Annotated in this window: 57 protein-coding genes (1 of these 57 only partly in view); 34 read left to right on the plus strand and 23 right to left on the minus strand. The window is 54.8% G+C overall.

The genetic code is table 11. The annotated features are described in order from the left end of the window. A protein-coding gene (gene ptsP, locus DWV16_RS06060; RefSeq protein ID WP_118478231.1) for a phosphoenolpyruvate--protein phosphotransferase crosses the window boundary here: on the plus strand, positions 1-538 show its 3' end. The gene continues 1202 nt to the left of window position 1, outside the view; 538 of the gene's 1740 nt are visible here — the last part of the coding sequence; the start codon falls outside the window, past its left edge; the stop codon is at positions 536-538. 86 nt (positions 539-624) lie between these two features. Here the strand turns inward: ptsP and DWV16_RS06065 are convergent, their stop codons facing one another. After that, positions 625-1275, minus strand: a complete 651-nt coding sequence (locus DWV16_RS06065; protein WP_118478233.1) for a polymer-forming cytoskeletal protein — start codon at positions 1273-1275, stop codon at positions 625-627. A 305-nt stretch (positions 1276-1580) separates the two neighbouring features. Between DWV16_RS06065 and DWV16_RS06070 the strand changes: the two genes are divergently transcribed. From DWV16_RS06070 to DWV16_RS06110, 8 genes are all read left to right on the plus strand, one after another. Beyond that, positions 1581-2456, plus strand: a complete 876-nt coding sequence (locus DWV16_RS06070) for an isopeptide-forming domain-containing fimbrial protein (RefSeq protein ID WP_118478235.1) — start codon at positions 1581-1583, stop codon at positions 2454-2456. Between the two features lie 595 nt (positions 2457-3051). Then, a complete protein-coding gene (gene speD, locus DWV16_RS06075; RefSeq protein WP_066460078.1) occupies positions 3052-3813 on the plus strand; it encodes an adenosylmethionine decarboxylase in 762 nt (253 codons plus the stop codon). Positions 3814-4067: 254 nt separating this feature from the next. Continuing rightward, positions 4068-5525, plus strand: a complete 1458-nt coding sequence (locus tag DWV16_RS06085; protein ID WP_066460077.1) for an aminotransferase class I/II-fold pyridoxal phosphate-dependent enzyme — start codon at positions 4068-4070, stop codon at positions 5523-5525. A gap of 1 nt (position 5526) precedes the next feature. Further along, complete coding sequence (gene speE, locus DWV16_RS06090; RefSeq protein ID WP_066460076.1) at positions 5527-6378, plus strand: polyamine aminopropyltransferase; 852 nt, start codon at positions 5527-5529, stop codon at positions 6376-6378. Then, complete coding sequence (gene speB, locus DWV16_RS06095) at positions 6371-7216, plus strand: agmatinase (protein ID WP_202615005.1); 846 nt, start codon at positions 6371-6373, stop codon at positions 7214-7216. The genes speE and speB overlap by 8 nt, the downstream gene beginning before the upstream one ends. A gap of 218 nt (positions 7217-7434) precedes the next feature. Next, on the plus strand, positions 7435-8637 hold the full coding sequence (locus DWV16_RS06100) for a saccharopine dehydrogenase family protein (protein WP_118478239.1): 1203 nt from the start codon (positions 7435-7437) through the stop codon (positions 8635-8637). Then, a complete protein-coding gene (nspC, locus tag DWV16_RS06105; protein ID WP_118478241.1) occupies positions 8637-9770 on the plus strand; it encodes a carboxynorspermidine decarboxylase in 1134 nt (377 codons plus the stop codon). Before DWV16_RS06100 ends, nspC begins: the two co-directional genes overlap by 1 nt. A gap of 22 nt (positions 9771-9792) precedes the next feature. Continuing rightward, positions 9793-10137: a TIGR04076 family protein gene (locus tag DWV16_RS06110; RefSeq protein WP_118478243.1), complete on the plus strand. Its 345-nt coding sequence runs from the start codon at positions 9793-9795 to the stop codon at positions 10135-10137. Between the two features lie 46 nt (positions 10138-10183). Here DWV16_RS06110 and yaaA read toward each other — a convergent pair whose 3' ends face one another. Continuing rightward, positions 10184-10927 carry a peroxide stress protein YaaA gene (gene yaaA / locus DWV16_RS06115; protein ID WP_118478245.1) on the minus strand — a complete coding sequence of 248 codons (744 nt, stop codon included), beginning with the start codon at positions 10925-10927 and terminating at the stop codon, positions 10184-10186. A gap of 282 nt (positions 10928-11209) precedes the next feature. Between yaaA and DWV16_RS06120 the strand changes: the two genes are divergently transcribed. The 7 genes from DWV16_RS06120 to mtnA all read left to right on the plus strand — a co-directional run bounded on the left by DWV16_RS06120 (position 11210) and on the right by mtnA (position 19161). After that, entirely contained in the window at positions 11210-12253 is a 1044-nt protein-coding gene (locus DWV16_RS06120) for an ABC transporter ATP-binding protein (protein WP_118478247.1), read from the plus strand. Beyond that, a complete protein-coding gene (locus tag DWV16_RS06125; protein WP_066460069.1) occupies positions 12250-12954 on the plus strand; it encodes an ABC transporter permease in 705 nt (234 codons plus the stop codon). The genes DWV16_RS06120 and DWV16_RS06125 overlap by 4 nt, the downstream gene beginning before the upstream one ends. A 16-nt stretch (positions 12955-12970) precedes the next feature. After that, a complete protein-coding gene (locus DWV16_RS06130) occupies positions 12971-14404 on the plus strand; it encodes a GldG family protein (protein WP_118478249.1) in 1434 nt (477 codons plus the stop codon). Between the two features lie 18 nt (positions 14405-14422). Then, positions 14423-15811 (plus strand): DUF4340 domain-containing protein, encoded by a 1389-nt coding sequence (locus tag DWV16_RS06135; RefSeq protein WP_118478251.1) that lies wholly within the window; start codon positions 14423-14425, stop codon positions 15809-15811. A 157-nt stretch (positions 15812-15968) separates the two neighbouring features. Continuing rightward, complete coding sequence (locus DWV16_RS06140; RefSeq protein WP_118478253.1) at positions 15969-17255, plus strand: amidohydrolase; 1287 nt, start codon at positions 15969-15971, stop codon at positions 17253-17255. Positions 17256-17273: 18 nt separating this feature from the next. Continuing rightward, on the plus strand, positions 17274-18104 hold the full coding sequence (locus tag DWV16_RS06145) for a purine-nucleoside phosphorylase (RefSeq protein ID WP_066460065.1): 831 nt from the start codon (positions 17274-17276) through the stop codon (positions 18102-18104). Further along, positions 18097-19161: an S-methyl-5-thioribose-1-phosphate isomerase gene (gene mtnA, locus DWV16_RS06150; protein ID WP_066460064.1), complete on the plus strand. Its 1065-nt coding sequence runs from the start codon at positions 18097-18099 to the stop codon at positions 19159-19161. The genes DWV16_RS06145 and mtnA overlap by 8 nt, the downstream gene beginning before the upstream one ends. Before the next feature lie 43 nt (positions 19162-19204). Here mtnA and DWV16_RS06155 read toward each other — a convergent pair whose 3' ends face one another. The 5 genes from DWV16_RS06155 to DWV16_RS18840 all read right to left on the minus strand — a co-directional run bounded on the left by DWV16_RS06155 (position 19205) and on the right by DWV16_RS18840 (position 22684). Next, a complete protein-coding gene (locus DWV16_RS06155) occupies positions 19205-19966 on the minus strand; it encodes an energy-coupling factor transporter transmembrane protein EcfT (RefSeq protein WP_066460063.1) in 762 nt (253 codons plus the stop codon). Then, complete coding sequence (locus DWV16_RS06160) at positions 19966-20766, minus strand: energy-coupling factor ABC transporter ATP-binding protein (protein ID WP_118478255.1); 801 nt, start codon at positions 20764-20766, stop codon at positions 19966-19968. The genes DWV16_RS06155 and DWV16_RS06160 overlap by 1 nt, the downstream gene beginning before the upstream one ends. Then, the gene (locus tag DWV16_RS06165) at positions 20753-21604 is read right to left on the minus strand and encodes an energy-coupling factor ABC transporter ATP-binding protein (protein ID WP_118478257.1); all 852 of its coding nucleotides are present in this window, start codon (positions 21602-21604) and stop codon (positions 20753-20755) included. The genes DWV16_RS06160 and DWV16_RS06165 overlap by 14 nt, the downstream gene beginning before the upstream one ends. A gap of 40 nt (positions 21605-21644) precedes the next feature. Continuing rightward, on the minus strand, positions 21645-22211 hold the full coding sequence (locus DWV16_RS06170; RefSeq protein WP_118478259.1) for a tryptophan transporter: 567 nt from the start codon (positions 22209-22211) through the stop codon (positions 21645-21647). A gap of 290 nt (positions 22212-22501) precedes the next feature. Beyond that, positions 22502-22684, minus strand: coding sequence for a hypothetical protein (locus DWV16_RS18840; RefSeq protein ID WP_147349437.1), 183 nt, complete (start codon positions 22682-22684; stop codon positions 22502-22504). Between the two features lie 125 nt (positions 22685-22809). On the opposite strand from DWV16_RS18840, the gene DWV16_RS06175 reads away from it, so the two are divergent. Beyond that, the gene (locus DWV16_RS06175; protein WP_066460059.1) at positions 22810-23910 is read left to right on the plus strand and encodes a DUF362 domain-containing protein; all 1101 of its coding nucleotides are present in this window, start codon (positions 22810-22812) and stop codon (positions 23908-23910) included. A gap of 91 nt (positions 23911-24001) precedes the next feature. Here the strand turns inward: DWV16_RS06175 and DWV16_RS06180 are convergent, their stop codons facing one another. Together DWV16_RS06180 and DWV16_RS06185 are read right to left on the minus strand one after the other, a co-directional pair. After that, complete coding sequence (locus DWV16_RS06180; protein ID WP_118478261.1) at positions 24002-27139, minus strand: hypothetical protein; 3138 nt, start codon at positions 27137-27139, stop codon at positions 24002-24004. A gap of 24 nt (positions 27140-27163) precedes the next feature. Beyond that, the gene (locus DWV16_RS06185) at positions 27164-29269 is read right to left on the minus strand and encodes an RND family transporter (RefSeq protein ID WP_066460057.1); all 2106 of its coding nucleotides are present in this window, start codon (positions 29267-29269) and stop codon (positions 27164-27166) included. Between the two features lie 115 nt (positions 29270-29384). Here DWV16_RS06185 and dhaS point away from each other — a divergent pair, with 115 nt between their 5' ends. Further along, positions 29385-29963 (plus strand): dihydroxyacetone kinase transcriptional activator DhaS, encoded by a 579-nt coding sequence (gene dhaS, locus DWV16_RS06190; protein ID WP_066460056.1) that lies wholly within the window; start codon positions 29385-29387, stop codon positions 29961-29963. A 3-nt stretch (positions 29964-29966) separates the two neighbouring features. Here the strand turns inward: dhaS and DWV16_RS06195 are convergent, their stop codons facing one another. Beyond that, a complete protein-coding gene (locus tag DWV16_RS06195) occupies positions 29967-30878 on the minus strand; it encodes a hypothetical protein (protein WP_118478263.1) in 912 nt (303 codons plus the stop codon). A 286-nt stretch (positions 30879-31164) separates the two neighbouring features. Here DWV16_RS06195 and DWV16_RS06200 point away from each other — a divergent pair, with 286 nt between their 5' ends. After that, positions 31165-32280, plus strand: a complete 1116-nt coding sequence (locus DWV16_RS06200) for a hypothetical protein (RefSeq protein WP_066460054.1) — start codon at positions 31165-31167, stop codon at positions 32278-32280. Between the two features lie 126 nt (positions 32281-32406). Then, complete coding sequence (locus DWV16_RS06205; RefSeq protein WP_066460053.1) at positions 32407-32793, plus strand: hypothetical protein; 387 nt, start codon at positions 32407-32409, stop codon at positions 32791-32793. Between the two features lie 34 nt (positions 32794-32827). Here DWV16_RS06205 and DWV16_RS06210 read toward each other — a convergent pair whose 3' ends face one another. The 7 genes from DWV16_RS06210 to DWV16_RS06240 form a co-directional block, all read right to left on the minus strand. Continuing rightward, positions 32828-34264, minus strand: coding sequence for an aldehyde dehydrogenase family protein (locus DWV16_RS06210; protein ID WP_118478265.1), 1437 nt, complete (start codon positions 34262-34264; stop codon positions 32828-32830). A 102-nt stretch (positions 34265-34366) separates the two neighbouring features. Continuing rightward, positions 34367-35638, minus strand: a complete 1272-nt coding sequence (locus tag DWV16_RS06215) for a TRAP transporter large permease (protein ID WP_066460052.1) — start codon at positions 35636-35638, stop codon at positions 34367-34369. A gap of 2 nt (positions 35639-35640) precedes the next feature. Continuing rightward, complete coding sequence (locus tag DWV16_RS06220) at positions 35641-36132, minus strand: TRAP transporter small permease (protein WP_066460051.1); 492 nt, start codon at positions 36130-36132, stop codon at positions 35641-35643. 68 nt (positions 36133-36200) lie between these two features. Next, positions 36201-37268 carry a DctP family TRAP transporter solute-binding subunit gene (locus DWV16_RS06225; protein ID WP_118478267.1) on the minus strand — a complete coding sequence of 356 codons (1068 nt, stop codon included), beginning with the start codon at positions 37266-37268 and terminating at the stop codon, positions 36201-36203. Positions 37269-37441: 173 nt separating this feature from the next. Further along, a complete protein-coding gene (locus tag DWV16_RS06230; protein WP_118478269.1) occupies positions 37442-38395 on the minus strand; it encodes a transketolase family protein in 954 nt (317 codons plus the stop codon). Position 38396: 1 nt separating this feature from the next. After that, entirely contained in the window at positions 38397-39206 is an 810-nt protein-coding gene (locus DWV16_RS06235) for a transketolase (RefSeq protein ID WP_066460048.1), read from the minus strand. A gap of 21 nt (positions 39207-39227) precedes the next feature. Continuing rightward, positions 39228-40085: a CoA ester lyase gene (locus DWV16_RS06240; protein WP_118478271.1), complete on the minus strand. Its 858-nt coding sequence runs from the start codon at positions 40083-40085 to the stop codon at positions 39228-39230. Positions 40086-40498: 413 nt separating this feature from the next. Here DWV16_RS06240 and DWV16_RS06245 point away from each other — a divergent pair, with 413 nt between their 5' ends. The 7 genes from DWV16_RS06245 to DWV16_RS06275 all read left to right on the plus strand — a co-directional run bounded on the left by DWV16_RS06245 (position 40499) and on the right by DWV16_RS06275 (position 46188). After that, on the plus strand, positions 40499-41551 hold the full coding sequence (locus DWV16_RS06245; RefSeq protein ID WP_066460046.1) for a LacI family DNA-binding transcriptional regulator: 1053 nt from the start codon (positions 40499-40501) through the stop codon (positions 41549-41551). A 212-nt stretch (positions 41552-41763) separates the two neighbouring features. Next, entirely contained in the window at positions 41764-42744 is a 981-nt protein-coding gene (locus DWV16_RS06250) for a biotin--[acetyl-CoA-carboxylase] ligase (protein ID WP_118478273.1), read from the plus strand. Further along, a complete protein-coding gene (locus tag DWV16_RS06255) occupies positions 42741-43289 on the plus strand; it encodes a biotin transporter BioY (protein WP_118478275.1) in 549 nt (182 codons plus the stop codon). The genes DWV16_RS06250 and DWV16_RS06255 overlap by 4 nt, the downstream gene beginning before the upstream one ends. Next, a complete protein-coding gene (locus tag DWV16_RS06260) occupies positions 43286-43672 on the plus strand; it encodes a DUF1284 domain-containing protein (RefSeq protein ID WP_066460043.1) in 387 nt (128 codons plus the stop codon). Before DWV16_RS06255 ends, DWV16_RS06260 begins: the two co-directional genes overlap by 4 nt. 76 nt (positions 43673-43748) lie before the next feature. After that, entirely contained in the window at positions 43749-44522 is a 774-nt protein-coding gene (locus tag DWV16_RS06265) for a type III pantothenate kinase (RefSeq protein ID WP_066460042.1), read from the plus strand. 104 nt (positions 44523-44626) lie between these two features. Then, entirely contained in the window at positions 44627-45229 is a 603-nt protein-coding gene (locus tag DWV16_RS06270) for an ECF transporter S component (RefSeq protein ID WP_118478277.1), read from the plus strand. Then, the gene (locus DWV16_RS06275; RefSeq protein WP_118478279.1) at positions 45226-46188 is read left to right on the plus strand and encodes a P1 family peptidase; all 963 of its coding nucleotides are present in this window, start codon (positions 45226-45228) and stop codon (positions 46186-46188) included. The genes DWV16_RS06270 and DWV16_RS06275 overlap by 4 nt, the downstream gene beginning before the upstream one ends. A gap of 58 nt (positions 46189-46246) precedes the next feature. Here the strand turns inward: DWV16_RS06275 and DWV16_RS06280 are convergent, their stop codons facing one another. Beyond that, on the minus strand, positions 46247-46621 hold the full coding sequence (locus DWV16_RS06280) for a desulfoferrodoxin family protein (protein WP_066460039.1): 375 nt from the start codon (positions 46619-46621) through the stop codon (positions 46247-46249). Between the two features lie 318 nt (positions 46622-46939). Between DWV16_RS06280 and DWV16_RS06290 the strand changes: the two genes are divergently transcribed. After that, entirely contained in the window at positions 46940-47251 is a 312-nt protein-coding gene (locus tag DWV16_RS06290) for a hypothetical protein (protein WP_118478283.1), read from the plus strand. Between the two features lie 148 nt (positions 47252-47399). Here DWV16_RS06290 and DWV16_RS19010 read toward each other — a convergent pair whose 3' ends face one another. Then, positions 47400-47549, minus strand: a complete 150-nt coding sequence (locus DWV16_RS19010) for a hypothetical protein (RefSeq protein ID WP_154018905.1) — start codon at positions 47547-47549, stop codon at positions 47400-47402. A gap of 101 nt (positions 47550-47650) precedes the next feature. On the opposite strand from DWV16_RS19010, the gene DWV16_RS06295 reads away from it, so the two are divergent. Further along, entirely contained in the window at positions 47651-47833 is a 183-nt protein-coding gene (locus DWV16_RS06295; RefSeq protein ID WP_066460036.1) for a hypothetical protein, read from the plus strand. A gap of 111 nt (positions 47834-47944) precedes the next feature. Beyond that, positions 47945-48169 (plus strand): methylenetetrahydrofolate dehydrogenase, encoded by a 225-nt coding sequence (locus DWV16_RS06300; protein WP_066460035.1) that lies wholly within the window; start codon positions 47945-47947, stop codon positions 48167-48169. A gap of 48 nt (positions 48170-48217) precedes the next feature. Here DWV16_RS06300 and DWV16_RS06305 read toward each other — a convergent pair whose 3' ends face one another. Continuing rightward, positions 48218-49360, minus strand: coding sequence for a ribose-phosphate pyrophosphokinase (locus tag DWV16_RS06305; RefSeq protein WP_066460034.1), 1143 nt, complete (start codon positions 49358-49360; stop codon positions 48218-48220). A gap of 309 nt (positions 49361-49669) precedes the next feature. Here DWV16_RS06305 and DWV16_RS06310 point away from each other — a divergent pair, with 309 nt between their 5' ends. From DWV16_RS06310 to DWV16_RS06325, 4 genes are all read left to right on the plus strand, one after another. Beyond that, on the plus strand, positions 49670-50500 hold the full coding sequence (locus DWV16_RS06310; protein ID WP_066460033.1) for a VanW family protein: 831 nt from the start codon (positions 49670-49672) through the stop codon (positions 50498-50500). Continuing rightward, complete coding sequence (locus DWV16_RS06315; protein WP_118478285.1) at positions 50497-51912, plus strand: AMP-binding protein; 1416 nt, start codon at positions 50497-50499, stop codon at positions 51910-51912. Before DWV16_RS06310 ends, DWV16_RS06315 begins: the two co-directional genes overlap by 4 nt. Next, complete coding sequence (locus tag DWV16_RS06320) at positions 51912-52148, plus strand: phosphopantetheine-binding protein (RefSeq protein WP_066460031.1); 237 nt, start codon at positions 51912-51914, stop codon at positions 52146-52148. The genes DWV16_RS06315 and DWV16_RS06320 overlap by 1 nt, the downstream gene beginning before the upstream one ends. 132 nt (positions 52149-52280) lie before the next feature. Then, positions 52281-54263 carry a sodium-translocating pyrophosphatase gene (locus tag DWV16_RS06325; protein ID WP_066460030.1) on the plus strand — a complete coding sequence of 661 codons (1983 nt, stop codon included), beginning with the start codon at positions 52281-52283 and terminating at the stop codon, positions 54261-54263. A 58-nt stretch (positions 54264-54321) separates the two neighbouring features. Here DWV16_RS06325 and DWV16_RS06330 read toward each other — a convergent pair whose 3' ends face one another. The 3 genes from DWV16_RS06330 to DWV16_RS06340 all read right to left on the minus strand — a co-directional run bounded on the left by DWV16_RS06330 (position 54322) and on the right by DWV16_RS06340 (position 56528). Then, positions 54322-54516, minus strand: coding sequence for a hypothetical protein (locus DWV16_RS06330; RefSeq protein WP_118478287.1), 195 nt, complete (start codon positions 54514-54516; stop codon positions 54322-54324). Between the two features lie 144 nt (positions 54517-54660). Continuing rightward, complete coding sequence (locus DWV16_RS06335; protein ID WP_118478289.1) at positions 54661-56007, minus strand: DUF6179 domain-containing protein; 1347 nt, start codon at positions 56005-56007, stop codon at positions 54661-54663. Further along, on the minus strand, positions 55986-56528 hold the full coding sequence (locus DWV16_RS06340; RefSeq protein ID WP_118478291.1) for a DUF6323 family protein: 543 nt from the start codon (positions 56526-56528) through the stop codon (positions 55986-55988). The genes DWV16_RS06335 and DWV16_RS06340 overlap by 22 nt, the downstream gene beginning before the upstream one ends. Positions 56529-56576: the final 48 nt, after the last annotated feature.

The raw sequence follows: 56576 nt of genomic DNA on the forward strand, positions 1-56576 counted from the left end.
CAACCGGGTGCTGAAAAGGGCCAAGGCGGAATTGCGGCGCGAAGGGGTGCCGTTTGATAGGGAGATCAAGGTCGGCATCATGGTTGAAATCCCGACGACCGCTGTCTGCGCGGATATCTTTGCGCGCGAGGTGGATTTCTTCTCGATCGGGACGAATGACCTGATCCAGTATACCCTCGCGGTGGACCGTACCAACCAGACGGTTTCCGCGCTTTATGACGAATACAATCCCGGCGTGCTGCGGCTGATCTACCATACGATTCAGAGCGGGGCGCGGGAAGGGAAACCGGTCGGTATGTGCGGCGAAATGGGCGGCAATCTGCTGCTGACGCCGCTGCTGCTCGGAATGGGGATCGACGAAGTGAGCGTGAGCCCGGTGGCGGTGCCAAAGGTGAAAAAAATGCTTTCCGCCATCGACAGCAGCACCGCGCAGCGGATGCTGCACCGGGCGATGTGCTGCGATACCGGAAGCGAAATGAAAGCGTTCCTCACCGAAGAGCTCACCAAGATGAAATTGGACCATCTGCTTTTGCTGTAAAGCGCTGCCTCCTCTGCGCTGCAGTAGATAGAAAACCCCGGCGGGCCATATGGCCCGCCGGGGTTTTCTATCTATGGTTTTTCGTTTCAGATGACGATATCCTGGTCAAATGCGCGTTCATCTTCTTTTTCACGCCTGATATTGATTTCGCCTTCCAGTTTGGCGCCATTGCTGACCGAGAGCTGGGATGCCTGCACATTTCCGATCAGCAGCGCATTTTCGCTGAACGCGACGGTGGTGTTTGCAATGAGGTTGCCTTTGACCCGCCCGCCCAGCACAACGCTGTTTGCGGTGATGTTGCCCACGACAACCGATCCGCTGTCAATGATCACGTCGGCGGTTGCGGTAATATCCCCCTGCAGAGCGGAATTGCACAGTTCAATCTGCTTGCCCTTGATATTGCCGGCAATTTTTCCGCATAGTTTGAGCACGCCGCTGCCTTCAAGGTTTCCCCGCAGACTGCCAAGCATCTCGACGTCGCCGGAAGCCTTGATATCGCCGATGATCGTTGTCCCCTGCGCGATGATGGTCGGTCCGGCAGACAAGGGGGCCGCAGAAACTGGCCTTTTGGCAGGAACCGCTGGCTCCTGTGGAACGACAGGGGGAACGGTTGGGTGCGGCTCTGCTTTTTTTTCGATCGCGGCTTTTTCTGGCTGGGCATTGCCGATGATAGGCTCCTCGTTTTTTCCTTCCAGGAGGTCTTTGACAGCCTGAGAAAAATGGTTTTTCTTGTTCATGGTGAATTTCCTCCAGTGATCGTTTTCAAATTGATTGCTGCGGTGGCCTCCGGCGCGGACACTTTACCGCGAATATTGGCGAATTCTCCAAAAAAAAGAAGAAATACACCATATTTACAATCATTATAGCATGTTTGGGCCGGTGGAAATCTCAAGATTTCATCAAATTTGGAAATGTGAGACTGGGATGTGACAGAAAATCAGCACCGGTAAGCTGCGGCCCTTTGTAACAGGCGGATTTCCTGCGCATATATTGTTATTGGGTATTTTTGCAGCTGCTCAATTCGTAATAAAGGAGTGTTCACATGCCTACATCTTTGCAAAACCAGGCCCGTATTTCGTACAGCTATGATGGCGCGGTTTCGCCTGAAGTCGCAAATTCGAATACAACCACCACAACCCTGCTGGATGAATACAGCCTGCTTGCGGACAAAAGTGTCCTCAGCAATACCTATCGCCCAGGTGAAAATATCACCTATGTCATCCGCCTGAAAAACAATGGCCGGGGGGATCTTTTCAACGTCACTGTAATCGACAACCTTGGCGGGACCGTTGCGCCCGATCCGCTGGTATATCTGCTTTCCTCGGCGCGTCTGTACGTGAACGGGGCCCTCACGCCGCTTACCCCGACCATCGGCGCGGGCCGCTTGACTTTCACCCTGCCGGTTCCGCTTGAGGCGGGGGACACCGCGCTGATTTTGTACATTGCCGCCGTACGGGATGATTTGGCGGCCGACTACGGACAGATCACCAATACTGCGACCGTCTCTGCGAACGGTGGTTCCGCCAGCGGCCAGCAGGTTACGGCTGGACCAGTCAGCGCCACGCTGCTGCGCGAGGCGTATGCGGATGTCTCAATCATCAAATCGGCTGATAAGCAGGTTGTATCGTCCGGCGAAACGCTGACCTATACCTTCACGCTGACCAATACCGGGAACCAGGCGGCCACCGGCGTTGTACTGACGGATACGCTGCCGGCCGGATTTGCCATCACATCGGTATCGGTCACCAGCGGCGGTACGACCACGGTCTATCCGTCTACCGAATACACAGTTGATCCGACCACCAACACGATTACCCTGCCGAATACGACCGGAACACAGATCACGGTGCCGGCGGCTGTCGGCGGCGTGCCGGGCGTTGTGACCGTCACCATCGTGGGAACCGTTACAGCCCCGTGATTTTTCCGATCCCTCCTGTAAAAAGCGAAGCGGTTTTACCGCTTCGCTTTTTTCAGAAATCTGCAAATACAGACAGCAGAAGCGAAATTCGCTTATTTTCCGGGATTTACAAAAATTTTGCTTGCATTTTCTCGATTTATCCGCTATAATCTATATCAATCTGTAAAATACAAGGCTGAGCAGAGCCTGCCAGATAGCAAAGATCTTTTTTTGACCATTTCCCAGCCAAATGGGAAATCAAGGCCATACGGACAGCCGGGTCAAATGCCGAATCGGCAACTTTCGTTGCCTTATTGACGGGGCGGTTTCGCCCGATTTTATAAGTTGGTTACTTAAAACCGTGTGCCGCATGCACATCACACTTGTGAAACGATCAATAAGAGTAGTAAAAGTAAATTTCTTGCTATATAGACTCTGAACTCGACCTCTACAATCTCCATATGGAAAGCTCCGCGGAATCAAAACGCAGCCGCGGGGACAGATGTAGAATGAAACGCAAGTGGATGCGCGGCGGTTTGCCGCCGGTTCCGGTTGCGTTTTTTTGTTGTGTTTTTTGGAATATGAAAGGATAAGGATCAGAAGGGGTTGACCGCGCATGGAAAATAAGCTGAAACTGTATGGTTTTAATAATCTGACAAAATCGCTGAGCTTCAATATTTATGATGTCTGCTATGCGAAAAGCGAACGCGAGCAGCGGGATTACATCGCCTATATCGATGAGCAGTACAATTCCGAAAGGCTGACAAAAATCCTCTATAATGTTACAGAAATGATCGGAGCGCATGTGCTCAATGTCTCAAAGCAGGATTATGACCCGCAGGGCGCGAGCGTGACCTTCCTTATTGCAGAGGAAAGTATGCATCCGGTGGGTGGTGAAACGGTGGTCGCGCATCTCGATAAAAGCCATGTCACAGTACATACCTATCCGGAATATCACCCGGACACCTGCCTTGCCACCTTTCGGGTGGACATCGACGTGGCAACCTGTGGGGAGATCACACCGCTTTCGACCCTCGATTACCTGATCGGTTCGTTTGACAGCGACATCATCACAATGGATTACCGCATTCGGGGCTTCACCCGCGACTTACAGGGCAAAAAGCTCTTTATCGACCATAAGATCACCTCGATCCAGGACTACATCGACGACCGTACCTTGCAAAAATACGACGCGATCGATATCAACGTCTACCAGTCGAATATTTTTCACACCAAAATGCTGATCAAAGAGGTGGATTTGCAGAACTACCTCTTCAACACCGATGTGTACGAGCTTCCGCCGCGCACCCGCCTGCAGATCACAAACAGCCTGCGCCAGGAGATGATCGAAATCTTCTCGGGCAGCAACGTCTACTGACGCGCTGCCCGGCGCTGAGCGCCGGAGCGCCGCTTTGCGGCGACGCGCGTTCAAAGGGGGCGGCACGCCCCCTTTGGATCCTCCGCAGGGAGCCATCTTCGAGGGAGCCATCTTCGATGGCCCGCCCGCAGTGCGGGCGGATCTGGGGCAAGGAGCGCTGCGCGCAAATTTTGTGACGCGCTGCCCGGCGCTGAGCGCCGGAGCGGATTTACCGCGAGCCCTTTTGACGGCCGCGGGCTGGAAAGGAGAGCGAGATGGAAAAGCTTAATCAGGATCGCGCGCCGATTTATGAGGCGCTCGAACGCTTTAAACGAATGCGTGTGGTTCCGTTCGATGTACCGGGCCACAAGCGCGGCAAGGGCAGCCGTGAACTGACCGATTTTCTTGGGGAAAAGTGTATGACGGTGGATGTGAATTCGATGAAGCCGCTCGACAACCTCTGCCATCCGGTGTCGGTTATCCGGGAGGCGGAGGAACTCGCCGCCGACGCATTCGGCGCGGCGCATGCTTTTTTTATGGTGGGCGGCACGACTTCGGCGGTGCAGAGCATGGTGCTTTCGGCCTGCAAGAAGGGCGACAAGATCATCCTGCCGCGCAACGTCCACCGCAGTGTGATAAATGCTCTTATTCTTGGCGGTGCGACGCCGGTCTATGTGAATCCCCAGATGAACCAGCGGCTCGGCATCGCGCTCGGCATGCGGCTTTCGGATGTCGAGCAGGCGATCCGCGAGAATCCGGACGCCAAGGCGGTGTTGGTCAACAACCCCACCTATTACGGCATTTGTTCAAATCTGACGGAGATTGTACGGATCGCCCATGCGCATGGGATGCTCGTGCTTGCGGACGAGGCGCACGGCACCCACTTCTATTTTGGCGAGGGCCTTCCCGTCGCCGCGATGGCGGCCGGCGCGGACATGGCGTCGGTCAGTATGCACAAGTCCGGCGGCTCGCTCACCCAGAGCTCGTTTCTGCTCTGCGGCCCGGCGGTGAACGACGGCTATGTGCGGCAGGTCATCAATCTCACCCAGACGACCAGCGGCTCTTATCTGCTGCTTTCGAGTCTCGACATCTCCCGCAAGAACCTTGCGGTAAATGGGAAGGAGATCTTCGAACGGGTGATCGGCATGGCGCAGTACGCCAGGGAGGAGATCAACCAGATCGGCGATTACTACGCCTATTCGCGGGAGCTCTGCAACGGCGACACGGTCTGCGATTTTGACGTGACCAAGCTTTCGGTCAACACCTTTGAGGTGGGGCTCGCCGGGATCGAGGTCTACGACATCCTGCGGGATGAATATGACATTCAGGTTGAGTTCGGTGACATCGGCAATATCCTCGCGTATCTTTCAGTTGGGGACCGTCAGCGCGACCTTGAACGGCTGGTGAGCGCGCTCTCCGAAATCCGCCGCCGCTACAAACGGGATAAGACGGGCATGCTGCGGCATGAGTATATCAATCCCCAGGTGGCGATCCCGCCGCAGAAGGCGTTTTACGCCGAGAAAGAACCGCTTCCGATTGGAAAAAGCGCTGGGCGTATCTGTTCGGAATTTGTCATGTGCTATCCGCCGGGCATCCCGATCCTGGCGCCTGGCGAGCGGATTACCGGGGAAATACTTGATTATATCGCGTATGCCAAGGAGAAGGGCTGTTCGCTGACCGGCCCGGAGGACATGGATATCGCGTATCTCAATGTGACAAAGGAGGTGCAGTAAATTGCAGCTATGGTTTACTGAACGGCATACCCCGAACGCGCAGTTTTCGATTAAGGTTGACCGGCAGCTCTATTGCGGGCAGAGCGAATTCCAACGGATCGATGTGTTCGATTCGAAGGAGTTCGGGCGCTTTTTGACGCTCGACGGCTATATGATGCTCACCGAAAAGGATGAGTTCATCTATCACGAGATGATTACCCATGTGCCGATGGCTGTGCATCCGAACGCAAAACGGATTCTTGTCATCGGTGCGGGAGACGGCGGGGTGGTGCGTGAGCTCACGCGCTATTCGACCGTCGAGCAGATCGACCTTGTAGAGATCGACGAGCTGGTAGTGGAGGTCTGCAAGCAGCATTTGCCGCAGACCGCTTGCCGCCTTTCGGATGAACGGGTCAACATTTACTATCAGGACGGGCTCAAATTCATCCGCCGCTGTGAGAACGAATACGACGTTATCATTGTCGATTCGACCGATCCGTTCGGACCGGGAGAGGGCCTTTTCACAAAGGAATTTTACGGAAATTGCTATAAGGCTCTCAAAGAGGACGGCATCATGGTCAACCAGCACGAAAGCCCGTTCTATGACGAGGACGCGATCGCGATGCAGCGCGCCCACAAGCGGATCGTCGAGTCGTTCCCGATCAGCCGGGTCTATCAGGCGCATATTCCGACCTATCCGTCCGGGCACTGGCTTTTCGGATTCGCTTCCAAGAAATACCACCCGACCCGGGACTTCAACCCGGTCAAATGGAATGCGCTCGGGCTGAAAACCCGTTATTATAACACGCAGCTGCACGTTGGGTCGTTCGCGCTGCCAAACTATGTGGAGGAGATGCTGCGGGATGTTGAGTAAAAATGTCGAAACCTTTCTCGGCTGCGACAGTGAATATGTGGATGCAAAGCTCGTGATTTTCGGCGCGCCGTTCGATTCGACGACCTCCTACCGGCCGGGCGCCCGCTTTGCGAGCCGCACGATGCGCGCGGAAAGCTACGGGCTTGAGACCTACAGCCCCTATCAGGACAGGGATCTGGCCGATGCCGCCATCTTTGACGCGGGGGACCTGGAGCTCTGCTTCGGGGACACGCATCTCGCGCTCGGCGATATCGAACGGTTTGCGGACAGCATCCTTTCGGACGGGAAGTGCCCGGTGATGATCGGCGGAGAGCACCTTGTGACGCTCGGCGCGGCGCGGGCCGCCGTGAAGCGTTATCCGGACCTGCACGTCGTCCATTTCGACGCGCACGCCGACCTGCGGGACGACTACCTCGGCGCGAAGCTATCGCATGCGACGGTGCTGCGCCGGACATGGGAGCTTGTGGGCGACGGCAGGATTTTTCAGTTTGGCATCCGTTCGGGCGACCATAGCGAATTTTTATGGGGCAAAGAACATGTCTCCACCCAGAAGTTTACCTTCGACGGGCTCGATCAGGTCGTGCGGATGCTGGCGGGGCGGCCGGTCTACTTCACCCTCGACCTCGATGTGCTCGACCCGTCGGCGTTCCCGGGCACCGGGACGCCGGAGGCGGGCGGCGTGAGCTTTTTGCAGCTCTTGGACGCGATCCGGCAGGTGAGCGGCCTCAATATTGTTGCCTGCGACATAAACGAACTGTCGCCGCCGTACGACCCGAGCGGCATCTCGACCGCGACCGCCTGCAAGGTCCTGCGGGAGCTGCTGCTGGCGCTTTCCTGAAAGAAATCGCCGCAAAGAACGCCGGTTCGGCCGCACTATTTTGTGAAAAAGTTTTGATCGAACTTTTTTAAAAGTTCGCGGGGTTTGGGGCAGAGCCCCAAGGCCTGCGCCGCAGCGCACTTTCCAGCGCATTTTACTTTGCTTCTTTCTTTTTGCAAGTGAAAAAGAAAGAAGGGCTGCTATACCGCACATCAATTAAAATACAGGAGGAATTACAAATGGGAAAAGCATTGATTATCGGCTGCGGCGGCGTCGCGGGCGTCGCCATCCATAAATGTTGCCAGAATTCGGAAGTGTTCACCGAAATCTGCATCGCGTCGCGCACCAAGTCGAAGTGCGACACGCTCAAGGAAAAACTCAAAGGCGCCACCAAAACGAAGATCACCACCGCGCAGGTCGACGCGGACAAGGTGGACGAACTTGTCGCGCTCATCGAACGTGAGAAGCCGGATATCGTTATGAACCTCGCGCTGCCGTATCAGGACCTGACGATCATGGACGCCTGCCTTGCCTGCAAGGTGAACTACATGGACACCGCCAACTACGAGCCGCTCGACACCGCAAAGTTTGAATACAAATGGCAGTGGGCTTATCAGGAAAAGTTCAAGGAGGCCGGAATCACCGCGCTGCTCGGCAGCGGCTTCGATCCCGGCGTGACCGGCGTGTTCTCCGCCTACGCGATGAAACATCACTTTGATGAGATCAACTACATCGATATCCTTGACTGCAACGGGGGCGACCACGGCTATCCGTTCGCCACCAACTTCAACCCCGAAATCAACATCCGCGAGGTCTCTGCCAACGGCAGCTACTGGGAGGATGGCCGCTGGGTCGAAACCGAACCGATGCAGATCAAACGGGTCTACGATTTCCCGGAGATTGGCCCCAAAGACATGTACCTGCTGCACCATGAGGAACTCGAATCCCTTGCCTTAAACATCAAAGGCATTAAACGCATCCGTTTCTTCATGACCTTTGGACAGAGCTACCTGACCCATCTCAAATGTCTCGAAAACGTCGGGATGACCTCGATTGAGCCGATCGAATTCGAGGGCAAGCAGATTGTGCCGCTCCAGTTCCTCAAAGCGGTGCTGCCCGACCCGGCTTCGCTTGGCCCGCGCACGGTCGGCAAGACGAACATCGGCTGCATCTTCCGCGGCAAAAAGGACGGCAAGGACAAGACCTACTATTTATATAATGTATGCGACCATCAGGAATGCTACCGCGAAGTTGGTTCGCAGGCAATTTCCTACACGACCGGCGTGCCCGCGATGATCGGCGCGGCGATGCTGATGACCGGCGCGTGGAAGGGCCCGGGCGTCTATAACATTGAGCAGTTCGATCCCGACCCATTTATGGACGCGCTCAATCGGTGGGGCCTGCCGTGGCAGGAGAGCTTCTCACCGGATCTGGTAGACTGATGGCGCGGCAGGATTTCGGCGCGCTTCCCACGCCGTGTTATGTGGTGGACGAGGCGCTGATTTTAAAAAATCTGGAGATCCTAAAGTCGGTTTCCGACCGCACCGGCTGTAAAATCCTGCTTGCGCAGAAGGCATTCTCAATGTTCGCGCTCTATCCGCTCATCGGGCGGTATCTCTCAGGAACGACAGCGAGCGGCCTTTTTGAAGCGAAGCTCGGCCACGGCGAGATGGGCGGGGAGACCCACATCTTTTCGCCGGCCTACCGGGATGAGGAATTCGGGGAAATCCTCTCGCTCTGCGACCACGTGGTGTTCAATTCCTTCTCCCAGTGGGAACGCTTCGGAAAACGGGCGCTTGCCGCCGGGCGAAAATGCGGCATCCGGGTGAATCCGGAATGCTCCACCCAGGGCCACGCGATCTACGACCCCTGTTCGCCCGGCTCGCGGCTCGGCGTGACGCGGGAGAACTTCCGCCCGGACCTGCTTGAGGGAATCTCCGGCCTGCATTTCCACACCCTTTGCGAGCAGGACTCTGACGCGCTCGAAGCGACGCTCGACGCGGTCGAACGGCAGTTCGGAGAATTCCTGCCGGGCATGCAGTGGATCAATTTCGGCGGCGGGCACCACATCACCCGGCCGGGCTACGATATCGAACGGCTCTGCGTCTGCATCGGACGCATGCGGGAGAAATACGGCCTCACGGTTTACCTTGAACCGGGCGAGGCGGTCGCTTTAAACGCGGGGTTCCTTGTCACCGAGGTACAGGACATCCTCCACAATGGGACCGGCATCGCAATCCTGGACGCTTCGGCGGCCTGCCACATGCCGGATGTGATCGAGATGCCCTACCGCCCGCCGCTTCTCGGCGCGGGCGAAGCCGGGGAAAAGCCGCATACCTACCGGCTCGGCGGGCCGACTTGCCTTGCGGGCGACGTGATCGGGGACTATTCGTTCGACCAGCCGCTTGCGGTGGGTGACCGGCTTGTATTTGGGGATATGGCCATCTATTCGATGGTCAAAAACAACACCTTCAACGGCATGTGCCTGCCCGCGATCGCGGTGCGGAGACAGGGCGGGCGGCTGGAGGTAATCAGGGAATTCGGCTACGAGGATTTCCGGACGCGCCTTTCATAAGAGCAGAGGGAGGGCCAAAGAAATGAAAAAAGTAAAGATCACAATCTTAAAGACCACGCTCGACAAGGAGCTCGCACAGGAATACGGCGCCGAAGGGCTCGGCGCCTGTCCGATGATGCGGGCGGGACAGGTCTTTTACGCGGACTATGCAAAGCCTGAGGGCTTTTGCGACGAGGCGTGGAAGGCGATTTATCAGTATGTGTTCTCGCTGGCACACGGCGCGGGGGACGGCCTTTTCTATTATGGGGATTGGATCCGCAAGCCAGGCGTGGCCATCTGCAGCTGCAACGACGGGCTGCGGCCGGTCATTATGAAGCTGGAAGTGACTGATACCGTTTCCGAAATCGACTATGAGCCCATCCAGTAATAAGGAAATGGCAGAAAAAAGCAGTCCGCGAATTCGCGGACTGCTTTTATGCTTCACGCACAAAGGTGTATGTAAAATCGTCCGAGAGGTTTTCCGCGAAGGAAAACCCGTCCCAGTGAAAGCTGCGGAGCTGCTGCGGTTTCGTCAGCCGTTCCTTCACGATCATCCGCGCCATGCGTCCGCGGGCCATCTTTGCAAAGGTCGGCAGGCAGGTTAACTTTTGGCGCTTACGAACCAGGAAGTTTACAGTGATGAACGGGTCCGCGGGGGTGAGATGGGAGCGGATCACCTTCGCATATTCCGCCGAGGCGAGGTTGACGACCGGGTTTCCCGCGGCGAACAGCTCCCGGTAAAGCGCATCGCCCCAGAAAGCATAGAGGCTTTTTCCATCGACCTTTAACCTGCACTGCAATTCGAGGCGGTAAGGCTGGATGCCGTCGGAAGGGCGCAGCAGCCCATAAAAGGCGCTGACGATCCGCAGGTGTTCGTCCGCGAAGGAGAAATCTGCAGGTGAAAAATCTTCCGCCTGCAAATTTTTATACTGCAGTCCGTCATAGGAGAGCAGCGCCGGAAAACCGGGTTTGGCGGGATCGAACGCCTGGAAGGCGTCAAAGGCCCCGAGCGCCAGCTCCGGATTTATTTTCATCAGGCTTTCAAGCTGCCAGGGGGAAAGCTCCTTTAAAATCCCGGCCAGCCGTTTTGTCTGGGCAAGGCGGCCAGGCCGGTCCGGAACGAGTCCGGGAAGGGCGGATGCGCGCATATTTTTGGCGGGGGAAATGATGGCGATCATGAAGAACGCTCCTTTGCCGGAATGTTTTAGAATATCATACCACGGATTTTTCTGTGCCGCAAATGAAAGAAATGTTTGTAATTTTGTCAAAAATCAGCTAGAATATAAAAAGTGTCCGTTTTTATGGGTTTTATGGCAGCCATCAAAAATATATTGCAAAATGTTCACGGTCTCTTTAAGAATTAGACGATCTGCTGTTATAAAATCGTATAGGAATCATGCGAAATTGAAAAGGCGTTTCCTGCATGCGAAATCTATGCCAATCAAGAAGGAGGAAAAAACATGCTTGAGGTTTCCGGTATCACGAAATGTTATGGAAACAAAACAGCAGTAGACAATATCAGCTTCAAGGTGAACCAAGGGGAGATCGTTGGATTTCTCGGCACCAACGGCGCCGGTAAATCCACCACGATGAACATCATCACCGGCTATCTTTCCGCCACCGACGGTACTGTCACGGTGGATGGGTACGACGTGATGCAAAACCCCGTCAAGGTGAAGGAAAGGATCGGCTACCTGCCGGAAATCCCACCGCTTTATCAGGATATGACCGTCTGGGAAAGCCTGCGTTTTGCCTATGAGCTCAAACGGGTCAAACTTGACCGTGACCGGCATTTGAATGAAATCTGCGACCTTGTGAAGATCTCGGATGTGAAGGACCGCCTTGTCAAAAATCTTTCCAAAGGTTACCGCCAGCGTGTGGGTCTTGGCTGCGCGCTCATTGGCAATCCGCCCATTCTGATCTTGGACGAGCCCACCGTCGGGCTCGACCCGAAACAGATCATCGAGATCCGAAACCTGATCACAAAACTTGCGAAAACCCGCACCGTCATTCTTTCTTCGCACATCCTGCCGGAAATTCAGGCGGTCTGCGGACGCATCATTATCATAAACAAGGGTAAAATCGTGGCTGACGATACGCCGGACAACCTCACTGCGGCACAGGCGAAGGATCACCGGCTGATCCTTCAGGCGCCGGGCGAACCGGGTGAAATCAAGAAGCTTCTCAAATCCATCCCGCAGGTTTCAGCGGTGGAGGCGGGGGAAGTGACCGAGCCGGGCGTACATCACTACTTTGTAGACGCGGGCGGGGAAGATGTCCGCAAGGAAGTGTTCTTCCTGATGGCGGAACACAAAATCCCGCTGATGGAACTGAGCTACAAGCATGTCACCCTTGAGGACGCTTTCCTGAAGTTGACCAAGGAAGGCTATGTCCCGGCGGAGCCGGAAGCGGCGAAGGCACAGGATGCGCCGCAAGCGGCAAAAGCGCAGGAATCCCCTGCCGCCGAAGCCGATGAGACTCAGGAAGGAGCAAAAACAAAATGACTGCGATTTATAAGCGCGAGCTGCGTTCTTATCTGATCACACCGATCGGTTTTGTTTTTCTGGCGATCTTCTATGCAATCGCCGGCTATTATTTCTTTGGCTACCACCTATACGGCGCGTCGGCCGATTTCAGCTACATGTTTTCGGCGTTGTTCACCTTTGTGATCTTTATCACCCCGCTGCTCACCATGCGCATGTTCAGCGAGGAAAAACGCTATAAGACCGATCAGGCGCTGCTCACCGCGCCAGTGAGTCTGACTTCTATCGTGCTGGGAAAATACCTGGCCTCGGTGACCATGTTCCTGGCTGCGCAGGCGGTGACGCTCATCTACCTTGTCATCGTGGGGACCAAGGGCCCGGTCGACTACCCGGTATTTTTCGGGCATTTCATCGGTATGCTGCTGCTCGGCATGGCGCTGTGCGCGCTCGGGATGTTCATCTCTTCCCTGACCGAAAGCCAGATCATCGCGGCGGTCGGCGGCATGGGAACCGGCATGCTCTTTATGATGATCGATTCGATCGGCCAGATGACAGGGAACCCCGCCGCGCAGAAGATTTTCGATTCCCTGTCCTTCTATGTCCACTATAAGGACTTCACATCCGGTATTCTCAATATCGCGGATATCCTGTTCTTCCTTTCGATCGCGGTGTTGTTCTGTTTCCTGACAGTGCGCGTTTTGGAAAAACGCCGCTGGAGCTGATGGGAGGGAATGAAAAATGAGTAAGAAACCTTTGACGATTCAAAAGAAGACGGGGATCCTTTCCTCCGCAATTACGCTGATTGTTGTGGCATGCCTGATCCTGATCAATGTGGTTGCGATTGTCGCGACCGAAAAATACCCGGTAAAACTCGATTTGACCTCCAGCAAGGTTTTCCAGCTTTCTCAGGAATCGGTCGATTATCTGGGCGGCCTGGATAAAACCATCGACGTGACCGTGATGAACTCTGAAAGCAATTTTGGAAACAGCGGTGAATACTATGTGCAGGCTTTGGCGGTGCTCAAGCAGTACGCGCAGTATTCCAAGAATATCCATATTAAATATGTTGATATCCTTGCCAATCCGACCTATGCGGCGCAGTATCCGGATCTGGGGCTGCAGGTGAACGATATCCTCGTGCAGTGCGGAGACAACATCCAGAAGCTCACCGCCAACGACATTTTCAATGTCGAACAGAACTGGTACGGAGGCAGTATCACTTCCTCGAACGCCGAACAGGCGATGACCAGCGCAATCATGAATGTGGCGAGCGACGAAAAGGTCAAAGCAGTGATCCTTTCCGGACATGAGGAGTCGGACAGCGGCGCGTTCCAGGAACTGCTGGCGAAGAACGGCTACGACGTTTCCTCAGCGTCGCTTCTGACCGACGAGCTGCCGTCCGACGCGGCGATCCTGATGATGGTCGCGCCTTCCCGCGACATCATGGAGGAGGAAGCCAAAAAGCTTGACGCGTTCATGGAAAACGGCGGCGCGTACGGGAAGAATTTCCTCTATTTTGCCTCCACCCGTCAGGGGTCGCTTCCGAACCTGGAAGCCTGGCTTGCCAAATGGGGAATCAAGGTTGGGGCCGGCTCGGTCATTGAGACAAACCCCAACCGTGTCATCAGCCAGAACCCGTTTTTTGGAATCGCGGACTTCACCGATACCACCCTCACCGGGATGATGTCGAATACCAAGATCCCGATGACCGTGCCATTCTCCCGTCCGATGGAGCTTCTTTTCTCCGAGTCGATGGGCTACAAGACAAAGACGCTGCTTTCCTATGCGCAGTCAGCGGGTATTGCCCCGGTCGATGCGCAGTCGATGGATGAGATCACAACCAGCGGGCAGCCGATTCCGGTTGCGGTGATGTCCACCTACACCAAGGACGCCGCCAAATCCAATCTGCTGGTTTTCGGCACCGAACTGGTGCTGACAAATTCCCTGCTCCAAAGCGGATCGCTTTCAAACGCGGATTATCTGCTTTCGGCTGTGAACACCCTTACCGAACGCGAAAATGTCATTTCGATCGCGCCGAAGGTGCTGGGCGGCGGAAACATTGTGATCACTCAGGCTGAGATCCTCATCTACGCTGCGCTTCTGATGATCGTGCTGCCACTGGCCGTATTGATTGTCGGCATCTCTATCTGGCTGCGCAGAAGACGCAGATAAGGAAAGCTGGTGACGCAAATGAAAAAACAGGTTACAATTTTGGTGATATGCCTGGTTGTTCTGGCCGGTCTGGGCGGTGCGCTCTTCTTTGCGCTCCAGCACGGCGATGAGGAAGCTGAGGCAGCTTCCAGCAACCCGCAGGTCACGTTGCTTGCGGCGCAGCCTGCGGATATTCAGTCGGTTACACTGCGCAATGCCAAAGGCCAGCTGGCCATCACTCGCAGCGGAGACACGATGCAGGTCGAGGGGCTCGATGGGATCACGCTTGCGCAGGCCCCGATCGACACGCTTCTCGGCCAGTGCGCCGCGATTACCGCAAAACAGGAAATCTCCGCTGAAACAGGGAATCTGGCGGATTTTGGGCTCGACCCGGCCGCGGCAGAGGCGAAGATTGTACTGGCCGATAAAACGGTGGTGCTTAAAGTCGGCGGCGACGCGCCCGCTGGCCTCGGCAAATATGCTGAGGTTGACGGTAAACTTTACCTCATGGAGCCGGACAGCCTGTCCGCCTTTGAAACCGGCGCGGCCGATCTTGTCTCGACAGTGGTCGTCCCGACGCTGACACAGGATATACAGATTGAATCGGTCACGCTGACCAACCCGGCAAACAGAGAATCGCCGCTTTCGTTTACCTACCAGCCCGCGCCGCTCATCTCCGCCCCGTCGGATACCTCCGGCAGCGGGGAAGCAGCGGAAAAACCGGAAGCCACCTGGCTGATGACCTCTCCGGCGGAGGAAGTCCTTCCAGCCGTAAATGTGGACTCCTGGGCAAAGGACGTATTTGGCCTTGCGGGGCAGGCAGTGGCGGCGATCCGTCCGGATGAAGGGCGGCTTTCCGGGTTTGGCCTCATCGAACCGCAGGCCGCGCTGGAGCTGAAAACCTCCGATGGAAAGACGACCCGGCTGATCGCTTCAAAAACGGCGGACGGCGCCTGCTATGCCATGGTGGAAGGCGGTGCGGTGGTTTACACGGTTTCCGAGTCGAGCATCCCATGGCTCACGATGACGGTCGAACTGGCCCGAAAGAGCATCTTCCCGCCGACTGAAACCGCGGCGGTCCGGCAGATGCAGATTCAGAGCGGAGAGACCTATACGGTGCTCAACGGGCACGGCGCTGTTTCGATCAACGGAAAAACGGCCGCCCCGGAAAAGGTTGGAGAACTGGTGCGGCAGGTGCTCATGCTGCCGCCGAAACTGCCGAAGGCAGAAATTGACCCGACGCTTGACCCCGCGGTGACCATCACAATCGCCTATGCCGACCAGTCGCGAGGTTCAGATCTGCTGGAACTTGTGCCGACCGGCAGCGGAGACCTTTATATGATTCTGAATGGCGAATGCAGTTACATCACAGAGGAAAGGCAGGCGACCGACCTGCTTGAAAAGTGTCAGGCGGCCCTGGCGGAATAAGCAAAAGCACGCGGACATGTCCGCGTGCTTTTTTTTCCATTCCATGCTATAATATGCGCATGGCAAACGGCGGGTGTAGTTTGCGTCCCGCTTTTTTGCAGGCGTTTCGTGCCTGCTGCTATGCTATTGCTGTGAGAAAAAAGGAGGTTCGGCATCGATGTTGTTTTGTAAGATCGATCTGCTTGATGAAAATATGTGTTATCAGAGGGACAGGTATGTCGGAATCCGGGATGGAAGGATCGCCTACATCGGAACAAAGCGTCCTCAGGAGAATTTTGGAGAATGCTATGATGGGAACCATAAACTGCTGATGCCGGGCTTTGTCAATGCGCACAGCCACTCCCCGATGACACTGCTGCGCGGTTACGCCGAAAACCTGGCGCTTGCCGACTGGCTGAACACCCGGGTGTTCCCGTTTGAATCAAAGCTCACCGATGAGGCGATCCACCATGGGGCGCTGCTCGCGGCGGCGGAAATGCTGCGGTTCGGCGTGACCTCGGCCACCGATATGTATTTCGGCGGACAGGCGATCTGCGAAGCGTTCTTGAAAGCCGGGCTCAAAATCAACCTGAGTATCGCCCCCACCTGCTCTGATCAAACCGATCTTTGGGATCTGCCCGAATACCGGGAGGCGCGCGAGATTTACGCGGAATATCACGGCGCGGGGGAGGGCAGGATCAAAATCGATATGAGTATCCATGCGGAATACACCTCCACTCCAAAGGTGGTCGGCCAGATGGCTGAAGCGGTAAAAGGCCTGGGCGCGCGGATGCATGTACATCTTTCAGAAACGAAGGCGGAACAGGAGGCCTGCAAAGAGCGGCACGGCAAGACCCCGGCGCGGTATTTTTACGACTTGGGACTGTTCGACGTTCCCGCCACGGCGGCCCACTGCGTCTGGATCGAAGGGGAAGATTTTGATATTCTGAAAGAAAAGGGTGTGACTGTCGCAAACTGTCCGGTCAGCAACCTCAAGCTTGCGAGCGGCTTCTGTCCGGTGCCGCGGCTGCTTGAAAAAGGGATCAATGTCGGCATCGGAACCGACGGGGCAGCCAGCAACAACAGCCTCAACATGCTCGAGGAGGTTAAACTCTTTGGAATTCTCTATAAAGGCGTGACCGGCGATCCAACCGTCGTCACGCCCGCGCAGGCTCTCTATGCCGCCACCCGCGGCGGCGCGTGCTCCCAGGGCAGGGAGGACTGCGGGCTTGTGAAGGAGGGCTTCAAAGCCGATCTCATCGTAGTTGACACCGATAGGCCTTATCTGCATCCGCGCCATGATCTGGCCTGCAATCTTGTGTATGCCGGGCAGGGGAGCGATGTGACGCTCACAATGGTCGACGGCAGGGTGCTCTATCGGGATGGGGAATATACGACGCTCGATTATGAAAAGGTGGTCCGTGACGCGGAGCAGTCCACGTCGGCAATCCTGGCGCAGCTTTAATAGGTGGAGGCGGTAAAAATGGACGAACGTTACAGCCAGGCGGCTGATTATCTGAAAAGCAAAATCCCATTCCAGCCGGAAGTCGGCATCATCCTTGGCTCCGGGCTTGGCGGACTTGCCGACCGGATCGAAGACCCGATCGCGGTGCCTTATCATGAGGTCCCGCATATGGCGGTTTCGACCGCGCCGGGCCACAAAGGCCGGTTTATTGCGGGAAGGATTGCGGGCGTTCCGGTTATCTGCATGCAGGGGCGGCTGCACTGCTACGAAGGCTATCCGATGCGTGATGTGGTGTTCCCGGTGCGGGCGATGCGGCTTTTGGGCGTGGAGACGCTGATTGTCACAAACGCCGCGGGCGGCATCAACCTCGATTTTACAGCCGGGGATCTGATGCTCATCACCGACCACATCAATTTTCTGGGTGAAAATCCGCTTGTCGGGCCGAATGAAGCGGGTTTCGGCCCGCGCTTCAACGATATGAGCTACACCTATACGAAACGTCTGCAGGAGCTTGCGCTGCAGGCGGCAAAGAAGACTGGAATCGACCTAAAACAGGGCGTTTACATCGCCTGCAAAGGTCCGAGCTACGAAACGCCCGCGGAAATCCGGGCGTTCCGCGCGCTGGGCGCGGACGCGGTTGGTATGTCGACCGTGCCGGAGGTGATCACGGCCGCTCACTGCGGGATGCGGGTGCTGGCGATTTCACTCATCTCGAACATGGCGGCGGGCGTGCTCGATCAGCCGCTGGACGAACAGGAAGTGATCGACGCGGGCGAGCGCAAAGCAAAAGACCTCCAGAAACTGGTGAGCGCGGTGATCGCCAGGCTGGGAGGCGCGGCGGATGTGTAAAAATATCATGGCCTATGAGGCCGTAGCGTTTGATGAAGGCAAGCAGGAGCTTGTGATCCTCGATCAGACCCGTCTGCCGGGGGAAACAGTGCTCTTGCATCTGCACGACGCGGGCGGCATCTGGGAAGCAATCAACCGGCTGCGGGTGCGCGGCGCGCCAGCGATCGGCGTGGCGGCGGCAATCGGAATCGCGGTGGTCGCCGCTCGGATTGAGGCGGACGATTTTACGGCGTTCTTCGCCGCCTTTCAAAAGCAGAAGGAATATCTTGCGTCGGCGCGGCCGACGGCGGTGAACCTTTTCTGGGCGCTTGACCGGATGGAGAGGGCAGCGCTTGCCTGCAAAGCGCTGCCCGTCGCGCAGGTGAAGGAACAGCTCCTTCTGGAAGCGAAACAGATCAAGGAGGAGGACGCCGCAGTTTGCCGTGGAATCGGAGAAAACGGGCTTTCCCTTCTGTGTGACGGGGACGGGATTCTCACCCACTGCAACGCGGGACAGCTTGCGACCGCAAAATATGGCACGGCGCTCGCGCCAATCCATCTCGGCGCCCAGCGTGGGATGCGCTTTCACGTCTATGCCGACGAAACCCGCCCGCTTTTACAGGGCGCGCGGCTCACAGCCTACGAGCTCACCAGCGCGGGGATCGAAACCACCCTCATCTGTGACAATATGGCCGCTTCGATGATGCAAAGCGGCCGGATCGACGCGGTGCTGGTCGGCTGTGACCGTATGGCGGCCAACGGCGACGCGGCCAACAAGATCGGCACGCTCGGCGTGGCGATCCTGGCAAAGCACTTTGGAATCCCGTTTTATGTCTGTCTGCCGGCTTCAACGGTCGATTTAAACTGCCCGGACGGCGGCACGATCGAGATCGAGCAGCGCCGCCCGGAGGAAATTACCGATCTCTGGTACCGGGAACGCATGGCGCCCCGGGATGTGGACGTCTGGAATCCCGCTTTCGATGTGACGCCGCACGAACTGATCACGGCGATTGTCACAGAACGCGGCGTGCTGCGTGCGCCATTTGAACCGGCACTGCAAAAACTGTGCACAAGATAAGAAAAAAGGCCATCCGTTTTTATCGGATGGCCTTTTTTCGCGTTCATAGAAGGATAGCCGCCGCGGCAATCGCGAAAGACAGAAGAAACACCGCGTAGTCGCGGGCGGCGAACCGGTAGACCTTATAGCCCTGCCCGCGCCTGCGCAGATTGAAACCGCGCAGCTCGGCGGAGATCGCGCCGCCGTCGATCCGCTTGACCGAGGAGATGAGCAACGGTACGCAGAGCGGCAGCAGCAGACGAATTTTTTTGAAGAAATTTTTTGTGTCGAATTCTACGCCGCGCGCGGTTTGCGCCTCCATGATTCCGGACATCTCGCTCGAAAAAATCGGGATGAACCGGATCGCGGTGGTGAGCGCAAAGGCATATTTGTACGGCACGCCGGCCTTTTCCACCAGTACGTTTGCAAGGTCGCTCATCCGGGTGATCGAAAGCATCAGGGCGAGCGGCATGGTGGCGGCGATGAGCCGCAGGACAAACAATAGTGAAAAGGAAAACCCCTTGTCGGTGATAAAAAGCCCGAACGGCAGACTCAGAAGGATATTGCCGTCACGCACAAAGAAAATCTGCAAAAGAAAGAAGAAGGCGGAGAGCTTTATAAGCGCGCGCAGCATCCGCAAAGCGCGGCTGAAGATACCGGCACAGGCCGCCATGCAGAGGTTCAGGAGGATAATCCCCACGACAAAGAGATGGCGATTGGAAAGAAAACAGGCCATACAGAGCAGTAGCGAAAGAAAGAGCTTGGTCAGGGGATTGAGCCTGTGCAGAAGACTGCCGCCCGGCACATAGTCGAGAAATCCGCCCATCAGCGCCCGCTCCTTTCCACAATGCGGTCCGTCATCGCGTCAACTGTGTAAGCGCCTTCGTAACCCGGCCCAAGCCGCAGCGCCAGCGCCATGATCTGCGGCGGGAGCAGATGGGCCTTTGCGAGCAGCGCGCGGTCGGTCATGACCGTTTCCATAGGCCCGTCGGCCAGCAGCCGACCGCCGCTTACGACGAGCACCCGCTTTGCAAAGTCCTGAACAATCTCCATGTCGTGAGTTACCATAAGGATGGTGGCGCCCTGTTCATTGAGCTGCCGAATGATCCCCATGATCTGCATACATTCCTGATAGTCAAGCCCAGTAGTAGGCTCGTCAAGGATAAGAATTTCCGGCCCGCAGGCCAGCAGTGAAGCGAGTGCTATGCGTTGGCGTTCGCCGCGGCTCATGCCGAACGGGTCGCGGCTGCCGTCAAAACCAAACAGAGAAAGCGTCCGTTCGCAGCGCTCCTGCCGTTCGGCGGGGTCGTCCACCGCGTATTCGAGCCCAAAGAGGATCTCTTCCCGGATGGTGTTCTGGCAGATCTGCCGGTCCGGGTTCTGGAACAGGAAGCCAACAAAACGGGAAAGCTGGCTGGTCTTGGCGGTTCTGGAGTCCCTCCCCCTGACCAACACCCGCCCAGAGGTGGGTTTTAAAAGCCCGTTGCAGAGCTTGCTGATGGTGGACTTGCCTGCGCCGTTCGCGCCGATGAGAGCGGTGAAATCGCCTTTGCGGATGTGGAAATCGAGGTGGCTGACGGTGACCGCTTCCGCGTACTGGAAGCTCACGTCCTCAAACCGCAGCATGCGAAACCACCTCCCGTACCATCTTTTCCGCTTCGTCCAGGTTGACCGGCAGCGCGCCGTCGCAGAGCCCGCGCTCCCGCAGCCGGTTTGCCAGGGTTGCGACGCGCGGGATGTTGATGCCAAGCGCTTCGAGCGCGGCGGCATTTTGCAGAACCGCTCGCACCTGACCGTCAAAGGCGATCCCGCCGCCGTCCATGACGAGCAGGCGATCGGCGTATTCGCAGAGCAGCATAATCTTCTGCTCGACGACAATGACCGTCATGCCGTAGTCACGGTTGAGGCTGCGCAGCATCTCAAAAATCTGTACGCTGCTCTGCGGGTCGAGCTCGCCGGTCGGCTCGTCGAGCAGGAGGATCTTCGGCCGCAGCGCCACGATCGAAGCGATCGCGACCTTTTGTTTCTGGCCGCCGGAAAGCGATCGGATGGCGCGGTGGCGCAGGTCAGCGATGCCTACCGTTTCGAGCGCGCCGGAAAGGCGCTCTTCGATTTCTTCGCGCGGAAAACCGAAATTTTCAAGTCCGAAGAGAAGTTCATCTTCCACAATTGACGCGACCATCTGCCCGTCAATATCCTGAAAGACGCTGCCGGCCAGCTTCGAGAGGTTCTCCGGCCGCACCTCCACGGTGTCCATCCCGCCGACTTGCACGCTGCCGTAGAAGTCGCCGGCGTAGTGGTGGGGGATGATCCCGTTGATCGCGTAGGTGAGGGTGGATTTGCCTGCGCCGCTTATGCCGATGGTCCCAATGAAGTCGCCTTCTTTAACGGTGAGGTTCACATCCCGCAGCGCATAGCCTTTGCCGTCTTGATATTGGAAGCTCAGGTTTTCTATTGTAATCATGTCCGTTCGTCCCTTTCGTGGATTTTTGAAGCGCTGTCATTTACTTTTTGAGCGCCAGTTTGAGCGGCAGATACAGCACCTGGACAATAACCGCATTGATGAGCGCGGTGCCGAAGATGATGGCGAGGAATGCTGCCAGCGGGGTGGGGGTGATGTCCGCGCCGGTATAATAGGCGAGATACATGATGCCGATGAAGCAAAAACCGCTGACCAGGGTGGAGAGGAAGGTGCAGACGACCGGCGCGAAGGAAACCTTGCCTGCCCGCATTGGAATTCGGATGAGCAGGCACATCGCAACCGCGCCGACCAGTTCGCTCGCGAAGTTGATGTATGGCTGGCCGGGGAAGAACTGGCAGATTGCGCCCGAAAGCAGGCCGATTATGGCGGCTTCCCGGACGCGGGGCCGGATGAGCAGGATGACGAGGCAATACATTGCGATGATGAAGTTCGGTTTCATGCCGAAGTTGATGACCGACCCGACAAAGAATTTTAGAACGGCGCCCGCCGCGAGCAGGATACCGATGAGCAGGACATCGGATACGCCGAGCCCCTGTTTTTCCTGGGCGGCTACGGTCCTTTTTGCTGCGATAGTTGTTGTTTTCTCCATGGTGATACATCCTTTCCGCGCGTTTCAAAATTTTTTTGTTTTCGTTCGCCGGCCGCGCCACCGGCATTTTGCGGGGGAGGGGATTTCGATGCAAAACACAGGTTTTGCATTTGCCCGCTGCAAATGCGGCGGTGAAATTCCCGGTTGGCTGGAAAGCGATGTTTCCCGGACAAATAAAAAAGTCCGTCCTTAAAAATAAGGACAGACTCTAATCTGCGGTACCACCTTAATTGACCCACCGCTGACGCGGTGAACCCACTTTCACAAAAATGCCAACACATTTTCTGCCGTTAACGCCGGCCTTCGTCGCAGATACTCGGCGCAAAAACGCCTTTCACCTTGCCCTCAGTGGTCCATTTGCCAAGCCGCATTTCCGCAGGACTCTCACCATCCGCCTGCTCTCTGTGGGCGCGCATCATTGGTTTGATCTCCACATCAAAGGTTTCGCTTATTTGTTTTGCACATAATAGCACAGGGACTTTTCCTTGTCAAGACTTTCCTGTGATAATATACAGAAAAATTTCTCTGCGATTCGCTATTGTGTGCGGGGAAAAACATCTGTATAATGATAATAACTGCTGTTTAGGAGGACAAAAAAATGGCATCAAAAGTATTCTTTACCAACCTGCGCACCACCGAGGACGAGAATCTGCTGCAAAAGCTGCGCCGCCTGATTGTGACGGCGGGTGCAGGCCAGATCGACTTTAAAAACAAATATACCGCGATTAAAATCCATTTTGGGGAGCCGGGAAACCTGGCCTATCTGCGTGCGAATTATGCGAAAGTCGTCGCGGATTATGTGAAGGAACAGGGCGGCCGGGTTTTCCTGACCGACTGCAATACGCTTTATGTCGGGCGGCGCAAAAACGCGCTCGATCATCTCGACGCTGCCTATGAGAATGGCTTCAGCCCGTTTTCCACCGGCTGCCATGTTCTGATTGCGGACGGGCTCAAGGGGACGGATGAAGTGCTCGTGCCGATTGACGGCGAATATATCAGGGAAGCCAAAATCGGGCGTGCGGTGATGGATGCGGATATCTTCATCTCGCTGACCCATTTCAAAGGGCATGAATCCACCGGAATTGGCGGAACGCTCAAAAATATCGGGATGGGCTGTGGTTCCCGCGCGGGCAAAATGGAAATGCACAGCGCCGGAAAGCCCTTTGTGGAGCAGGATCGCTGCGTCGGCTGCGGCGCCTGTCAGCGCAACTGCGCGCACGAAGCGATCACAATGGAAAGCCGTAAAGCCCTGATCGATCATAACAGATGCGTGGGCTGCGGCCGCTGCATCGGCGTCTGCCCAATGGATGCCGTCCACGCCGCAGAGGATGAAGCCAACGATATCCTCGACTGCAAAATCGCGGAATACACGCTTGCCGTTGTCAAGGGCCGTCCGCAGTTCCATATCAGCCTGGTGGTGGATGTTTCTCCCTACTGTGACTGCCATTCTGAAAACGACCTGCCGATTGTCCCGGATGTCGGAATGTTTGCATCGTATGACCCGGTTGCGCTGGACATGGCCTGCGCCGACGCGGTGAACCGTCAGCCGGTCATGCCGGGCAGCCGCCTCGACGAACAGCCGAAGGGTCACGGCGACCATTTCTGTAATAACCATCCCGTTACCAATTGGAAGATGTGCATCGACCATGCGGTAAAGCTGGGAGTGGGCAGCGCGGATTATGAACTGATCGAAATATGATTGAGACGAAAAACCCGGAATGGGCCTCCGCGCTGCAGCGGAGGCCCATTCCGGGTTTTGGAGAAATATCTGGAGAAAAGAGGACGGCTGTTTATTTACCGATGAGGCTCTTGCACCAGGTTATAAAGCCTTTCTTTTCCGGCTCAGCCGCGACCGTTTCCACAACCGGTTCGGGAGCTTTGATCTCATCGGTTTTCATGACGAATTTGACTTCGGTTTCCAGATCGTCCGGCGCGTCGGTGAAAATCCGGTATTGTTCGGAAAGCTGCACAAAGAGCTCCTTGCGTTCAAACAGCTCGTCGACGTCGTCCATCTTGCCAATCGCGTTGCCGACCGCGTCCTTGGCCTGGAGATTATCCAGATTTGCAATGATTTTGCGGGAAATTTCGACGTTCTGATCCTGCATCGCCCACCGCAGCGATTCGCTGACATTGCGGTATTCTTCCAGGTCATTTTTCATTTTGAGCAATGTTTCGGTCGTTTCCGGAGAGGCGTGCAGAGATTTGTTCATATCCTTTTGATTGAGATCGCGCCGCAGGGCTTTGAGGATCGGACGCGCGTCGCGCAAATCTTCGCGCAGATCGTCATAGTCCTCCACGAGATCGAGCAGGTCCTCGTCGTCGAGCTTCTCAAGCAGCAGGGTGAGGGTGATCATATTGTCCTCATTTTCTGCGATGTGGCGGCGCAGGGTGTTGATGAGGTCGACGATGTACTCCTCCTGTTCGGCTTCCGGAACGTTTTTCAGCAGCGGCGCAAAGGCATCTTTGGTCAGTTCCCGCAGGGCGTTGACCTGCGGGAGCATCTCCCGCGAAAAGGCCATTGCCGCTTGGAGCTCGTCTTCGGTGAGCCCTTCCGTCTGCATGGCTTTTTTGAGCGCGCCGAGGTCGGTGCGCAGGCCCATCAAAAGCTGCATCTGTGGATCGCTCGACTGTTCGAGTACCTTGCACAGCGCGTCGAATTCCTCGGGGGACAACCCTTCCAACACTTCAATAATCCGTTCGCGCGGGGTCTGTCCGGCGCCCAGCGCACGCGCGCTGCGCAGAGATTTTTTCGTACCGGCCTCCGGTTCGCGGTCATCATTTTTTTCTGCTGCGGATTCGTCTGGGGTGCTGTTTTTTTCGTCGTCCAAAACGGGCTCCTCGGCCTGGCTGGCACCGTCGGATTCGCCGGGGATGGGTTTCTCAGAACCGCCTGCCGGATCGGAAATGTCTTCCGTGGTGGGGTCGCTTTCGGAAGGGCCTTCATCTTCGGTGGCGCTGAATTCAGTATTTTCGATGTACCCGGCCAGTACGCGCGAGCGGACAACGCCGTTTTGGGTAGATACAGTGATGACGGCGGGCTCGCTGCTGTCGGCTGAATCACTGGCGGAATCACCGGAGGTTACATCCGAACCTGGATCGCCAGAGCTGTTTTCCTGAGCGTCCGAGCCGCCTTCCTCGGCTCCCGAAACTTCCGGATCGGCGGAACCGTCGGATTCGCCGCCGTTTTCAGAAGAACCGTTTTCAGAATCGACAGGTTCTGTGGATTCGCTTTCCTTGTCAGACTCGTCGGAAGGCGTTTTGTCCGGCTGTTCCTCTGAATGCTTCCCGCCGCCGGGAGAAACGGGATTTTTTACCGGACGCTCCTCCTCTTCAAGCAGTTCCAGTGTGGTGGGCGCTATGTAGCCGTAGGCCATATCCATCCCAAGCAGCACTTTATCGCTGTCCGGAAGAATGGTGGAAAGCGCGTAAAGCAGCTCCTGATTGGTGATCTTCCCGGTGCCGGGCAGCTGGCCTTTGAGCACCGAAACGATCAGTTTCTGGAATGCTTCGTCATTGAGTTTTTCGATATCCGGCAGCAGAGCCATGAGCGGATCGCTGCAGTTTAAAAGCTTTTGCAGGGAAGCCGCGCCTTTTTGCGCACCCTCGCCGTCCATGGCGTTTAAGAGCGCCACGCCTTCGGTAATCAGCCGGTCGACCTTGCGCCGGTCGAGCTTTTTGAGGGTGTCGTAATCGTCAAGAAGTTCCTGTAGGCGGGCGGTGGAGAGGTCGTCGGCCAGGTCTATGATCTCATCGACCGTCTCGTCGTCGAGCAGGGTGTCGAGACTGTTTTCCCGCAGGTCGTGATTGATGCGGTCGTAAATTTTGATGTTTTCTTCGGTGACATATTTCGGAAGGATATCGAGGATATCCTTGTTGAGGTCATAGAACGCGAAAATATCGTCCACGAGGACCTGCGCGCCGACTGTGCGCTCCGGATTGGTGATGAGCGAGCGCAGGTCCCGTACCGGATCGACCCGTTCGAGGTCGTTTTGCATATCCTGCAAGTCGTATAGGTCCTGCTCCATATCGTCAAGTTCCTGGCTTTTTTTGAGGTCGTCCAGGTCGGGCAGCTCGGTGGTTGCCGCGATGCCGATGGGCCCCATCTCAAATTCGGTCACGTCGGCGGTAAGGGTGAATTCCTCGGGAAAATCGAGGTCATTGATTTCGGAAAGGCTGTAGCCGCCGATGTTGAGGCTTTTGGCAAGGCCAGGCATCGAGACGAACGCGACCGCCTGGCTGTTGCCGTCGCTCACGAGATTGCCGTCGCTCAGCTCGATGTTGTCGAAATGATCGTTCGAGAGGCTCATACCCGCGATCACCATGAGCGGTGTGGACATGGTGGAAGACTTACCCGCGACAGTGACCTTGTGGCTGGTGGTGTTTTCAAACCGGATGGTCATTTCGAGCTTGCCGGATTTCCCGGCGATCTTTTCCGGGGACATTTTTTTCCCGTCGAGCTTGTAGGCGATGTCAACCTTGAGCGGCAGCTTTTTGTCGGTGGTCCCCTGGTAATAAAGGTCGTTGCCGCCCAGCTTCCAGACAAGGTTTTCGCCGTCCTGTGTAGGCGTTTCGTCGCCTTTGATGTTTCGGACATTTTTGAGGTTGGTGCGGTCGGTAAGCTGTGCGCCCGTCTCGTCGCTGTGCAGCCAGTCGGAGACGATCGTATCGTACGGCGTACCATCTGCTTTGAGATTGACAAAAACCGTTTCGGTTTTTTTGCCCTTATAGGCCGGAGCGGCGGATGCGGAAAAATCCTCGCCGGCATTTGGCGCGCTGCCGGCCAATTCAGCTGCCGGGACGGTTTCGGGCGCTGCCGGAACCGCCGGAGAGACAGCTCCCAAATCGGAGGCGGTGACGGCAATCGAGGCCGCGAGGACGACCGCGAGCGTGCCGCCGCTGGCGCGCAGGATGCGTTTATCGAGTTTCATAGATATTCCTCCAGTGAATGTATGTTAACCTTTCTGATTTGCAGATTCCTTGGGGGCTGGCTTTTTCCAGTTGCGCGAGGTCTTGCTGAAGAGCTTTTCGCAGGCAAGCAGGACCGAGGGCAGGATAAAGATTGCCACCAGCGCGCTGATGATCGCGCCGCGCGCCAGCATGGTGCAGATGCTTTTGATAATCTCGATTTTTGAGATCATCGAAACGCCCACGTTCGCGCAGAAGAATACGAGCGCCGAGGTGATGATCGATTTGTCCGAGGCGTTCGACGCAATCTTGATCGCTTCGACCCGTTCATGTCCATTTTGCAGTTCCTCGCGAAAGCGCGTGGTCATCAGGATGGCGTAGTCGACCGTTGCGCCCAGTTGGATGCAGCCGATGACGATCGGGGAGATGAACGGGATAACCGTCCCGGTGAGCGCCGGGATGCCCTGGTTGATGAAGATCGCCAGTTCGATGGCGGCGACCAGCACGACCGGGATGGTGAGCGACTTAAAACAGATACCGACGATCAGCAGGATCGCGGCGATCGATAAGAGGTTGGTCACCTGAATGTCGACTGTGGTCAGTTCGCTCAGATCCTTGGTCATCGCGCCTTCTCCGGTGATGAGGCCGTTGGGGTCGTAACGCTTGACAATTTCTGTGATCGTATCGATCTGGGCGTTTTCTTCGTCGCGCGCGGCCTTGTACTTCGAGTTGACCATCAGCATCTGCTTGCCGTCCTTTTTGCAGATATCCTTGATGTCATCCGGGATGAAGCTGTCCGGAATGCCCGGGCCAACGAATTTGTTGTAGCCGAGCAGCGTCTCGACGCCGTCCACTTTTTCGATCTCCTTCTCCATGTTTGAGAGCTGATAGGCGGGAAGATTGTCATCCACGATGATGAAATGGGTGGTTGCCATGTCAAACTCGTCGCGCATCTTGTCGGTGGCCACGGTGGACGGCAGATCCGCCGGGAGCGAACGGTCGATGTTGAAATAGATTTCGGTTTTGCTCTGCATGATGAAGGCCGGGATGAAGAGCACGAGAAAAATGGTGGTGAAGGTCTTTTTGTGGTCGATGATCCAATCGTTGAGACGGGTAAAATTCGGGATGAGGGAGCGGTGCTTCCAGCGGTGGATCAGCCCGTCAAACTGAAGCACCAGCGACGGCAGCACGACCAGCACCACAAGGATACCGATGACGATGCCCTTGGCCATGACGATGCCGAGATCTGGACCGAGCCCCAGCCGCATCGCGCACAGCGCGAGGAAGCCGGCGATGGTGGTCATTGAAGAACCGGAGAGCGAAACGAAGGCGCTTTCAATCGCGCTGGCCATCGCGTCGCGCTTGTCGGCAAATTTGGGCTTTTCCTCATCATACCGGTCGACCAGGAAGATCGAATAGTCCATTGAGACACCGAGCTGCAAAATGGCGGCGATGGCCTTGGTGATGTAGGATACCTGTCCCAGGAACATATTGGTCCCAAAGTTGTAGGCGACCGCAAAGCCGATGCCGAGGATAAAGACAAACGGCAGCACTACCGATTCCATCGTGAAGCTCATTGCGATGATGGAAAAGATGACCGCAAGCACAGTGTAGAGCGGCATCTCCTGTTCAACGAGATCCTTTGTATCCTTGAGGAAGATCGAAACGCCCGCGAGAAAGCATCGTTCATCGCAAAGTGCGCGCACCTCGTCAATGGCGGCGAGCGTTTCGGTAGAGGCGCCGGGGTGTTCAAACTGCACCATGATCATGGTGGAATCCTCCACGTTTTTTGAGTAGAAGATATTTTTGATGTCATCCGGCAGAATTTCTTTCGGGATGCTGATGTCAAGCAGCTGGCTGATCCACAAGGCGTCTTTGACGTTTGGAATTTCAGCGATGTCGTCCCGCAGTTTTTCCACGTCCTTTTCAGGCATCCCTTCGATGACGAGCATCGCGGTGGCAGCGTTGTGGAAGGTGTCCTCCAGGATGACCTGTCCTTTCGAGGAGTCGAGATAATCGGGCAGATAGGACAGGATATCATAATTGACGCGGGTATTGATGATCCCGTAAAGACTGGGGATCAGCATCAGCACAGCCAGCGTCACAATGGTGGCCGGGCTGCGCGTCAGCATCCGCGCGAGTTTTTTCAGCAACAGGTATTCCCCCTCGATGTGTTTGTTTCGGCTTTCATAAAAATGTCATTGAAAATCAGCGCCGGATACGCTATGATTGGAGTAGGATTTTAAACGGAAAAGGAGGGATGCTTGGATGACGGATATCCCGCTGACCAAGCGGGTGCTGGCCGAATCGATCAAAGACCTGATGCAGAGCACGCCGCTTTCAAAGATTTCGGTGGGGGATATTACCGCCCACTGCGGGGTCAACCGCAACACCTTTTATTATCACTTCAAGGATAAATATGATCTGGTCAACTGGATTTATTATACGGAAACCTTTGAACAGATGAGCTCGTTTTCTGACCGCGCCCATTGGGAGGAGGGGCTTTGCAACCTCTGCCTGTATATGCAGCGCAACCGGAAATTTTACATCAACGCGCTGAGCGTGATGGGCCAGAATTCCTTTTCGGAATATCTGATCGATTTTTATGACAATCTCCTGATCACCTGCATCCACGAATTGACCGAGGGGCAGCAGGTGGATGAGCAGGACGTGCGCTTTGTCGCACGGTTTTATACCTATGCGTTTGTCGGCATCATCGAAGAGTGGGCCCACCGCGGCATGCAGGAGGACCCGATTCCCTATGTAAACCGGGTCAAGGAGATCATCGACGGCAGTATGGTGCGCGAGCTGCAGGAGCGCCGCGGGGAAAGCGGCCCGCTGATCTGAACTTCACTGGCAGAGCCGCACCATCCCCTCGGTGGAAAGCCCCTGGCGCGGCGTGAGCTGTAAATATCCGCATCCGCCGTTCATCAGCATACCGAGCGCTTTTATGTCCCGCTGCCAGTCGATGAGCAACAGCGGGCTTTTTTCTTTTTGGAAAAAACGCTCCGGCACAGGGGGTGGAGTATCTCCGGTGTAGGCGGCAAACAAGCTGCCGTGCGCGATCGCTTCGGCGCGTGCGGCTTCCCGCATAAAAGCGGGAAGTTCGTTCTCCGCGTAGCCGAACAGCAGTTTTTTGTCGTGCAGCCGGTCGGATGCCGCGAGCAGACCGCCGCCGGAAAGCAGGACGGCGATGACGTTCGGTGCCTGGGAGAACTGTTCCGCCACGGCTTCGGTGATAAGCGCGCCGTCAGCTTCCAGCAGAAAAGTGGATTCGGGAAACTGCGCCGCGAGCGCACACAGGCCGCTGATCGCCTGCGCGCTGTCCGGGCAGAAACGGTAGATATAGATCCCAAGATTCCGGCAGTTTTGCAGCACCGGCACGAGCGAAGCGCTGCCGCATGGCCCTTCGAAACTGATGAGCCACGGCAGGGCCGCATGATATTTGCGGGAGGACTGGGTGAGTTGCGCGGAGCCGTAGGTGAAGCAGGTGTAGCCGAGGTTCACGCCAAGCAGGCGGACAATCTTTTCGTCCACTTCGCGGATCACCCGCAGCAGCATCGCATTATAGGGACTTTTGGGGTTGCGTACATTTTTGCGCACCATCTCGCAGAACTCCTTCTGCCGGGTGCTGGCCGCAAGGGCGGCTCCCAAGTCCACAAGGTTTCGGATCCCGCGGTAGGTGTCCTTTTTCATGTTCGGAATTGCCCGGTCAATCGCGGAACCGACCGCCAGCCGCATCATCTGGTGACGGAATTCCATATGAACCCCTCCTAAACTTCCTTCTGTAGCCCAGTATAGCGGCCGGGGTTCCAATTTGGTATGGACAGTTTTTTGATCTGTACAAATTTTGGGCAAAAATAAAAATTGCCCAAAAATCGGGCCTGTTTTTCGGCAGAATATACCCTGCAAAAGTTTCACAAAATCTTTACAATTATTCTGCAAAATACTGCCTTATCTGTTTGATTTATGTGCACAACTGGTGTATGATGGTTATACAGAGAAGCTGAGATAATGCTTGGAATTTTGAAAAAGAAGGGTGATAACAATGAAAACTTTCGGCAAGAGAGCGCTTTCGCTGTGCCTGTCCCTGGTACTGGTGCTGGGACTGTGCGTGGTTGCCAGCGCTGCAACAACCGCTGCCAGCCCGGTATATGGGCTGACCGTGCAGAATAAAAACCTGCTCTTTACCCAGAACGGCCAGACGGTAGGCACCTTCACCGCGCGCGACACCAAATTGACACTGACCACCGACAAGGACAAAGATTTCCTCGTTTGCTATTATGACGCTAACAACAAGTACCGTGCGGTCAGCCTTGGCAAGCAGACCTCCCTGGTCATTGGAGGAAAGATGGACGCACTGACCGTCAACAAGGCCCTCAATGACAAGATCACCATCACTACCGCCTCCAATTCGGAGATTGGCACCTTTAAGGTTGCCTCCCCGAATACGGTGCGTATCCAGGGAAAAGTTGGTACGCTGACCGTGACCGACGCCGCCAAGATCACCTTGGCCAGCAGCGCAAAGGTCACCAGCAAATCGCTTGTAAAAACCGCCAAGCTGACAACGGAAAAAGGCGCGCAGTCCGGAACGGCGAAACCGGCCGTCACCACGAAGCCCAGCACGGGCGCCATCAAGGTGAAGGCGGACCCGATCGAAGCGGATGATGGCGACAAGCTGCGCGATCTGCTTGAAGATCTCAACGACAATGTTTATGCGTATGACAGCAAGACCGACGACGAGATCAGCGGGACCTGCGAATGGGTCTCCTCCGGCAGCCGCGAGGTCACCAAGGACGGCACCTTCAGCTTCACCTTTATCCCGGATGACAGGGATTACGATCCGGTCAAAGGCAGCGTGAAGATTTATGTCGATGGCGCTTTCGGTGAGATCGACCTGGTTTATGACGGCGGACATTCGGTCAAGGTTGCTTCAGGAACCAAAATGAAGGAACTCAAAGATTGGCTGAAGGATAATGTCTATGCCGAGGATGACAATGGTGACGAGGTCAAGGGTAGTATTAAATGGAGCTACGGTTCGAGCGACAAGATTGAAAGAAACAGAACCTATAAGTTTACCTTCAAACCGTCCAGCAGCAAATACGACGACGAGGACGGAGAGATCGACGTGATCATCGACGATAAGAATCCCGATATCGGATAATTCAAATCATAGCTGCAAAACCGCCCTTCCAGGTTCCTGGAAGGGCGGTTTTATGTTATACTATGGGAAGCGGGGATAGGGAACAGTTTGATATTGAAATAGCGGGAGATTGGCGGTGAAACACGGATGTGTGAACAATTTTTTCAGGTAGAAAAGCAGGGCATTGTGCTTTCTGCGCGTGTGATCCCAATGGGAGAAGATCTGTGTGTTGCGGTTTGGGGCGGCGACCGGCCGCATATTGGCTGCGCGGCGGTGGGGGTCCCCCGTGAAAGCCTTTGCGGGGGTGGCGGAAAAAGCGCCACGATTTCCACCCTTAATCTGACTGGTCATAAGGACGATGCGGTCGCGAACCTGGTAGCGGACCGGCTGGCGTCGGCGCGCGGCCGGCCCGCAGCGGTTGTTTGCGGCGTGCATATCGATGGGATAACGCGGGAACAGATTGCCTGCGTCTGCGAATTGGCAAAGGCGCTTGCGGAGCAGATCCTGCAAGGAATGGCCGAATTACACCATTAATTTCACAATTTCCGTAAAACCCGATCCACCTAAGTCACTCCAGCGAAAATGCGGAATAATCCGAGAACAGCTTATCATCTAATCCTGCAAACACTTCGGAGCGGTCCGGCGCGATGTTTTGCGGCATCAAACGATAGACCCAGGTGGTATTATAATAATGCTTAAAGGTATTATTCTCGGAATAGGCATTGCCGCCCCAGCTGCCGCAGCCAAGGGAGAAGGTCCAGGGCATTTTATTATTATAGGCGCCCGCATTGTTTAAACCTGTACAGGCATTGACGGCAACGCGGGAAGTGTGCGTCTTGCTCGCAAAGCGGAGGATATGTTCTTCATCGGCGCTGTGGATCGAACAGGAGTGTCCTGCTCCGGAGATTGAATGAATATTGTTGACGAGTTCAATTCCAGAATCCAGATCTTTTACTTTCCAGACGGCAATCACAGGAGAAAGCTTTTCTTCTGTCATGGGATACGCTTCACCCCAGTGCGTTTCCTCTGCCATGAGGAAGGTACAGGCATCGGGAACTTGAAATCCCGCTGCCTTCGCAATATGCTGTGGCGTATGAATAATACAGTCTACATTCAGCTTGCCGTTTTTCCAAAGGACGTTGATGAGTTTTTCCTTTTCTTCCGCATTGCAGAGATAACCGCCCTCCTTTTTCAACGCGTCAATCATTTTGTCATAAACAGCCGCATGAATCACCACCGAGTTTTCGGTAGAGCAGCCAGATCCCCAGTCGTTCATTTCCGCATCGCGAATACCACGCGCCGTATTTTCCAAATCGGCAGAGTCATCCACGTAAGAAATCGAGTTTCCAGCGCCCACGCCAAAGGCGGGAGTGCCAGAAGAGTACGCCGCTTTTACCATCGCGGCCCCACCGGTCGCAATGACAAAATCAGCCTTTTTCATCAGGATATCGGTCATGCGCAGGGAAGGATTTTCGACACACTGCAGCAAATCTTTCGGATATCCCATGCGGTCCAGCAGTTCTCGAAGATCATTTACCACAAAGTTGGTGACTTTTTTCGTCCTGGGATGCGGGGAAAAGATCATTGCGTTTTTGGCCATTAAACCAAAAATTGTTTGGCAGGCGACCAGGCCTGTGGGCACTGTCATGGGGACCAGCGAAGCGATGACTCCCAAGGGTTTTGCAATTTTGACCAGATATCCATCGGGGTCTTCTTCGATGACCCCCACTGTTTTCACACCGTCAACCTGGGCTGCCAGACCCAGGGGACGGGAAACAAGCTGCGCAATTTTGCTTTCCAAACGTCCGCTTCCACCGTTTTCTGCGAACAATGCGTTCGACCAGACGTCAGCTCTATCGTATGAAAGACGCGCTACCGCTTTTGCGATCCGGCGCACATCCTCCTGCGTCAACTTTTCGATCGCATCCATTGCCGCTTTTCCCTTTGCCACCATTTCGGCAATTTGTGCGTTCATCTGTTCTTCGGTTAATTTTTGATGCTCCATGAAAATCCTTCTTTCTGTGTTCCTGTTTAAAAATACATTCAGGCCGATTGCCTATATAGGGAACTGTAAAAATCAATAATTTATGAGACGCGCGTTTTTGTGTTATGTTCCAAATATCAAACCCGGCAGATAGGTACAAGTGCCCGGGACAAAGGTAACAATCAGCAATGAGACGAGAAGCGCAATAAAATAGGGCATAATTGCAGATGTAATCTCTTTGAATTTTAAATTCGTGATGCCTTGCAGGACATAAAGAACCAGGCCGACAGGCGGCGTAATCAATCCGATCATCAGATTCAGTACAAAAATAATACCGAAATGAACGGGATCGATGCCGAACGATGTCATAATAGGCAGCAGAACCGGTACAAGGATTAAAGTTGCCGCCCCGGATTCCATAAAGCATCCTACAAGAAGCAGGAAAATGTTTACAACAATTAGCGCAACAGTGCGGGAATGGATAAACTCTGTGAACCAAGTTAGAATTAACTGAGGAATCTGTTCATTTGCCATAATCCATCCAAAAGCCTGGGCTGCGCATAAAATAGCCATAATAGGAACCGCGGAATTAACGCTTTCCGTCAAGGTATTCTTAAAATCAGAGATGGTCATTTGACGGTAAACAAATGCCAGAAACAGGGAGTAGAGAATTGCGAGCACAGCCGCTTCTGTTGGCGTTACAACGCCGGCAATCATGCCCGCCAGAATAATAACCGGTGTCAACAAGGAGAGAAACGACCGTCCCAAAGAAGAAAATAGTGCGCGGAAGCCCATCCATTTTTCGCGCGGATATTTATGGATAAAACATTCGATTAAGACCATAATACCCAGACAAACCGACATCACAACTCCTGGAATCGCCCCTGCGACAAACAGTTTTCCAATAGACTGGCTGGATGCCACGCCATATAAAACGCAGGGGATGCTTGGCGGAATGATTGGTCCGATGATGGCGGAACTTCCTGTAATCGCCGTTGCAAACTTTTTATCATAGCCCGCATCGGTCATTGCCTTAATTTCAATTTTGCCAAGACCGGCGGCGTCCGCAACCGCAGAACCGGACATCCCCGCGAAGATGACGCTTGCCAGGATATTGGCATGCCCCAGTCCACCCGGTACCCAGCCGACTGCGTGGTTGGCAAATCCAAAAATACGATCGGTTACACCGCCGCTGTTCATGATATTGCTCGCCAGAATAAAAAATGGGATCGCTAGCAAGACGAAAGAGTTTGCGCCCGCAACCATGCGCTGTGCCATCAACATGAAAGGCAGCTCATTTACGATCATATAGATGGCGGAACAGAAAACCATAGAGAAGGCAACGGAACCTCCAAAAAGCAAAACAACCATAAAAATCAGGAAAAAGAATCCCATATTCACAGCGTCGAATCCTCCTTTTTCCGGAATGTGTCAAACAAGAACAGTTCGATGATGTGCAGGACAACTAAAACAGAACCAACAGTGACCATACCGTAAATATAGGAGTAGGGCATATTCAGTGCGGTGGAGCGAATTTTATGCTGCGCAATTGCCATTTGCAATGAATATGGGATCAAATAAAGGAAAAACAGCAGGGATAACCCCCTCATAACAGTGGTAAACCTTCTTTTCCATTTTTCACTCATCAGATCAATAAACAACTCCACCTTGACATGCCCTTTGGTCGCGACGCAATGTCCCATTTCCAACATAATCAACCAAACAAAGAGAAATCGAGACGCTTCTTCCGTCCAGATCAAAGGCCTGTGCATGATATACCGGAAAAAAACCTGTATAACAACTACAAAAATCATTGCGAACAGGAGAGCCCGCCCAAGCCACTCCTCAACGCGAAAAAGGCCGTGATAGAATTTTTTTATCTGATTCATTCCGATCTCCTTAAAACCATTTCAGATAAAGGGTGCCTGAAGGAAATCTGCAGACACCCTTATCAAGTTTATTCTTTTGGAGTTGCAATCGCACTCTCGTACAAGCCTTCATTCCAATTTGACGAGAATTCATCAATAACACTCTTTGCATTTGCTTTGAATGCTTCAACATCCGGGTGAAGGACTTTCATTCCATATCCTTCCAGCTCTGAAATCTGGGATTTCTCGGCTTCTTCAATTAATTGGCTGCCTTTTGCAACCGCATGATCCACGGCCGTCTGCACAATCGCTTTGATGTCGTCGGGAAGCGACTGCCACTTTTCTTCGTTGATAACAAACGCAACTGGAGCCAGCACATGTCCGGTCAGGACCAGTTCATTTTGGACTTCGTAGAATTTCGCGGACAGAATATTTGCAAGCGGGTTCTCCTGCGCGTCAACAATTTTCTGGGACAGGGCGAGATACAGTTCGCTGTATGCCAGAGGGGTGGGATCGGCGCCCAGTGCGCGTCCGGTTGCCAGGGAAATCGGGGCGTCAATAACGCGCAGTTTCATCCCTTTTAAGTCTGCGGGAGTCTTTACGTCAATGTCATTGCAGGTGAGATGCCTGCTGCCGAAATAATAGGTCCCCAGAACGCGAATCTTTGTCGTTGACGCCATATCGTCCCACATGGGGTCCAACCCATCGCCATTTGCAAAATTCAACATCTGTTCCGGTGTGTCAAAGACATACGGCGCGTCAAAAATTTGCAGGGAAGGATAGTAAGTAGATAAAGCGCTATGGCCGGGAGCGACAACCATATCGTTAATTCCGTTTGCGACCATATCCACCATCTCTTTTTCATTGCCAAGCTGTTCAGAGAAATATGCAGTTGCTTTAATTCGGCCTCCGCCTTGTTCGTTTAATTCATCCACGAGTCCTTGGTATGCCTCTGCAACGATGTGGGTTGCCGGCTGGTTGGTGCCAAAATTAAAAACATAGACTTCATCGTTTTCGCTGCCCGCAGCTTCTGCGCTTTTCGCACTAGACACAGTCCCGGAGCTTGCAGGAGCACTGGGGGAAGCGGTATTTCCGCCACAGGCGGCCAAAGATAACAGGATAGCGACAGAGATCGAGAGTGCAACTAAATTTTTCATTTTCACTTCTCCTTTGGTTTCATTTAAGGCAATACCGCACTAAAATTTTGTGCAGTGAGATCCAGAGTGTGGTGACTAAGCTATTGCCGTTTCGCCCCCACTGAAAATCAGAGAAAACCGGGGGGCCTGATGCCCATCAGGTGAAAAAAGAACAGATACGGATACTTTGGTTATTAAATATTAACGCCTCCTTCATCTTTATAATTTTTTCTGATTGCCTGTGCAATTCCATCTGCATCAATGCCGTGTTTATGCATCAGATAATCCAGCGTGGCGGTCTCTCCAAAACAGTCCTGCAGACCCAACCGCGCCATTGAAACTGGGGTTCCCTCCGTCGTCACAACCTCTGCGACTGCCGCTCCCAGGCCGCCGATCACCGAATGGTTTTCCGCCGTCACAATGGTTTTCACATGCTTTGCGCATTCCAGGACCGCCTGGCGGTCGATCGGCTTGATCGAGGACATATGCAGATGATAAACCTGTATGCCCTCCGACCGCAACGCCTCACACGCCTGGATGCCCGCCTCTGTAGTGATTCCCGTTGTAATCAGGCCGACCTTTTCTCCCGGCTGCAGAAGTTCCGCCTTTCCGGGTTCGAAACGGAACCCCTCCTTGTGAAAGACAGGATACTGTCCCTTATTGGAACGAATATAAACTGGCCCCACATGTTCCGCCGCATAGCGGATGATCTGTGCAAATTCCTCCGCATCCCCGGGATCGAACACTTGGAAACGGGGAATAGCCTGGAAAATTGCCAGGTCGGAAATCGAGATATGGGTACCGCCGTTTTTTTCGCTGGTTAACCCGGCGGAGGTTCCTACGATCTTTACGTTGAAATTGTTATACGCCACCGAATTAATGACCTGATCACAGCCTCTCTGCGCGGCAAAACAGGCAAAGGTGGAAGCAAAAGGGATTTTACCGGTGGCAGACATTCCTGCCGCAAAGCCGATCAGGTTTTGCTCGGCAATCCCTACATCATAATGGCGCTCTGGATATGCCTCTTTAAATACCACGCTACCCGAAGCTTTCATCAAATCCGCTTCGATCACGACCAGGTTCTTGTTGTTTTTTCCCAGTTCCACCAACGTTTCGCCATAGGTCTGATTCGTATCTCTCATTACCATATCAACCGACGCTCCTCTCCAAGTCGCGTTTTCCGACAGCAAACTGTTCCGGGGTTATTTTTCCACTGTGCCAAACATAGTTATCTTCCATGAAAGAAACGCCTTTGCCTTTCTTGGTGTGGGCAATGACCACAACTGGCTGCTTCTCATGCAGCTTTGCTTTTGCAAAGGTTTTTTTCAGGTCAGCCGTGTCGTGCCCGTCGCATTCCAGGACATGCCAGCCAAAGGCGCGCCATTTATCGGCAAATGGTTCCAGACCGATCACGTCCGACACCCGGCCGTCGATCTGGCATTTATTATAGTCCACCACCGCAATGAGGTTATCCAGATGATATTGCGCCGCAAGCATCGCGGCTTCCCACACCTGTCCCTCGTCGCACTCGCCGTCGCCCAGCACTGCATAAACATAGGTATCCGGGTACTTTTCCTTTAACGTGATAGCCATACCGCAGGCTACCGAAAGGCCCTGTCCGAGCGGACCGGCGGAAAACTCGATTCCGCGCACCTTCATGCGGTCAATATGTTTGGGCAAACTGCCGCCGTTCTGATCCAGCTCCGCCAATCTTTTTTTATCAATAATTCCTTTGTCCGCCAGCACAACATATAAAGCGGGGCCGGCATGTCCTTTGCAGAGGATAAAACGATCACGGTCCGGGGCTTCCGGCTCATCCGCCCGGTACATCACGTCATAGTGGAGAACCGTTAAAATTTCAATTACAGAAAGAGAACCACCGTAATGCCCTCCTCCTGCGTTTGTAATTGTTTCAAAGGTAAGTTTTCGCAATTCGTTTGCTTTTTGCTGCAGATTCATGGTCTGATTCTTCTCCCTTCATCAATTAGACCGGTACTGTTGTATCCGATCCAACACACGCTTTGCACGGGCAATTATTGGGGCGTCCACCATCTTCCCGTCGAGTGAAAAGGCTCCTAAATGACTGTTTTCGGGCAACTGTGAGATCTCTACCACTCGCTGCGCAAAGGCAATCTCCGCTTCTGACGGGATGAAACTATGGTTGATGATCTCCAGCTGCGCGGGATGAATTGCAGTTTTTGCCTTAAATCCGGCTTGTTTTGCAACACAAATATCTTGTTCCAGCCCAGCGTTATCTTTAAAGTCAACATACGGAGTATCGATTGCCTGAACTTCTTGGCTCCGGCAGACAAGCCCGATTATTTGCCTGGCCAGGAGAACTTCTTCGCTGCTTTTCGTTCTCGCAATCTCCAGATCTCTCGTATAGTCCTCGGCGCCAAACTGAACGGCTTTGATATGGGCGGAAGCTGTGATGGTGGCCTCCAGATGAATTAATCCGAACGCGGTTTCGATCAGCGGAATTAAGAGGAGGCTCTCGAGGACTCCCAGTTTTTTAAAATCGCGATCTACTGTTTTAACACTTTCCGGACATGCTTTCGGCAGTACGATCCCAGTTATCGGAAGCGTAACTGCAAGTTTTAAATCTTCCGTATACTGCGCTGATGCTGGATCATTAATCCGAATAAAAATCTCTTTTTTCGGACTTTTTTGATTCAGGAAATTTGTGGTCACTTCACGCGCAAGTTCTTTCTGGCTAAGGGTGACGGCATCTTCCCAGTCGATAATCATACTGTCGCATACGCTGAAAATTCCTTTTTCCAACATATGGGGCTTATCTCCTGGAACATATAATAATGATCTTCGGTAAGCGTTTTCCATTTGTACCCCTCATTACTACAACGTTGTAATTCATTTGATTTTATTAAACCCTTTAAAAGTAAAAATGTCAAGCATATTTTTGAATTATATTATAATTACGGCTTTATTCTATTTATTACACTAGTTTTATGGGCTGTTTTTGTAAATAATCAACTATTACGTTTTAGTAAAAAATTTAAAAAAAGCTTGATTATACGAAAAAAAGAAACTATACTTAAGGTGGCGCGGCACAACGGCCTAAAAATCCGCAAACAATGCCAAAGATATACAGCAGTGTGATGGCAGCCCTTTTTATCAGTAAAGAGCTGTCTGGAGGCATCATTCTGCTGTTTCAAACCTTTTATCACAAATGATCTAATTATCTAATAAAAAGAGGTGAGCGATATTTAGCCTCCGTCAATATCATTTAAGATATGTCTACAAAAGTACGGCTGATTGACATTGCGCAGGCAGCGGGCGTTTCGGTCTCGGCAGTTTCCAAAGCGTTGGGAAATAGTTCCGAACTTCCGCAGGCAACGAAAGATCGCATCCTTGATTATGCAAACCGCTTAGGGTATCGACCAAACTTTACCGCGCGGTCATTGCGGCTCGGACGCAGCAATTTATTGGGGGTTCTCATTCCGGATATTACGAATGCATATTATGCCTCCATCCTAAAAGGAATTGAAGCAAAGGCGCGTTCCTATGGTTTTACCACGATCATTACGATCACAAACGAAGACTCTGAAATAGAGAAAAACACCTTGGACGCGTTCCTTTCGGTTCCTGTGGACGGCATTTTATCTGTTCCGATCGATTTGAACAATTATGCTCCTTTGGAAATACCCCTTGTTTTGCTCTCGAGGTATCCATTTTTCGAAGGTATTTCTTATCCCGCGCACGCTATTCCAAATAAGGAATTTAATTATGTGTTGAGCAATGATTTTAAAGGTCAATATTTAGCCACAAACCATCTGCTGTCTTGCCAGCTCCAAGAGGTCTATCTCATATTAGGGGAGGCATCAAACAAAGTGGTGGCCGGTATGAAATCCGCCATTCGCTTATCCGCATACAAGGAAGCCTTAAAGGAAAATCAGGTGCCTTTCGATCCCTCCAAAGTATTTTATCATGGGGATGTTTTTTCTTCCGTCTATGATATCACAGATCAAATTTGTAAAACAGCCCGAAGGCCCTTTGGAATCTCCCTGACAAATGATTCTACCGCGGTGAGCGCATATAGTGCTATTTTCAAAAACGGTCTCTCCATTCCGAAAGACGTGCAGATCGTCGGTTATGACGACATCGAAATATCCCGGCATTTTTTCCCGGAACTCACTACCATTCATTCCGCAAAACAATCTATTGGCGAACAAGGCGTTTCGCTAATTGCCGATTTTATTGGCAGCGATAAACCGAACCGGTCAAAAATCCGCACGATTTTTGATCCTTATCTTATTGAACGGCAGACAACAGCTTTTGTGGAATAACACAGATGCGGGATTTTTAAAAGCGTCTCTGTGCCTTTAGAGGAACCGCAAGCCGTCTGCCATAATGCTTTCCTGGGATTTTGGGGATTACTCAATCTTCATGGCCGCGTGATTGCGGAACTTGGAAAGGGTATTGTAAACTATTTTTTAAAAAATAGTTTACAATACCCTTTTTTTATGATACAATACCCCCGGAAAGGACAGGTGAGGGAATGTCGTCCAAAAGTGAAGTGCTGTCGGTACTCGAATCCCAAAAGGGCATCTACATCTCTGGGGAAGCGCTTGCCCGGAAGCTTGGCATCTCCCGCGCCGCAGTCTGGAAAGCGATTGGCGAGCTGCGGGAGGAGGGCTACCGAATAACGGCGCTCACCCGAAAAGGTTACCTGCTCGAAAACGCGAGCGATCTTCTCTCTGCCGAAGCGGTGCGCCTTTTCCTGCGCCGTGAGCCCGGACGGGAGATCATCTGCCGCAAACTGGTCTCTTCGACCAATCAGGCCGCGAAGGAACTGGCGCTTTCGGGCGCGCCGGATGGCGCCCTCCTGCTTGCGGAGGAGCAAAGTGAGGGCCGCGGGCGGCGCGGCCGGGGATTTGTCTCTCCGCCCGGCGCAGGCATCTATCTGAGCGCGCTTTTGCGTCCGCAGCTTTTGGCGGCGGACGCGGTACTGATCACGGCTGCGGCCGCAGTGGCAGTCTGCGAAGCGGTGCAGGCACTCTGCGGGATCGATTTGGGGATCAAATGGGTCAACGACCTTTATTTGGGGGACAGGAAGGTCTGCGGGATTCTCACCGAAGCCGCCACCGATTTTGAGAGCGGCTCGGTTGAGTATATGGTGGTTGGCATCGGGATCAACTTTACCACGCGGCCGGAAGATTTTCCAGAAGAGCTGCGCACGGTCGCCGGTTCGCTTTTCCCGAAAGGGGAAGCTCCGGTTTCCCGCAGCCAGCTTGCTGCGGAGATTGTGAACCGGCTGGAAGAACTGTTGCCCGGCCTGCCGCAGCGGCGGTTCCTCGCCGCCTACCGCGCGCGTTCCATTCTGCTCGGGGAACGGGTCGAAGTGCTGCGCGGCGAAAAACGGGAGATTGCCCGCGCCGTTGCGATTGACGACGATGCGCGGCTTGTGATCCAAAAAGAGGACAATACCACCGAAGCGCTGCGCTCCGGTGAAATCAGCATCAGGAGGAAACCAGTATGAAACAGCGCATCACCACCCACGATATGATCCTCTGCGCGCTTTTTGCCGCGCTTACCGCTCTGCTTTCACAGCTTGCCATTCCGCTCCAGCCGGTTCCGATCAATCTGGCGACTTTGGCGGTTTTCCTTGCGGGCGGCATCCTTGGCGCGAAATACGGGGCGCTCAGCCAGCTCGTCTATGTGCTGGTCGGCGCGGTAGGCGCGCCGGTATTCTCATCCTTTACCGGCGGCGTGGGGATTTTGGTCGGCCCAACCGGCGGATATATCGCAGGATATGTCGCCGCGGCTTTTCTGGTGGGTCTGCTTATTCAAAAGTTTGGGATGAAGATCCATATCCTCGTCCTTTCGATGCTCGCCGGACTCGCGGCATGCTATCTGCTCGGCACCGCGTGGTTCATGATTTCGACCGGCACCGGCCTCATGCAGTCACTTGCGCTTTGTGTTGTTCCGTTCCTGTTCGGTGACGCGCTTAAAATCCTGGCGGCAGCGATCCTTGTCCCGCGCATCTGCGGGGTGCTCCGCCGGGGTCCGGCGCGCGTGGCGTGAACGGCGAGCCCCTGCGGCTGCGGCCGCACCATGGGATTTGCCTGCGTTTCTTTAATGGAAAGGGATATGATAAAGCTTTTGTAAAGAACATGGCATGCGTCGCAGACAGCCTGAAAATGAATCCGGAGCGGCAGGTGATGCTCCTCTGCGGCGTGGACGCGCTCTGTATCAGCTGTCCGCATAACTGCGGCGGGGAATGCGACAGTGAAAAACCCGCACGGTATGACTCGGCGGTTTTGTCGCTCTGCGGTCTTCAGGACGGGGAGCTCCTCCAATGGCGGGATTTTCAGCGGCTGGTTTTGGAAAAGATCCTCGCGCCGGGAAAGCGGGAGACAGTCTGCGGGGACTGCGTCTGGACCCAAATCTGTCCGGCACGGGAATAAAAACGCGAAAGGCCGCTTGCAAGCGGCCTTTTGTTGTGCTATGATTTTCCCTGAGATAAGACGGGAGGGGAACGGTATGATCCTTGCGATCGACATCGGCAATACAATCACCGAAATCGGCGCCTATGAGGGGGACGGCCTGCTGTTTGTTTCCCGGATACTGACCGCCATCAATAAGACGGAAGCCGAATACGCGGTGCTTATCCGCGACGTAATCCGGCTCTACCGGCAGGACGAACGTGCGCTCACCGGCGCGATCATCTCGTCGGTGGTGCCCTCTCTGACCCAGCGGCTGCACAAGGCGGTCGCACTGATCGAACCGGTGAAGATTTTGCAGATCGGGCCGGGCATCCGAACCGGGCTCAATATCAGGATTGACAACCCGGCGCAATTGGGGGCCGACTTTGTGGCCACCGCAATTGGCGCGATGGAGAAATATCCGCTTCCGGCGGTGATCATCGACCTTGGGACGGCTACAAAATTTTCTCTGATCGACGAAAAGCGGATGTTTATCGGCGGTTCGATCATGCCGGGCGTGACGGTTGCGCTGGAAGCACTGAGCAATCAGGCTGCACAGCTGCCGCACATTGGCCTGGAAAAACAGGTTAGCCTGATCGGTACCAACACCGAGGATTGTATGAAATCCGGTGTGCTGTACGGCACGGCAAGTATGATTGACGGGATGCTCGACCGCTACGAAGAAAAAATTGGCCCAGCCAAAACGGTGGTGGCCTACGGGCAGCTTGTGAATACGATTATCCCACAGTGCCGGCACAAAATCCTTGTCGATGAGACGCTGCTGCTCGACGGTCTGTACGCCATCTACAGGCGCAACAGCGACCGTATCTGAAAAAATTGAATAATAATGGGTATGTAACCGCTCCGGCGGAGGCATAAATTCCAAAATATGCGCTGCATCCGGAATGCCGGAGCAGCAGCAAGGAGAGATGTCTTATGTCAACCACACGCAAGACCACAAAGTTCACCCAGTTGTCCCTGCTCATCGCACTGATGGCGGTGCTGGCGTTCACACCGCTTGGATTCATCATGATCCCGCCGGTCTCCATCACCATTATGCACATCCCTGTCATCATCGGAGCCATCCTGCTGGGCCCCGTTGACGGCGCCATTCTGGGCGGTGCGTTCGGGCTTATGAGCCTTCTGAAGGCTTCGACAACGGCTGTTTCACCGGTGGATCTGCTCTTTTCCCCCTTTGCAAGCGGCGCGCCGTTCGCTTCGCTTGTGATGTGTATTCTGCCGCGCATCCTGCTCGGAGTGATCGCCGGGTGCCTTTATCGGCTTCTGCGCCGCACCGGCCGTGAAACCTTTGCGATTGCGACGAGCGCGGCGATTGCGAGCATCTGCCACACGGTGTTGGTGCTCGGCTGCCTGTGGGCGTTGTTCGATGCGATTCCGCTCAAGGACGTATTCCTCACCATTGTGGGGTTCAACGGCATTCTGGAACTTTCTGCGGCGGTTGTCGTCACGACAGCGGTCTGCCGTCCATTGATGAAGTTTTTGGCAGCGCAGGGAGCTTTGCGGGAGGCAAAAGCATGAAAGAAATTCCAATTACAGAGATAGAGAATCTTAAAATCGGAAACGCGCAGGACATCGAGGGCGGCACCGGCTGTACGGTGCTCCTCTGCGCGCGCGGGATGCCTGCGGGGCTCGATGTGCGCGGCGGAGGCCCCGCTTCGCGCGAAAGCCAGCTTCTTAGCCCACTTGCCGCAGCGGAAGCGGTGCATGCCGTGCTGCTTTCCGGTGGAAGCGCTTTCGGGCTCGATGCTGCCGGCGGCGTAATGCGCTACCTGGCTGAGCGGGACGTGGGTTTTGACACCGGCATTACAAAGGTGCCGCTCGTCTGCGCGAGCTGCCTCTTCGATCTGGTGGTCGGTTCGCCGGATGCGCGCCCGGATGCAAAGATGGCTTATGCAGCCTGCCGCGCGGCCGAACAGGACGCGCCGGAGGAAGGGAATTTCGGCGCGGGCACGGGCGCGACGGTCGGCAAATATCATGGACCGGCCACCATGATGAAATCGGGGCTGGGCATTTATGCCGTGCAGCTGGGGGATTTGAAGGTGGGCGCGGTGGTCGCGGTGAATGCGCTGGGCGATGTCTTTGACATTGACAGTGGCCGCCGTTTGGCCGGGATGCTCACCCCGGATCTTTCCACTTTCGCGGATACCGAGCGGACAATGTACACGGAGAACACGGTACGCGGAAATCTTTTCACCGGGAATACAACGATCGGTGCGGTGATAACAAACGCGCGCTTTGACAAGACGAAGATGAATAAAATTGCTGCAATGGCCCACAACGGCTATGCGCGGGCATTGAACCCGGTCAACACGACCGCCGACGGGGACAGCATCTACGCGCTCTCGGTGGGAGACATGCAGTCCGACCTGAATCTGGTTGGGACGCTCGCGGCGCGGGTGATGGGCAAAGCGGTTGCCCGCGCTGTACTGCGGGCGGAACCGGCATATGGACTGAAAACTGCCCGGGACTTTCTCTGAAGCGAATAAAAGCTCCCCCGTCCGGGGGAGCTTTTATTTTCTCGTTTTGGGGTGCTGTTTACAGTTCGGATTTCCAGAGTCCGTGCAGGTTGCAGTAAGCGTAAACCGCCACCGGCTGGTCGCCGCCGAGCGCGAAAGTCACTTCCGGGGCGGAACCGGGCTTGAGATTTTTGCGGTGGATACCGTTTCGGGTTTCAAGAGCGACCCATACAATCCAATGTTTTTCTTCCATCGGATGGGAGACGCTCCCAACGTTCACCGAAACGGTGCCGCCGTCCACCTTGACGAGCGGGACATGTTTTTCGGTTGCGGCGTCAGTGGTGTTGGCGGTCAGTTTGTGCATCTTTTCTCCGCAGCAGACAACGGGAACGCCTGCGTCGTGCACCATTTCAATGAGATTCCCACAATGTTTACAAATGTAAAAAGTTGCCATCACAATTTCTCCTTCACAGATTTTCATTTTATTAGTTTGCCCGCCAAGTGGGCTTCAGAACCGTGTTTAGCAGAATATTTTCATCCGGTCTCCCCAAATTTTTGATCCGCGCAGAGCGGCTGGTCGGGAACTTTTCAGGATGAAAACTATACGTAATTTGTATATTTTAATATTAACACAGGCCGCCGCAATTTGCAAGCCCTTTATACCGCTATTTTTACCGCGGGACGGGAAAAAATTCCGAAAGTTCTTTCATGCCGCTAAAATGAGGAACCCGCGCTTCCTTTTTTACATACACTGGCATATGGAGGGGAAGCTATGACCAACCAGTTTCATCCGGGAAACCGGCCGGGACGGCCCGATCGTCCGATGCAGCCAAATCCGCAGCCAGCCAACCCGAACCCGCAGCAGGCGCCCCAAAACCAGCAGGCTCAGCTAAACCAGATGCGTATGCAGCAGAATTTTCAGAACCGAAACGGAATGCGGATGCAGCAAAACCACGGGAACATGAGTCGGATGAACCAAAACCGTCAAAATCCGTCCGGTGTGCAGAAGATTCTGCAAACAGCTTTGCAGAATCCGGTGGGAACTCTCAGCAAGGTAATGAATATTATAAGACTGTTGGGATAACCGCAGCCGGTTTGCCTGTACATACCTTGGAACAGGGACCTGGCCGCAGTTTACGAAAACTTTTACGAAAATTACCGATGAATCGAGCGATAAGGGAACAAAACGATCAGGAAAGCGGGACGCCGGGAGGCGTCCCGCTTTTGCGCGCTCAGAGATAAAAACATGGGGACCCGATCAGGCAGATGAGCAGCAGGATTGCCAGCCCGGCAAGAAAATAGGCCAGGCATCCGCTGCATCCGCGGTTTTCTTCCGGCGGGCAATCCTTTTGGGGCGGCCCGGGACAGTTGCAGTTACGCATTGCGCTCCCTCCTTGCTACAGGATATTCATCTAAGGATGGGTTCAGTCCTGTCGGACGGAATCCCTTTTTTGCGCATAGATTGGGAAAGGAGGTGTTTTTAATGGCGCGCAGCTATTACTACCAAAGGCCTGGTTATCCACAGCCGGCCCGGCGGCACCACGGCCGCAACTGGCCGACAAATATCAATTCGCCGGGTATGCATACCTTCCAGCGGCCGCCGGACCGGCTGCCGGAACCATTGGTTGAAATCCGCGTTGACGGCGAACGCTTCCGTTATCGCTGAAATATTTGCAGAAACCCGCCGGAAAGCTCTTGACCCGACTGGGGATAGCGGATACAATAAAGAATGTTTATGGGCATTCAAATATCATTCAGCAAAGGAACGTGAAGAAAAATGAAAGTACGCATTCCAAAACACCGTGAGTTTGTCATCGATATTCAGGAGGAGGATGAAGCGAAAAAGCAGGAATGCTGGGATGCGCTTCAGAAAATCCTGGACGACTATAAAAAACAGGGGAAATCGGTGTATACCGAAACCTTCATAGAGGACAACGAGGACAAGGTGAAGGCGCTTCAGGAAACCTATCAGTTCACCTATACCGTTGAACTGAAAAAATAAGCATGCAGCAGAAAAGCCCGCCGGCCGGCGGGCTTTTTGAATATTGATTTACCGGCTGGCGAGCAGAGCCTTGATCTTCTCGTGCGGGTCGATGATCGCGCTGACCGAGATGTCATGGTTGATCGCAGCAATGAAGTAAGCGATATATTTGGAAACGTCAACCTCATGGAACCATTCACGGCTGCGCAGCTCCTCGCTGCGATAGGTGAGGTTGGTGCCGAACACGCCGCTGATGATGCCGTCCCGATAGGCTTTGTCAAACGCGTCGAGCCCGTTGGTGAAGATCGCGTAGGTCGCGTAGGAGAAAATGCGGTTTGCCTTCTGCTTTTTCAGCTCGTAGGCGATGTCAAGCATCGAATCACCGGAAGAGATGATATCGTCCGCGATGAAAACGTCCTTGCCTTCAACCGAAGTGCCGAGGTATTCATGCGCAACGATCGGGTTGCGCCCGTTGACGACCCGGGAATAGTCGCGGCGTTTGTAGAACATACCGAGATCGACGCCAAGCACCGACGCGTAGTACATGTTGCGGTTCATCGCGCCCTCGTCCGGGCTGATGATCATGAAGCGGTCACGGCTGATATCGAGCTCCGGAAAGGCATGGAAGAGCGCTTTGAGAACCTGATAGGTCGGCATGACGTTGTCAAAGCCGGTCAGCGGGATTGCGTTATGGACGCGCGCGTCGTGCGCGTCGAAGGTTACGATGTTGGAGACGCCCATATGGGTCAGTTCCTGCAGGGCCATCGCGCAGTCGAGCGATTCGCGATAGTTGCGGCGGTGCTGCCGTCCGCCATAGAGAAGCGGCATGATCACGCTGATACGGTGCGCCTTGCCGCCGGCCGCCTGGATCAGACGCTTGAGATCCTGGAAATGGTCGTCCGGGGACATGCAGTTCTTCTGGCCGAACAGGTTGTAAGTGCAGCTGTAGTTGCCCATATCCACGATGAAAAAGAGGTCATTGCCGCGGATGGTGGATTTGATCAGCCCCTTGCTGTCTCCGGAGGAGAAACGGGGGCATTCGCTCCCGACGATAAAGGTGTCGGTGGAATGTTCGCTGGATGCAGCCCAACTGGTCAGATGTGCATCAATCTTCGCGCCAAGTTCCCGCGCGCCTTCGCTGACGATGAGGCCCAGCGGAGCCACACGGTCTTTTCCGTTAAAGATATCTTCTGCCTCGATATGCCCTGCCATTTTAAACGCTCCTTCAATCTCTTAGCTTTTTAGGTTTCACTGTAGAAATTGCGTGGATTCTGTCGAAAATCACACAGGAATATTATACATGATTCCATCTGCCTTGTACACTTAAAAACCGAATTTCCGTAAAAATGATCGAAATTACCGAAAGGATCTCCTTTTGATTATAAAAATTGTGAGAAACGAAAGAAAATTTTTGAAAATGGGATTTGGATGTGTTATAATATCTAAGTTACATATGGCCTATGGCCACGGTATATTTCTCGTGCCGGCCATTTTAAGGACAACTGGAAGTGAGGGAGCGGATTGGGACGGCGCAAACTGTTTTGTGAACGTGGGCCGCTGTGCTACGCGGTGTCCCTGCGCAAGGAGTATCTGCTGCGCTGGTGCCGGGATCTGGGCAGCCATGTGCGGTTTGCCTCCAGCCAGACTGGGGAGCCGCTTCCATTTATCGTAAAATCCCACCGCTCGGTTCTTCTGCGCAAGCTTTTTGGCGTGAACCAGCAGCTTCAGCAGAACAAGGCGGTCAACCTGCGGCTTGCCAGCCGGGGAATCGATGGGCTGCTCATCCGTCCCGGAGAGACGTTTTCCTTTTGGCGGCGGGTGGGGAACCCCACCGAAAAACGCGGCTTTTTGGAAGGGCTTGTGATCATCGGCGGCGGAAAACCGTCGGCTGCGGTTGGCGGAGGGCTCTGCCAGCTTGCGAACCTGATCCACTGGCTTGTTTTGCAAAGCCCGCTCACCGTCACCGAACTGCACCATCACACCGATGCCATCTTCCCGGACAGTGACCGCAGGGTTCCGTTCGGCACAGGCACCTCGGTTTTCTATAACAATGTGGACTACCGCTTCCAAAACGACACGCCGGATACCTATCAGCTGCGGGTCTGGCTGGACGAAACAGATCTTTGCGGGGAGCTGCTCTGCAGCCGGGAACTGCCGGTTCGGTACCGGATCGAGGAGCGGGATCACCACTATCAAAAGGAATCTGACGGCTGGTACTACCGTGTGAGCGAGATTTGGAAAAAGACGATCGACCGGGCGAGCGGCGGGACGCTGGAGGAAACCATGATCTTCAAAAACCACTCCCGCGTCCTGTTCGACGAGAGCCTGATCCCGCCGGAGCAGATCCGATGAACCCGCCGGAACCGGTGATCGCACAGATCGGACGGCAGGCGCGTCTGCGCCCGGAACAGGCCGCTTATCTCTGCGGGGACGAACAGCTGACCTATGGGGAACTCTGGGCGGGCTCCGGCCGGATCGCGGCGGGACTGCGAGCGGTCATGGGGGAAAATCCCGCGCCGGTTGCAATTCACGGGCGCAAGGGCGGCTGGTTTCTCACCTGTATGCTCGCCTGCATGCGTGCCGGGAAAGCCTATTTGCCAATCGATTCCGCCTGTCCGCCGGCGCGTGTCCGGCAGATCCTGTCCAGCGCAGGCGTGAAGCTGGTCCTTGACTGGGAAACGGCAATGCGGATGCTTGAAAAGCCGGAAGCGGTGGAGGTTTTGCGCTGCAATACCGACATTTCCTATGTTTTATATACATCCGGAAGCGAAGGGGCGCCAAAAGGCGTCCGGATCACACCGGAGAATCTCAGAAGCTTCACCGAGTGGAGCAGGACCCTGGCAGACGGCGGAATCTGGCTCAACCAGGCGCCGTATTCGTTCGACCTTTCCTGTATGGCGGTTTTTCCGGCGCTGACCGGCGGGAAAACCCTTTGTGACCTCGATGCGTCCCTGCCGTTTGGGCGGATGTTCAATTGCCTCGGCGCTTCTGGGGTGGCGGTATGGGTTTCCACCCCGTCGTTTGCGGCCTATTGCCTTTCGGACAGAAGTTTCGGCCGCGCGCTGCTGCCAGAACTCAATACCTTCCTTTTCTGCGGCGAAGCGCTCAGTCCGCAGCTTGTCCGAGGGCTTTTTGAGCGTTTCCCGGACGTGCGGGTGGTCAATGCCTATGGCCCCACCGAAGCGGCTGTTGCGGTTACCGCTGTGGAAATCACATCGGGGATGTGCGCCGGCCTGCTGCCGGTTGGCCGGCCAAAACCGGGAACACAGATTGTCGTTGCGGACGGATCGCTCCGGCCGCTTCCCGACGGCCAAACCGGGCAGATCGTAATCCTGGGCGATTCGGTCGGCGCGGGATATATTGGAGAGGACCCAAACCGAAAATTCCGGCTTTTCGACGGCGTACCGGCATATCTGACCGGGGATCTTGGATTTTTCCGGGATGGGATGCTGTATGTTGCCGGCCGCATGGATGAGATGCTCAAATACCGGGGCTTCCGTGTGGAACCGTCTGAAGTGGAAGCGGCGCTGCTTTCGATCGGCGGCGTTTCACAGGCCGCCGTCCTGCCGGAATACGCGGACGGGGAAGTCCGGTCGCTGACCGCTTTCCTCTGCGGAGAACGGCGGGAATCACTTTGGGTGCGCCGGGCGCTGCGGGAGCAGCTGCCCGCTTATATGATTCCGAAACGGATCGTGTGGCTTTCTGAAATGCCGTTGGCTGGCAATGGAAAGCTGGACAAAGGCAAACTTAGGGGGATGCTCTGATGGAGGAGAAACTGCTGCGTCTGCTTGCGCAGGTATGCGGAGACGACATCGTTTTATACGACCGTCAGGTCGATCTCTGGGAGGAGGAGCTGCTTGATTCGCTGGGGCTTATGCAGCTGCTTGACGGGATTGAAGATCTTTTCAACCTGGAAATCTATCCGACGCAGGTTTCGCCGGAGATGTTCGCGACGCCGCAGCGGGTTCTGGAACTGGTAAAAGAAAAAACGGAAGGATGATTTTGGGGAATATAAATAATTTTTTGTTGCACTAAATAAAATTATTTAGTATAATATGGATGCGTGCTTGGACTTGCGTATCCTTGTTATAAAATAAGAAAAGTGTGAAAATGAATGGAGGGCTCCTACACAATGAACAGTCTATTCTATGTCGCCCCGATTGTCGGGGTGGTGGCGCTTCTTTGCGCGTGGTGGCTGTCGACCTGGATCAACAAAAACGGTATGGGAAACGACCGGATGAAAGAGATTTCATCCTACATCCGCGAAGGCGCGATGGCATTTCTGATGCGTGAATACCGCACCATCGTCATTTTTGTTGTGATCATGTTCCTGGTTTTGACCTTTGCAATCAATCTTCCGACCGCCGGCTGTTTTCTGCTTGGCGCGTTTTTCTCGGTGCTGGCGGGCTTTTTTGGGATGCGCACCGCGACCAGTTCCAATGTCCGCACCGCCGCTGCCGCGCAGGAGCATGGGATGACCCATGCCCTCAAGGTGGCGTTCCGCGGCGGCTCGGTTATGGGGCTTTGCGTGGTAGGCCTGGGCGTGCTGGGCGTGGGCGTGCTTGCAATCGTACTTGGCGTTGAGAATGCGAGCATGCTGACCGGTTTTGGGCTGGGCGCCTCCTCAATCGCGCTGTTTGGGCGTGTCGGCGGCGGCATCTACACCAAAGCGGCCGACGTCGGCGCCGACCTGGTGGGAAAAGTTGAGGCGGGCATTCCCGAGGACGACCCGCGCAACCCCGCCGTCATCGCGGATAACGTGGGTGACAACGTGGGTGATGTGGCCGGTATGGGTTCCGACCTGTTTGAAAGCTATGTCGGCGCGATCATCTCCTCGATCACGTTGGCCGTGACCCTTTCCGACCCGGACCCGCTGACCGGATCGATCTTCCCGCTGGCGCTTTCGGCCATCGGGATCCTGGCTTCGATCATCGCGATCTTCATGGTCGGCCGGGGGGACAGCAAAAATCCGGCAAAAGCGCTCAATATGGGTACTTATGTCAGCGGCGGGATTGTCGTGGTGGCTTCGTTCTTCCTGAGCCGGGCGCTTTTTGGTGACCTGCGCGCGTTTGTCGCGGTTGTGATCGGCCTTGTGATCGGCGTTTTGATTGGCGCGATCACCGAGCGCTACACCTCCGGCGACTACAAGTCGGTCAAGAGCATTGCCAAGCAGTGCGAAACCGGACCGGCAACCTGCATCATTGACGGCTTTGCGGTTGGGATGCTGTCCACCGTCTGGCCGATGCTCCTCATTGCGGCGGGTATCATCGGCGCCTATGTGGCGTTCGGGCTCTACGGTATCTCGCTGGCGGCGGTCGGGATGCTCTCCACCGCGGGTATCACCATCGCGGTAGACGCTTACGGCCCGGTTTCTGACAACGCGGGCGGCATTGCCGAGATGGCGAACCTGCCGGAAAGCGTGCGCGAGATTACCGACAAGCTCGACTCGGTCGGCAACACCACTGCTGCCGTTGGCAAGGGCTTTGCGATCGGTTCCGCCGCGCTGACCGCGCTGGCGCTGTTTGTTTCCTATTCGCAGATTGCGAAACTCACCGCGATCGACCTGCTGATGCCGCAGGTGGTTGCCGGCCTGTTCATCGGCGGTATGCTTCCGTTCCTGTTCTCGGCGCTGACCATGCGTTCGGTCGGTAAAGCCGCGTTCCAGATGATCGAAGAAGTCCGCCGCCAGTTCAAGGCGAACCCAAAGATCATGGAAGGCACCGAAAAACCCGATTATGCGAAGTGTGTTGATATTTCCACCGCTGCCGCGCTTAAAGAGATGGTCATTCCGGGCCTGCTGGCGGTCGTCAGCCCGATTCTGGTCGGCCTCTGGAGCGTGGAAGCGCTCGGCGGCCTGCTCGCGGGCGCGCTGGTCGCGGGCGTCCTGCTCGCCATCATGATGGCGAACGCGGGAGGCGCATGGGACAACGCGAAGAAATACATCGAAGAAGGCCATCATGGCGGCAAGGGCAGTGAAGCGCACAAAGCCGCGGTTGTGGGAGACACGGTGGGCGATCCGTTCAAGGACACCTCCGGCCCGTCGATCAACATCCTTATCAAACTGATGACGATTGTTTCGGTTGTGTTCCTGCCGCTCTTCATGCGTCTCGGATAAAACTGGATAAAAAGGCTCCGTATCAATTTGATACGGAGCCTTTTTTGAATGATGTAGGTCAGATTGCGATGCTCTCCGCCTTAATAGTGAGCACGGTATGCTCACTATTGCGAAAATTGCTTTTCTTCAGATAGCGGTTTGCCAGCAGAGGGGAGGAGAAAATTTTAGCCAGACGGGGATCATGGACAAGCATCCGTGCATTAAAAAGGTATTTGGCTGTATTGTTTTCACGGATCTGGATAATATACTGCATTTATACTCCTCCTTCTTTGAAAATATTATCATAATCTGGAAAGATTTACAATAAAATGCGTGTACGATATAACAAGAATTACAAAATGTACGGCTGTGCCTGAAATAAAAATATGCGCCATCCATCCGGGATGGCGCATACCGTTTAGCTGCCGAGCGCATGGAATTGCCGCAGAACCGCATCCCGGCGGCTGTCCGGGAGCCGGTTGAGATAAGAGGCGTACCGCAGCTGCCACTCAACCTCGCGCTGTGCGCGGATCTTTCCCTCCGCATCCTCGAAGGGCATCCGGGAAAGCAGCAGAGCCTGCACGGAAGGCTCAAACGAATCAAAAACCATCGGGTATTCCTCCTCGAAAATGCAGTCCGCAGCGAGCAGATCGACGAGGTCGGTCAGCGAATGCACCTCGGTGTGCAGGATGCGGATTTTGGCCTCGACCGTTTCACAGATGAGGATTTCATCCGCCAGCAGCGCGAAATCCTCATCGTTCAGCGTTTCCCCATCAGCGAGGACCATCTCCGGCTCCTTTGCACACAGAACGGCGAACGGTTCGAGCCGGCCGCCGGCCGTATTGAGATCGTCCGCGAAGTCCGCGGCGGCAGCCCGCACATAATCGTCCAGTTTCGGGTTTTCAAACGCGCACTGGGCAAGCAGCAGGTCGGCGGCATGTTTTATCAGGGCCTGCCGCTGGCTTTCCTGCAGCGGCAGAAGCTTCTGTTCGAGTTCTGCGGCGCTTTGCGCATCAAGCTCCATCCCGCCGCGTCCAAGCAGGAGATTGAGCAGCAGATTGCGCAGCGCGATGAGGAAAAGGTTGGCATAGGCGTCGGCGGGTGAAACGCGGCTCTGATGCGCGTACTGTTCGAGAAGCCTCTCAAGCCCGTCTGAAAAATGCGCACAGAAGCGGTTTTCGAGTGCGAGGGAGGAAAGGCGGTCGTGCACCGCAAAGATGCCGGTCGTACCGTTTTCACAGGCGAGCGGATATTCGGTGATGACCATAAAGTCATGGGGGAAAGGGGAGGACTGCCAGGCGCGCAGCAAACCCGGCAGGGTGCTGTCCAGCGTGATGCGGTAAGCTTCGTTCACTGTGCGCGTACGGGTGGCGCGCACGCGGGAGAGCAGCGGCACACAGGCTTTTGCTTCGGTATTTAAAATATCGGCTCCTATCTGGTAAACGGCTTCGACCGGTCGGTTTTTGAGCAGGTTGATCCCATCGGCGGGGGTTGCCTGGCTCTTGAGCGCGAGGTCAATGCAGTAGCCGATCCCGTCCATCAGCTCGTCCGCCGTCGATTCAGGCACCGAGCTGCTTTCCCCGTGGGTTATTTTCACAATCTGCGCGCGCAGGAGGGAAAGCAGTTCATTTTCGATCCGCGCGGCATCCATGTCATTAAGCATGCCGACCCGGCGCGCTTCCTGGATGAGCGAAAGGGTAAAGGCTCCATAATCGATTCGATCCTGGTCGAGAGCGATGTGCTTTATAAGCGAATGGTCCGCCATTTGTCATCCTCCTGCGTGTCAAAGTCGGTCAGTTCCGCGTCTTTTGCGGCGGTTTCCACTGTTTCTTCCGGCGGAGTATCGGTGCCATAGGCGCGGATGCTGCGCGCCATCTGTTCAAGTTCGCGATTGGCGAGCAGTTCAAGCGAACCGCCGCATTTGCCGTCGAAAAAGTCTTTCATCTTTTCGAGCAGTTCGTCGTCCGGGATCTGTTCGAGCGTGTCGGTCTTCATGTAGTAGAAGAGCTCAACCAGCTGCCCGATGGTATCCGCGTAATTGTCCGCGGTCAGGTGGGGCGAATCGCAGAAGGCCAAAATCACCCGGTCAATCATACTGTCCCCAATCTCGATCCGGCCGCTGCCGCGCAGCGCCTGTGCGTGGACTTTTTGCAGTTCGGACGCCTGTTCGTAAGTCAGCGATAACCCATATTGGCTCGCAACATCGTTGGTGCTCAGGATGGCGTCGGTTGTTTTGCCTGCGAGAAGCCCGGCGTCGCCCGCAAGCAGTTTCATCAGTCCGCTCATGGAAAAATCCTCCCCGATCCTTCAAAAGATTTGGGTCTTGACAAATGC

Origin of the sequence: Anaerotruncus sp. AF02-27, assembly GCF_003465835.1 — a bacterium.
Lineage (GTDB): Bacteria > Bacillota > Clostridia > Oscillospirales > Ruminococcaceae > Anaerotruncus > Anaerotruncus rubiinfantis.

Excerpts from the sequence above, each read along its gene's own strand:
- DWV16_RS06225 (WP_118478267.1), bottom strand. The coding sequence starts at position 37,268 with ATGAAAAATTTAGTTGCACTCTCGATCTCTGTCGCTATCCTGTTATCT.
- DWV16_RS06245 (WP_066460046.1), top strand. The coding sequence starts at position 40,499 with ATGTCTACAAAAGTACGGCTGATTGACATTGCGCAGGCAGCGGGCGTT.
- speD (WP_066460078.1), top strand. The coding sequence starts at position 3,052 with ATGGAAAATAAGCTGAAACTGTATGGTTTTAATAATCTGACAAAATCG.
- DWV16_RS06320 (WP_066460031.1), top strand. The coding sequence starts at position 51,912 with ATGGAGGAGAAACTGCTGCGTCTGCTTGCGCAGGTATGCGGAGACGAC.
- DWV16_RS06200 (WP_066460054.1), top strand. The coding sequence starts at position 31,165 with ATGAAAACTTTCGGCAAGAGAGCGCTTTCGCTGTGCCTGTCCCTGGTA.
- DWV16_RS06330 (WP_118478287.1), bottom strand. The coding sequence starts at position 54,516 with ATGCAGTATATTATCCAGATCCGTGAAAACAATACAGCCAAATACCTT.
- DWV16_RS06180 (WP_118478261.1), bottom strand. The coding sequence starts at position 27,139 with ATGAAACTCGATAAACGCATCCTGCGCGCCAGCGGCGGCACGCTCGCG.
- DWV16_RS06210 (WP_118478265.1), bottom strand. The coding sequence starts at position 34,264 with ATGGAGCATCAAAAATTAACCGAAGAACAGATGAACGCACAAATTGCC.
- DWV16_RS06130 (WP_118478249.1), top strand. The coding sequence starts at position 12,971 with ATGAGTAAGAAACCTTTGACGATTCAAAAGAAGACGGGGATCCTTTCC.
- DWV16_RS06300 (WP_066460035.1), top strand. The coding sequence starts at position 47,945 with ATGAAAGTACGCATTCCAAAACACCGTGAGTTTGTCATCGATATTCAG.
- DWV16_RS06100 (WP_118478239.1), top strand. The coding sequence starts at position 7,435 with ATGGGAAAAGCATTGATTATCGGCTGCGGCGGCGTCGCGGGCGTCGCC.
- yaaA (WP_118478245.1), bottom strand. The coding sequence starts at position 10,927 with ATGATCGCCATCATTTCCCCCGCCAAAAATATGCGCGCATCCGCCCTT.
- DWV16_RS06270 (WP_118478277.1), top strand. The coding sequence starts at position 44,627 with ATGTCAACCACACGCAAGACCACAAAGTTCACCCAGTTGTCCCTGCTC.
- DWV16_RS06135 (WP_118478251.1), top strand. The coding sequence starts at position 14,423 with ATGAAAAAACAGGTTACAATTTTGGTGATATGCCTGGTTGTTCTGGCC.
- DWV16_RS06290 (WP_118478283.1), top strand. The coding sequence starts at position 46,940 with ATGACCAACCAGTTTCATCCGGGAAACCGGCCGGGACGGCCCGATCGT.
- DWV16_RS06125 (WP_066460069.1), top strand. The coding sequence starts at position 12,250 with ATGACTGCGATTTATAAGCGCGAGCTGCGTTCTTATCTGATCACACCG.
- DWV16_RS06280 (WP_066460039.1), bottom strand. The coding sequence starts at position 46,621 with ATGGCAACTTTTTACATTTGTAAACATTGTGGGAATCTCATTGAAATG.
- DWV16_RS06165 (WP_118478257.1), bottom strand. The coding sequence starts at position 21,604 with ATGATTACAATAGAAAACCTGAGCTTCCAATATCAAGACGGCAAAGGC.
- DWV16_RS06250 (WP_118478273.1), top strand. The coding sequence starts at position 41,764 with ATGTCGTCCAAAAGTGAAGTGCTGTCGGTACTCGAATCCCAAAAGGGC.
- DWV16_RS06110 (WP_118478243.1), top strand. The coding sequence starts at position 9,793 with ATGAAAAAAGTAAAGATCACAATCTTAAAGACCACGCTCGACAAGGAG.
- DWV16_RS06230 (WP_118478269.1), bottom strand. The coding sequence starts at position 38,395 with ATGGTAATGAGAGATACGAATCAGACCTATGGCGAAACGTTGGTGGAA.
- DWV16_RS06160 (WP_118478255.1), bottom strand. The coding sequence starts at position 20,766 with ATGCTGCGGTTTGAGGACGTGAGCTTCCAGTACGCGGAAGCGGTCACC.
- DWV16_RS06220 (WP_066460051.1), bottom strand. The coding sequence starts at position 36,132 with ATGAATCAGATAAAAAAATTCTATCACGGCCTTTTTCGCGTTGAGGAG.
- DWV16_RS06070 (WP_118478235.1), top strand. The coding sequence starts at position 1,581 with ATGCCTACATCTTTGCAAAACCAGGCCCGTATTTCGTACAGCTATGAT.
- DWV16_RS06295 (WP_066460036.1), top strand. The coding sequence starts at position 47,651 with ATGGCGCGCAGCTATTACTACCAAAGGCCTGGTTATCCACAGCCGGCC.
- DWV16_RS06265 (WP_066460042.1), top strand. The coding sequence starts at position 43,749 with ATGATCCTTGCGATCGACATCGGCAATACAATCACCGAAATCGGCGCC.
- DWV16_RS06335 (WP_118478289.1), bottom strand. The coding sequence starts at position 56,007 with ATGGCGGACCATTCGCTTATAAAGCACATCGCTCTCGACCAGGATCGA.
- dhaS (WP_066460056.1), top strand. The coding sequence starts at position 29,385 with ATGACGGATATCCCGCTGACCAAGCGGGTGCTGGCCGAATCGATCAAA.
- DWV16_RS06315 (WP_118478285.1), top strand. The coding sequence starts at position 50,497 with ATGAACCCGCCGGAACCGGTGATCGCACAGATCGGACGGCAGGCGCGT.
- DWV16_RS06275 (WP_118478279.1), top strand. The coding sequence starts at position 45,226 with ATGAAAGAAATTCCAATTACAGAGATAGAGAATCTTAAAATCGGAAAC.
- DWV16_RS06155 (WP_066460063.1), bottom strand. The coding sequence starts at position 19,966 with ATGGGCGGATTTCTCGACTATGTGCCGGGCGGCAGTCTTCTGCACAGG.
- DWV16_RS06170 (WP_118478259.1), bottom strand. The coding sequence starts at position 22,211 with ATGGAGAAAACAACAACTATCGCAGCAAAAAGGACCGTAGCCGCCCAG.
- DWV16_RS06340 (WP_118478291.1), bottom strand. The coding sequence starts at position 56,528 with ATGAGCGGACTGATGAAACTGCTTGCGGGCGACGCCGGGCTTCTCGCA.
- mtnA (WP_066460064.1), top strand. The coding sequence starts at position 18,097 with ATGTGTAAAAATATCATGGCCTATGAGGCCGTAGCGTTTGATGAAGGC.
- DWV16_RS06145 (WP_066460065.1), top strand. The coding sequence starts at position 17,274 with ATGGACGAACGTTACAGCCAGGCGGCTGATTATCTGAAAAGCAAAATC.
- DWV16_RS06085 (WP_066460077.1), top strand. The coding sequence starts at position 4,068 with ATGGAAAAGCTTAATCAGGATCGCGCGCCGATTTATGAGGCGCTCGAA.
- DWV16_RS06120 (WP_118478247.1), top strand. The coding sequence starts at position 11,210 with ATGCTTGAGGTTTCCGGTATCACGAAATGTTATGGAAACAAAACAGCA.
- DWV16_RS06065 (WP_118478233.1), bottom strand. The coding sequence starts at position 1,275 with ATGAACAAGAAAAACCATTTTTCTCAGGCTGTCAAAGACCTCCTGGAA.
- DWV16_RS19010 (WP_154018905.1), bottom strand. The coding sequence starts at position 47,549 with ATGCGTAACTGCAACTGTCCCGGGCCGCCCCAAAAGGATTGCCCGCCG.
- DWV16_RS06305 (WP_066460034.1), bottom strand. The coding sequence starts at position 49,360 with ATGGCAGGGCATATCGAGGCAGAAGATATCTTTAACGGAAAAGACCGT.
- DWV16_RS06255 (WP_118478275.1), top strand. The coding sequence starts at position 42,741 with ATGAAACAGCGCATCACCACCCACGATATGATCCTCTGCGCGCTTTTT.
- DWV16_RS06205 (WP_066460053.1), top strand. The coding sequence starts at position 32,407 with ATGTGTGAACAATTTTTTCAGGTAGAAAAGCAGGGCATTGTGCTTTCT.
- DWV16_RS06175 (WP_066460059.1), top strand. The coding sequence starts at position 22,810 with ATGGCATCAAAAGTATTCTTTACCAACCTGCGCACCACCGAGGACGAG.
- DWV16_RS06140 (WP_118478253.1), top strand. The coding sequence starts at position 15,969 with ATGTTGTTTTGTAAGATCGATCTGCTTGATGAAAATATGTGTTATCAG.
- DWV16_RS06215 (WP_066460052.1), bottom strand. The coding sequence starts at position 35,638 with ATGGGATTCTTTTTCCTGATTTTTATGGTTGTTTTGCTTTTTGGAGGT.
- nspC (WP_118478241.1), top strand. The coding sequence starts at position 8,637 with ATGGCGCGGCAGGATTTCGGCGCGCTTCCCACGCCGTGTTATGTGGTG.
- DWV16_RS06325 (WP_066460030.1), top strand. The coding sequence starts at position 52,281 with ATGAACAGTCTATTCTATGTCGCCCCGATTGTCGGGGTGGTGGCGCTT.
- DWV16_RS06240 (WP_118478271.1), bottom strand. The coding sequence starts at position 40,085 with ATGGAAAACGCTTACCGAAGATCATTATTATATGTTCCAGGAGATAAG.
- DWV16_RS06195 (WP_118478263.1), bottom strand. The coding sequence starts at position 30,878 with ATGGAATTCCGTCACCAGATGATGCGGCTGGCGGTCGGTTCCGCGATT.
- DWV16_RS06235 (WP_066460048.1), bottom strand. The coding sequence starts at position 39,206 with ATGAATCTGCAGCAAAAAGCAAACGAATTGCGAAAACTTACCTTTGAA.